The organism is Amycolatopsis circi (assembly GCF_003385235.1).
Taxonomy (GTDB): domain Bacteria; phylum Actinomycetota; class Actinomycetes; order Mycobacteriales; family Pseudonocardiaceae; genus Amycolatopsis; species Amycolatopsis circi.
In genome coordinates this window covers 1-47,866 of record NZ_PQIA01000068.1, presented here as the reverse complement: position 1 = coordinate 47,866, position 47,866 = coordinate 1, and the positions used below count along the sequence as shown (strand labels likewise).

At 68.7% G+C, this 47,866-nt stretch carries 43 protein-coding genes, 2 tRNA genes and 1 pseudogene; 17 read left to right on the top strand and 29 right to left on the bottom strand.

Going from position 1 to position 47,866, the window contains the following annotated elements; translation table 11 throughout:
• The coding region (locus D0D37_RS26285) for an MFS transporter (protein WP_116203273.1) at positions 1 to 1,245 on the bottom strand (1,245 nt) is incomplete at its 3' end.
• Between the two features lie 201 nt (positions 1,246 to 1,446).
• Here D0D37_RS26285 and D0D37_RS26280 point away from each other — a divergent pair.
• Positions 1,447 to 2,484, top strand: coding sequence for a M48 family metallopeptidase (locus D0D37_RS26280; RefSeq protein ID WP_116203272.1), 1,038 nt, complete (start codon positions 1,447 to 1,449; stop codon positions 2,482 to 2,484).
• 197 nt (positions 2,485 to 2,681) lie between these two features.
• Here D0D37_RS26280 and D0D37_RS46850 read toward each other — a convergent pair whose 3' ends face one another.
• The gene (locus D0D37_RS46850; protein ID WP_162834478.1) at positions 2,682 to 3,077 is read right to left on the bottom strand and encodes a hypothetical protein; all 396 of its coding nucleotides are present in this window, start codon (positions 3,075 to 3,077) and stop codon (positions 2,682 to 2,684) included.
• Between the two features lie 175 nt (positions 3,078 to 3,252).
• On the opposite strand from D0D37_RS46850, the gene D0D37_RS26275 reads away from it, so the two are divergent.
• Both D0D37_RS26275 and D0D37_RS26270 read left to right on the top strand, forming a co-directional pair.
• Positions 3,253 to 4,764: a S1 family peptidase gene (locus D0D37_RS26275; RefSeq protein WP_116203271.1), complete on the top strand. Its 1,512-nt coding sequence runs from the start codon at positions 3,253 to 3,255 to the stop codon at positions 4,762 to 4,764.
• A 653-nt stretch (positions 4,765 to 5,417) separates the two neighbouring features.
• Positions 5,418 to 5,762, top strand: a complete 345-nt coding sequence (locus tag D0D37_RS26270; protein WP_116203270.1) for an ankyrin repeat domain-containing protein — start codon at positions 5,418 to 5,420, stop codon at positions 5,760 to 5,762.
• A 178-nt stretch (positions 5,763 to 5,940) separates the two neighbouring features.
• Here the strand turns inward: D0D37_RS26270 and D0D37_RS26265 are convergent, their stop codons facing one another.
• From D0D37_RS26265 to D0D37_RS26245, 5 genes are all read right to left on the bottom strand, one after another.
• Entirely contained in the window at positions 5,941 to 6,582 is a 642-nt protein-coding gene (locus D0D37_RS26265) for a hypothetical protein (RefSeq protein WP_116203269.1), read from the bottom strand.
• Between the two features lie 217 nt (positions 6,583 to 6,799).
• Positions 6,800 to 7,609 carry a hypothetical protein gene (locus D0D37_RS26260; protein WP_116203268.1) on the bottom strand — a complete coding sequence of 270 codons (810 nt, stop codon included), beginning with the start codon at positions 7,607 to 7,609 and terminating at the stop codon, positions 6,800 to 6,802.
• A 100-nt stretch (positions 7,610 to 7,709) separates the two neighbouring features.
• The gene (locus D0D37_RS26255) at positions 7,710 to 8,180 is read right to left on the bottom strand and encodes a hypothetical protein (protein WP_116203267.1); all 471 of its coding nucleotides are present in this window, start codon (positions 8,178 to 8,180) and stop codon (positions 7,710 to 7,712) included.
• A gap of 843 nt (positions 8,181 to 9,023) precedes the next feature.
• On the bottom strand, positions 9,024 to 9,653 hold the full coding sequence (locus D0D37_RS26250; protein WP_116203266.1) for a site-specific integrase: 630 nt from the start codon (positions 9,651 to 9,653) through the stop codon (positions 9,024 to 9,026).
• Positions 9,654 to 9,956: 303 nt separating this feature from the next.
• Positions 9,957 to 10,033 (bottom strand) — tRNA-Pro (locus D0D37_RS26245).
• Between the two features lie 100 nt (positions 10,034 to 10,133).
• Here D0D37_RS26245 and D0D37_RS26240 point away from each other — a divergent pair.
• Positions 10,134 to 10,207, top strand: a tRNA-Gly gene (locus D0D37_RS26240).
• Here the strand turns inward: D0D37_RS26240 and D0D37_RS26235 are convergent.
• Positions 10,176 to 14,909, bottom strand: coding sequence for a HAMP domain-containing protein (locus D0D37_RS26235; protein WP_208720153.1), 4,734 nt, complete (start codon positions 14,907 to 14,909; stop codon positions 10,176 to 10,178). The two genes, D0D37_RS26240 and D0D37_RS26235, sit on opposite strands and share 32 nt — an antisense overlap.
• A 155-nt stretch (positions 14,910 to 15,064) precedes the next feature.
• Here D0D37_RS26235 and D0D37_RS26230 point away from each other — a divergent pair, with 155 nt between their 5' ends.
• Positions 15,065 to 16,576, top strand: a complete 1,512-nt coding sequence (locus tag D0D37_RS26230) for a PP2C family protein-serine/threonine phosphatase (RefSeq protein ID WP_116203265.1) — start codon at positions 15,065 to 15,067, stop codon at positions 16,574 to 16,576.
• Between the two features lie 31 nt (positions 16,577 to 16,607).
• Here D0D37_RS26230 and D0D37_RS46845 read toward each other — a convergent pair whose 3' ends face one another.
• From D0D37_RS46845 to D0D37_RS48120, 3 genes are all read right to left on the bottom strand, one after another.
• Positions 16,608 to 16,769, bottom strand: coding sequence for a hypothetical protein (locus tag D0D37_RS46845; protein WP_162834477.1), 162 nt, complete (start codon positions 16,767 to 16,769; stop codon positions 16,608 to 16,610).
• A 95-nt stretch (positions 16,770 to 16,864) separates the two neighbouring features.
• The gene (locus tag D0D37_RS26225; RefSeq protein WP_116203264.1) at positions 16,865 to 18,169 is read right to left on the bottom strand and encodes a serine/threonine-protein kinase; all 1,305 of its coding nucleotides are present in this window, start codon (positions 18,167 to 18,169) and stop codon (positions 16,865 to 16,867) included.
• A gap of 75 nt (positions 18,170 to 18,244) precedes the next feature.
• Positions 18,245 to 18,625, bottom strand: a complete 381-nt coding sequence (locus D0D37_RS48120) for a Rossmann-fold NAD(P)-binding domain-containing protein (protein ID WP_116203263.1) — start codon at positions 18,623 to 18,625, stop codon at positions 18,245 to 18,247.
• Between the two features lie 109 nt (positions 18,626 to 18,734).
• On the opposite strand from D0D37_RS48120, the gene D0D37_RS26215 reads away from it, so the two are divergent.
• Positions 18,735 to 19,187, top strand: coding sequence for a MarR family winged helix-turn-helix transcriptional regulator (locus D0D37_RS26215; RefSeq protein WP_116203262.1), 453 nt, complete (start codon positions 18,735 to 18,737; stop codon positions 19,185 to 19,187).
• 60 nt (positions 19,188 to 19,247) lie between these two features.
• Here the strand turns inward: D0D37_RS26215 and aspS are convergent, their stop codons facing one another.
• Together aspS and xylA are read right to left on the bottom strand one after the other, a co-directional pair.
• On the bottom strand, positions 19,248 to 20,492 hold the full coding sequence (gene aspS / locus D0D37_RS26210) for an aspartate--tRNA(Asn) ligase (RefSeq protein WP_116203261.1): 1,245 nt from the start codon (positions 20,490 to 20,492) through the stop codon (positions 19,248 to 19,250).
• Positions 20,493 to 20,782: 290 nt separating this feature from the next.
• Positions 20,783 to 21,931 carry a xylose isomerase gene (gene xylA, locus D0D37_RS26205; RefSeq protein WP_116203260.1) on the bottom strand — a complete coding sequence of 383 codons (1,149 nt, stop codon included), beginning with the start codon at positions 21,929 to 21,931 and terminating at the stop codon, positions 20,783 to 20,785.
• Between the two features lie 79 nt (positions 21,932 to 22,010).
• Here xylA and D0D37_RS26200 point away from each other — a divergent pair, with 79 nt between their 5' ends.
• Positions 22,011 to 23,144 carry an ROK family transcriptional regulator gene (locus tag D0D37_RS26200; protein WP_116203259.1) on the top strand — a complete coding sequence of 378 codons (1,134 nt, stop codon included), beginning with the start codon at positions 22,011 to 22,013 and terminating at the stop codon, positions 23,142 to 23,144.
• On the opposite strand, the gene D0D37_RS26195 is transcribed toward D0D37_RS26200, so the two are convergent.
• The gene (locus tag D0D37_RS26195; RefSeq protein WP_116203258.1) at positions 23,141 to 23,863 is read right to left on the bottom strand and encodes a dienelactone hydrolase family protein; all 723 of its coding nucleotides are present in this window, start codon (positions 23,861 to 23,863) and stop codon (positions 23,141 to 23,143) included. The genes D0D37_RS26200 and D0D37_RS26195 overlap by 4 nt on opposite strands.
• A 134-nt stretch (positions 23,864 to 23,997) precedes the next feature.
• Between D0D37_RS26195 and D0D37_RS26190 the strand changes: the two genes are divergently transcribed.
• Both D0D37_RS26190 and D0D37_RS46840 read left to right on the top strand, forming a co-directional pair.
• Complete coding sequence (locus D0D37_RS26190; protein WP_116203257.1) at positions 23,998 to 25,224, top strand: alkaline phosphatase; 1,227 nt, start codon at positions 23,998 to 24,000, stop codon at positions 25,222 to 25,224.
• A gap of 197 nt (positions 25,225 to 25,421) precedes the next feature.
• The gene (locus D0D37_RS46840) at positions 25,422 to 25,661 is read left to right on the top strand and encodes a hypothetical protein (protein WP_162834476.1); all 240 of its coding nucleotides are present in this window, start codon (positions 25,422 to 25,424) and stop codon (positions 25,659 to 25,661) included.
• Positions 25,662 to 25,788: 127 nt separating this feature from the next.
• Here the strand turns inward: D0D37_RS46840 and D0D37_RS26180 are convergent.
• From D0D37_RS26180 to D0D37_RS26170, 3 genes and pseudogenes are all read right to left on the bottom strand, one after another.
• Positions 25,789 to 26,097, bottom strand: a pseudogene (locus D0D37_RS26180) (SRPBCC domain-containing protein); the annotation flags it as partial.
• The gene (locus D0D37_RS26175; RefSeq protein WP_116203256.1) at positions 26,094 to 26,429 is read right to left on the bottom strand and encodes an ArsR/SmtB family transcription factor; all 336 of its coding nucleotides are present in this window, start codon (positions 26,427 to 26,429) and stop codon (positions 26,094 to 26,096) included. The gene D0D37_RS26175 and the pseudogene D0D37_RS26180, both read right to left, overlap by 4 nt.
• Positions 26,430 to 26,864: 435 nt before the next feature.
• Positions 26,865 to 27,491 carry a TetR/AcrR family transcriptional regulator gene (locus D0D37_RS26170; protein WP_116203255.1) on the bottom strand — a complete coding sequence of 209 codons (627 nt, stop codon included), beginning with the start codon at positions 27,489 to 27,491 and terminating at the stop codon, positions 26,865 to 26,867.
• A gap of 59 nt (positions 27,492 to 27,550) precedes the next feature.
• Between D0D37_RS26170 and D0D37_RS26165 the strand changes: the two genes are divergently transcribed.
• Together D0D37_RS26165 and D0D37_RS26160 are read left to right on the top strand one after the other, a co-directional pair.
• Positions 27,551 to 28,156, top strand: a complete 606-nt coding sequence (locus D0D37_RS26165; RefSeq protein WP_116203254.1) for a class I SAM-dependent methyltransferase — start codon at positions 27,551 to 27,553, stop codon at positions 28,154 to 28,156.
• A 44-nt stretch (positions 28,157 to 28,200) separates the two neighbouring features.
• The gene (locus tag D0D37_RS26160; protein ID WP_116203253.1) at positions 28,201 to 29,655 is read left to right on the top strand and encodes an amidohydrolase; all 1,455 of its coding nucleotides are present in this window, start codon (positions 28,201 to 28,203) and stop codon (positions 29,653 to 29,655) included.
• 1 nt (position 29,656) lies between these two features.
• Here the strand turns inward: D0D37_RS26160 and D0D37_RS26155 are convergent, their stop codons facing one another.
• Entirely contained in the window at positions 29,657 to 30,421 is a 765-nt protein-coding gene (locus tag D0D37_RS26155; protein ID WP_116203252.1) for an SDR family oxidoreductase, read from the bottom strand.
• A gap of 101 nt (positions 30,422 to 30,522) precedes the next feature.
• On the opposite strand from D0D37_RS26155, the gene D0D37_RS26150 reads away from it, so the two are divergent.
• Entirely contained in the window at positions 30,523 to 31,362 is an 840-nt protein-coding gene (locus D0D37_RS26150; RefSeq protein WP_116203251.1) for a helix-turn-helix transcriptional regulator, read from the top strand.
• Between the two features lie 53 nt (positions 31,363 to 31,415).
• Here D0D37_RS26150 and D0D37_RS26145 read toward each other — a convergent pair whose 3' ends face one another.
• A complete protein-coding gene (locus tag D0D37_RS26145) occupies positions 31,416 to 31,793 on the bottom strand; it encodes a winged helix-turn-helix transcriptional regulator (RefSeq protein WP_116203250.1) in 378 nt (125 codons plus the stop codon).
• 89 nt (positions 31,794 to 31,882) lie between these two features.
• On the opposite strand from D0D37_RS26145, the gene D0D37_RS26140 reads away from it, so the two are divergent.
• A complete protein-coding gene (locus D0D37_RS26140; RefSeq protein WP_116203249.1) occupies positions 31,883 to 32,725 on the top strand; it encodes an NAD(P)H-binding protein in 843 nt (280 codons plus the stop codon).
• Here the strand turns inward: D0D37_RS26140 and D0D37_RS26135 are convergent, their stop codons facing one another.
• The 5 genes from D0D37_RS26135 to D0D37_RS26115 form a co-directional block, all read right to left on the bottom strand.
• Positions 32,726 to 33,274 carry a phosphoribosyltransferase family protein gene (locus D0D37_RS26135; RefSeq protein WP_116203248.1) on the bottom strand — a complete coding sequence of 183 codons (549 nt, stop codon included), beginning with the start codon at positions 33,272 to 33,274 and terminating at the stop codon, positions 32,726 to 32,728.
• A gap of 40 nt (positions 33,275 to 33,314) precedes the next feature.
• On the bottom strand, positions 33,315 to 34,184 hold the full coding sequence (locus tag D0D37_RS26130; protein ID WP_116203247.1) for an SAM-dependent methyltransferase: 870 nt from the start codon (positions 34,182 to 34,184) through the stop codon (positions 33,315 to 33,317).
• A 39-nt stretch (positions 34,185 to 34,223) separates the two neighbouring features.
• The gene (locus D0D37_RS26125) at positions 34,224 to 35,102 is read right to left on the bottom strand and encodes a helix-turn-helix domain-containing protein (protein ID WP_244223680.1); all 879 of its coding nucleotides are present in this window, start codon (positions 35,100 to 35,102) and stop codon (positions 34,224 to 34,226) included.
• A 152-nt stretch (positions 35,103 to 35,254) separates the two neighbouring features.
• Positions 35,255 to 35,533, bottom strand: coding sequence for a DUF397 domain-containing protein (locus tag D0D37_RS26120; protein WP_162834475.1), 279 nt, complete (start codon positions 35,531 to 35,533; stop codon positions 35,255 to 35,257).
• An 853-nt stretch (positions 35,534 to 36,386) separates the two neighbouring features.
• On the bottom strand, positions 36,387 to 36,725 hold the full coding sequence (locus D0D37_RS26115; RefSeq protein WP_162834474.1) for a hypothetical protein: 339 nt from the start codon (positions 36,723 to 36,725) through the stop codon (positions 36,387 to 36,389).
• A 486-nt stretch (positions 36,726 to 37,211) separates the two neighbouring features.
• Between D0D37_RS26115 and D0D37_RS26110 the strand changes: the two genes are divergently transcribed.
• From D0D37_RS26110 to D0D37_RS26095, 4 genes are all read left to right on the top strand, one after another.
• Positions 37,212 to 37,838 carry a maleylpyruvate isomerase family mycothiol-dependent enzyme gene (locus D0D37_RS26110; protein ID WP_116203243.1) on the top strand — a complete coding sequence of 209 codons (627 nt, stop codon included), beginning with the start codon at positions 37,212 to 37,214 and terminating at the stop codon, positions 37,836 to 37,838.
• Positions 37,839 to 38,356: 518 nt separating this feature from the next.
• Entirely contained in the window at positions 38,357 to 38,587 is a 231-nt protein-coding gene (locus tag D0D37_RS26105) for an HC3 family zinc finger protein (protein WP_116203242.1), read from the top strand.
• Between the two features lie 313 nt (positions 38,588 to 38,900).
• A complete protein-coding gene (locus D0D37_RS26100; protein ID WP_116203241.1) occupies positions 38,901 to 39,374 on the top strand; it encodes a hypothetical protein in 474 nt (157 codons plus the stop codon).
• 354 nt (positions 39,375 to 39,728) lie between these two features.
• A complete protein-coding gene (locus D0D37_RS26095) occupies positions 39,729 to 40,214 on the top strand; it encodes a DUF2127 domain-containing protein (protein ID WP_116203240.1) in 486 nt (161 codons plus the stop codon).
• Between the two features lie 6 nt (positions 40,215 to 40,220).
• Here D0D37_RS26095 and D0D37_RS26090 read toward each other — a convergent pair whose 3' ends face one another.
• The 5 genes from D0D37_RS26090 to D0D37_RS26070 form a co-directional block, all read right to left on the bottom strand.
• Positions 40,221 to 40,922: a PP2C family protein-serine/threonine phosphatase gene (locus D0D37_RS26090; RefSeq protein ID WP_116203239.1), complete on the bottom strand. Its 702-nt coding sequence runs from the start codon at positions 40,920 to 40,922 to the stop codon at positions 40,221 to 40,223.
• Positions 40,923 to 41,010: 88 nt separating this feature from the next.
• Positions 41,011 to 42,828, bottom strand: coding sequence for an ArnT family glycosyltransferase (locus tag D0D37_RS26085; RefSeq protein ID WP_116203238.1), 1,818 nt, complete (start codon positions 42,826 to 42,828; stop codon positions 41,011 to 41,013).
• Positions 42,825 to 44,090 carry a bifunctional glycosyltransferase family 2/GtrA family protein gene (locus D0D37_RS26080; protein WP_116203237.1) on the bottom strand — a complete coding sequence of 422 codons (1,266 nt, stop codon included), beginning with the start codon at positions 44,088 to 44,090 and terminating at the stop codon, positions 42,825 to 42,827. The genes D0D37_RS26085 and D0D37_RS26080 overlap by 4 nt, the downstream gene beginning before the upstream one ends.
• A 103-nt stretch (positions 44,091 to 44,193) precedes the next feature.
• Complete coding sequence (locus D0D37_RS26075) at positions 44,194 to 46,005, bottom strand: glycosyltransferase family 39 protein (protein ID WP_116203236.1); 1,812 nt, start codon at positions 46,003 to 46,005, stop codon at positions 44,194 to 44,196.
• 39 nt (positions 46,006 to 46,044) lie between these two features.
• Positions 46,045 to 47,568 (bottom strand): sensor histidine kinase, encoded by a 1,524-nt coding sequence (locus D0D37_RS26070; protein WP_116203235.1) that lies wholly within the window; start codon positions 47,566 to 47,568, stop codon positions 46,045 to 46,047.
• Between the last annotated feature and the right edge of the window lie 298 nt (positions 47,569 to 47,866).

The window sequence follows — 47,866 nt, the reverse complement described above, 5'->3', positions numbered from 1 at the left end:
GCCGGGGTCGGTGACCGGAGCCGGCCGCGGCGTGACCGCGGCCGGCGGCCCCGCTCGCCGCCATGCCCCAGCCACCACGCTTCCCGCCGCGACCCCCAGCACCCCGGCCCCGGCGACCACGAGGTGCGGCGGCAGCCAATTCGCCGTCACGCCGGCCATCCCGACCCCGAGGCTCTGCGCGACGTTGAGGACCGTGGTCACCAACCCGAACGCCTGACCGCGCCGGTCGTCGGGCACGGACAGCGTGAACGTGGTGGAGGCGAGCATCTGGTGTCCGCTCGCCGCACCGCACATCGCGAACAGCACCACCACCCAGCCCGCCGCCGGGTTGAATACGCAGCCGAGCAAGGGCACACAAGTCCCGATCGCCAGTACTGGCAACAGCCGTGCCCGCGCCGCGGCGGGAAGACGGGCCAGCACGATCATCCCGACCCCAGAGCCGAGCGCATACGCGGCAAGCAGCAGCCCGACCAGCAACCCAGTCCCGCCAAGCGCAGCCGCGTACGGGACCGCCACCGCCTCCCCGGCGATGTAAAAACCAGGCAGCAACGCGAACCCCGCCAGCGCCCGCAGCCTGGGAGTGGTCCACACCAGCCGGGATGCCTCGGCCAGGTCCGTGAACCACCCGCGCCGCACCACCGACCCGGACCGCGCGCTGGCCGGCCGGTGCCGGATCCCGAATCCCGTCAAAAGCGCGGACACCGCGAACGTCGCGGCGTCCGCCCACAGCACGCCAGCCGTGCCGAGCAACGCGATCAGCGCACCGCCCCCGGCGAACCCGCCCACTTGCGCGACCTGTCCCGCCGTAGACAATGCGGCCTGCCCAGCCGGAAACAACTCTTCGGACGTGACGGTCGGCAGCAGCGCACCCCGGGCCGCACGTGCGGGCGCATTCGCCAGCTGCACCGTCACCAGCAGCCCCGCGACCACCCCCAGCGGCAGACCGGGCACCGCCATCGCGGAGACCAGCACCGCCCGGACGACATCGGCCGCGATCATCACCGCCCGGCGCGGATACCGGTCCGCCAGCCCGGACAACAACGGCCCGCTGACCAGATCCGGCGCGAACGTCAGCGCGTAGGCCAGCGCAGTCCACCCGGCCGACCGGGTCCGGTCGAAGACCAGTATCGAGACGGCGACGCGCGCGAACTGGTCCCCGGCCGTCGAAATCGCGTACCCGGCGAACAATGCCCGGAATTCCCCGCGCGCGAAGACTTCGGCAAAAGCATGCTCCGTTCGGCCCATCCGCCCCACCCCATGCGACAGCCTGCCGTGTTCACCGTGGCACGCACCGTACTCGGGTAGTGGTCTGAACAACAGGGTTGCCGTTTGCCTGATCCCTCGTGTTTTCGTGAACAGTCAACAGAAACGCCGAACCCCGGTGCCGCGCAACGAGCCGGTGATCAGCTTTGAGTAGGCTGCTGCCAACGACTTCATGGGGGAGCAATGACCGAGGAAATCGAACCCGCGCGCCGGGCTGCCGTCCGCTTTCCGGGAATCAGCCCGAGAGCCTACGAACATCCGGTGGACCGCGGCGCCCTCGCCACGCTGCGCGCGGTGCCCGGATTCGCCCAGGTGATCCGCGCGGTCTCCGGCTTCTACAACGAACGCGGCGAACGGCTGATGGCGCTGGCGTCGTCAATTCGCGTCGGACCGCGGCAGTACCCGGAACTCGACCGGCTGCGCCATGAATGCGCCGAGACGCTCGATCTCCCCGTCGTGCCGAACCTGTTCGTCTACCAGGACCCGCGGATGCAAGCGGCCGCGCTGGGCATGGACGAGCCGTTCATCCGGATCAGCACCGCGCTCGTGGACCAGATGAGCCACGAATCGCTGAGGTTCGCGATCGGCCACGAAATGGGGCACGTGCTGTCCGGGCACGCGGTCTACCGCACGATCATGATCCGCCTGATCAACCTCCAGATGTCGATGTCCTGGACGCCGGTGAGCGCGCTCGGAATCCGCGCGATCATCGCGGCGCTGAGCGAGTGGTACCGCAAGGCCGAGCTGTCGTGCGACCGCGCGGGCCTGCTCTGCGGCCAGGACCCGACCGCGGCGCTGCGCGCTCAGATCCAGCTGGCCGGCGGGGTGGACCCGTCCCGCATCGACATCCCGTCCTTCCTCCGGCAGGGCGCGGAATACGAGTCGGTCGAAGACATCCGGGACAGCTTGCTGAAACTGAAGTACGTCGAGACGGAGACGCACCCGTTCGCCGTGGTCCGGGCGACGCAGCTGCAGAAATGGGCCGCGTCGGAGGATTACCGATCGATCCTGACCGGCGACTACCCCCGCCGGGACGACGACTCGCCCGCGACGGATTGGAAGGAAGACCTGAAGTCCGCGGCCAAGTCGTACAAGGACTCCTGGACGTCCTCGGCCGACCCGCTGACGAAGGTCTTCAGCGAAGTCGGAGAGACGGTCGCGGACACGGCGAGCAAAGTATGGACGAAGTTCGGCGGGGGTTCGGAGAACGGCAGCGCCTGAACGGCCTAACCGCGAGCTTGATCCGAAGACAGCGGTAGCCACGGCGCTAACTTGATGCCGGGCGCGTAATTGCCGCGAAGAAAATATCCAACCCAGGAAAAGTCGCAGCGGACCGACGGACAATTCTTGTCATCGTGGCAAGTGACGTTTTTCCGCATCCTAGCCGCGCGTGCAGGAGCGGAGGAATGTGGCGTACGTCACCGCGTGGTGAGGTAATAACGGCGCGGTGTGCGCACGATGGTACCTGCGGCGCACCAGTAGATCGGGCGCTCGGCAACCGGGGGAGGGGCATGCGGCAAAAGGGTGAACGGGTTCGCGTACCGCGGCGGATTCGCCGGAACGGTCTGGCCGAATATGGCGGCCGCGGCGAAGTCTTGATTTTCTGTTGTCGGTAATCGGCGCGATGTCAAGCTGTCGGCGGCGTCCGCTGTCCCGGTAGTTGGCAACGTCGGCGCGTCGCAGGTCTGTACCACTGAAAACGTCGGTGCCGACCGGCGAGTCTGCTTCAGGGTGCGGTGGAAGCGAACGCATTGCCGCAGTTGGCAGGTGGTGCCGTGATCCGGAAATCCGGGCCAGGGCAATTGCTGGTCCATTCGGCGTACGGAACGGAGTGCTCGGTCCAGCGGTTCCGGGTGTCGGAGGCAGTGCTGTCGACGGTTGTTCCCGGGCCGTGTCCATTGAATTCATCGTCGAGTTAATTGAGTCTGCCGTCCCCGGGAATGCGTTGGCCGGGACGGCGGCGGTGTGCTGAACGGAAGGGTCTGCTTGATGGGATTCAAACGGAAAGCCGCGCACTGGGCCGGCTGCGTCGCCGGGGTGACCGCCGCGGGGCTGCTGACCGCCGCGTCGCCGGCGAGTGCGGTGGCCGGGGGCGCGCCGGTCACCGGTGCGGCGGCGTCCGCGCTGGTCCGGCTCGCGGTCGGGGGCGACGCCACCAGCGGTGGCCACGCCTGCACCGGAACCCTGGTTTCGTCGCAATGGATTCTGACGACCGCGTCGTGCCTGACCGGCAAGACCGGGGCGCACGCCGGCGACGGGCTGGTCGACGGCGCGCCGCCTGCCGTCGCCGTAGCCGCCGCGGTGACCGAGACCGGGAAGCCGAGCCGGCAGATCGCCGTGGACCGCGTGGCGCCGCGGACCGACCGCGACGTCGTGTTGCTGCGGCTGGTCGCGCCGGTTCTCGGGGCCAGCGTGGGGAATCTCGCTGCCACGCCGCCGCCGTCGAGCGGGCAGGCGACCGTGGCCGGGTTCGGCCGCACGGCGACCGAATGGATCCCGGACGCTCCGCAGTCGGCTTCGCTGACCATCGCGGCCGGCGCGCCGGACCACGAACTGGCCCTCGAAGCGACCGGCGCGAGCGGGGTGTGTCGCGGCGACGCCGGGGCGCCGGTGTTCACTGCCGACGGCCGGATCGCCGGCGTCATCACCGGTTCGCAGCAGCACAACTGCCTCGGCGAAACCGCGACCGGCACCGCGGTGACCGCCGCCCGGGTGGACGACCTCGGCGACTGGGCCGCGGCGCACACCGTCGCCGGCCACCACGGCCTGTACCGCGTCGACGCGAACGGATCGGTCTTGGCCTACTCCGGCACCGGCAGCGCCTGGACGACGCTGGGCACCGGGTTCGACCGGATCTACGCCGGCGAAAGCGCGCTGGTCGCGACGCGCGCCGACACCCACGACGTCTACCGCTACACCGGCACCCCCGGTCAGTGGGCGAAGATCGGCGGCCCGGGCGACGGGTTCGTGGTGAACGCCGACGGCGTCTACGGCTACAACGGCGGCGGTGTCTTGCGCTGGACCGGCACCGGCTGGGAAACCGTCGGACCTGCCGGGACCGCGTTCTACGCCGCCGGCCATCTGCTCGCCCGGACGGTGCCCGGCACCGGCGACCTCTACCTGATGACCGCGCCCGGCACCTGGGCCAAGATCGGCTCCGCCGGCGACAGCTTCGCGATCAACGACGACGGCATCTACGGGGCCAACGGCGGCGGTGTGTACCACTGGACCGGCACGAGCAGCGGCTGGGCCAGCGTCGGCAGGGCGCAGAGCGCGCTGTACGCCGGTGCGCACACTTTGCTCGGCATCGAACCAGCCACCAAGGACGTCAACCTGCTGACCAGCAACGGATGGTCCAAGATCGGCGGCTCCGGCGATTCGTTCGCGGCCAATGCCGACGGCGTGTACGGCCTCAACGGCGGAGGAATCTACCGCTGGAGCGCCCAGTCCGGCGGTTGGGCAGCGATCGGTCCGGCTACCCGGGCTCTCGGCACCGACTGACTCGGGGAGCGCGGATTTCCGCCTGTCCCGCTGACTGAGCCGCCTGGGCATCGGCCGTGAAGGGCCCTTGAGGGAATGGCGGATTCGAGGGGTTCGTTGCCACGCAGGTGATTAGCTGGCGTCGGTCAGGAGTTCAGCCAGTCGCTCGGCTGGGGTTGTCCCAGCCGAGCGCTTGGTCTGGGCGACGGTTGAATTGCGTGCTGACGGCGGCGAGGTCGCTGCTTTTGGCGAACTATTGGCACTTGGTGTTTTCGTTGCCGGGCCCGCGGGGGTCTCGGTCGGGGCCGGAGCGACGATCAGCGGGCCAGCCGATCTCGGCTCAGCGACCGTCGGCGGGTGCGTGATGCTGGTCTATCGAGTGGACGACGAGCACAGACTGTCCCTTTCCGGCAGTCATCGCAAAACGCTTTTTCCAGGCGTGATCCCTGTCGGATCTAGTGCAGGTCAGCCTGACTGGCTCGGCTTTCGTCTCCCTGGTGGATTATCGGAAATTTGGCCAAAGATGCTCAATTTGGATCTAATGAAGTACGAGATGCTTCGCCTGCTGCCGCCTGCAAACGAACGCATAACATGGCTTAAGCCTGGCGCGGACTCGTATTCCGCGTGAACTTTCAGAAATTCGGGTAAATGCAACTCATGGTGAGAAGGTTTCGATGGCTCCGATGACTCCGGCGCACTCCGCGGTAGAAATGGAGAATCTCCCGGCACTCCGCGACCTCTTGGACGGCGGTGTTGACGTAAACGAAGAGTGGAATGGTTTCACTCTGCTTCACCACGCAATTGATATCGAGGGCGATGGCCATGTGCAATCAGGTGAGCCACTTCATGTTGATGCGACGGCGTATCTTTTGGCCCGAGGAGCTGATCCGTTTCTTCGCACAAAAGATTCTGGTCGCCTGACGGCTGAAGAGCTTGCTCATGCTAATGGTCATTGGCTGGCGATAGCCTTGCTCGACTCATGGAAGCAGCAGCGCGCGGCTCAGTATCGCGGTCAGTGACGCCAGAGTCGCGGGGCGAAAGACTGGCGCCTTCCGTCGCTGTGGCTGACGAAGGACGGCTGGTACCGCGTCGAGAGACGGCTATCTGGTCTGGCTCTCGGATGAGGTCGCGGCAAATCCGGGGCGCGGGCGCGCGGCAGCGGAAACAGGGCAACGACGTCGTCGTGCTGGCGCGCGCTCAGAAATAGTCCCGGTCAAACGCGTATACCGTGGCTGTCCGGAACCGGCGCTGCGACGGATTCAGCTGGTTGTGAAGGCCGGCGCGCAGAATCCGCAGCATGTTAGTGTCGGTGTCGTTCGCGGCCTCGGCCATCCGTTGGAGATCGGTTCCGTGCACCTCCAGCGCGGCTATGGCCCCGACCGCCGCGGGCAACGGGAAGAACTGGTCGTTGCGCGGGATCTGGGCATCGTCGACCGGCAGAAGCCAGACGCCCAGGACGTCCATCGTGGTCCCGACGGTCAGATACTCGATCGGGATGAAGCAAATCCTTGTGATCAATTCTCTCGCGTGCGCTTTTACGAAACGAGCAACGTGACGATGAGGGCGGTCAACCGAGCACTCTCGCGCGAACTGCATCACTTCGCCGCGTGGGTCGGATACATGCTGGAAACGCGGATCACTGTGCAGGGCTGCGGTGGCTTCGTCGACGCCGCGGATTTGGGCCTCGCTGAAGGTCACAAGTCGCTTCTCAGAGGGGCCGGCCTGAGGCGCGTACCATGACATTGCCACGATGTCCTCGGCATGCCGCGCGGGCTGCTCCCTCATGAGTTGCTGCAGCTTCTGCAGTGACTGCTCGACTGCTGCCGGACGTTGCTTCATAGCTAGGAGTCGTGGCGTACCGCGGCCTTGTTACCGAATGTCGAGGCGAGATTTTAGGACTGCGGCGGTTCCCGAGACTGACCGCCGCCTCCGATGCGACTTCTCGCGTCGGAGGCAGCGGTCTCGTCGGCGATGGACGCGCGCCTGCGCGGAACGGCAGATCCATTGTTCAAGCGGTTGTTCGCGGGCCTGTGGTCCCTGGATATACGGCCCCGCGTCAGTCGTGGACGGTGAGGCAGGCTTGGTGATCGATGTCGGTCCAGCCGAGACACAGCTGCAGGTTGTTCGGAAAGTCGTTGTTCATGGCGAAGTGCTGCTTCAATGTGCTCAGTTTGCTGCAGGTGTAGAGGCCCAGGCGGAACATCCGGCCGTTGGCGTACAGTACTGGTGTCGCGCAACTGGAGTCCGCCCAAGGCGGAAGGCCCTCGCTCGCATCGAGAGTGTCGACGTGAAGCTTCTCCCCGTGCACGTTCTCGCAGACCGAGCGGAAACCCAATGGCCCCAACCAGCAGCTATCTCCCGAGTACGGCGTGACGCCGCTCTTCGCGAAGTTGGGTGTGTGCTGCGCAGCGGCCGGGATGCCCAAGCAACCCTCCCAGTTGTTGCTCGCTGACGAGCCGGGTTGCGACGTGTAGGCGGTCACCACGTTGTCGGTCTCGACGTTGACGATCACCACGGCGTCGATGTTCGGCGACGAGATGGTGTACGAGACGTTGTTCTGCCCGCTGGCAGGCCCTTCGTACTTGGCGCTCCTCAACACATGTTCGATGCACTGGACTGTCGCCGTGGTGATTGGCGGGCGGCGGTCGTTGATGTGCCGGACACCGAAGCCGGCTTTATCACCGACGTCATGGCGGCCGCAGCGCAGGTTGACGGTGCGGTAGGTGTCCGTGTTGCGCACCGATGTGACCAAGTAGTCCTCGGCAGTGGCAGGTTTGAAGCAGTCCTGATATCCCTTGATCGGCGCGGCCGCAGTCGCGGTTGTGTTCGCTGCGAGCAGCGCCCCCGTCGTGATGATGGCCAGCATTCCGAGGCGTCTGAAAATGTCGGCAAAGCCCGGAGATCTCATGATAGTTCCCGAATCCTTCCTGGCAACGTGGACGAAGCATTGCGGTTTCTGGAGGATGTCAGCCGAGCGCGCGGCGGAGTTCGGTGACAGCTGTGTCTGGGAATGGGTGCGGCCAGCCGGGGATGATGCCTCCCGGTTTCGTTGCCGCGCTGACGGTCTCGAAGCCGCGCAGGAAGGCGCTGGCGAGTTCGTGGCGCGGCGCGACCTGTCGTAACAGCACTTCGCCTCGTTCGGGTGTCCAGTCCGGCGCGGTGATCCAGGTGCGGATCGCCACCGCGTGCACCACCAGAGCGAGGTGGTCCGCTACTGGCGAGGCGAAGTCCAGGAAGACTCCGCCTGGTTCATCGCCCCACAGCACGGACTGCAACTCCACCACCGGTCGCGGGCGGGCGAGACTCGCGACGGCCTGTGCGAGGTCGCCGAAGGCGTCGTTGAGCCCCGTTGCGTGGAAAGTTTGCCGTTGAGGACCGGAGCCCATCGTGAGCCTGCACCAGGCCGAGCGGAATTCGAACGTGACGTCATCAGTCATGGCGCAATTCTCCCTGACCGGTCGGACACCATTTTTCCGGGCAGGTGTCCGTCTGTTCTCCCGGGCGAATGATCAGATCAACGTCGTGACCCCGGGCGGGCCTAACTGATCCCGCGTCTGCAGGTAGTTCTTGTGATGCCCCTGGCCCATTCCGGCCGCACGGCGGGCAGGCTCAGGAGCTAGCGCAACCGCCGGTGCGCGGCGTCGGTCTGCCCGCTCTCCAGCGCGCGGCGGAGCATCCGGTCTGAGGCCGGGTCGAGCGGCATCTGCGGATGCCGTGGGCTGATGGTCAATGCGCGGCTTCCGGCCGTCCCAAGGGAAACCGATGTCAAGCAAAGTCTTGCTGGTGTGAGCCGCGTGATTCCTGCGCGGACGCGGTGCCGTGCGCACGCGGTGCCGCAAGCGTCGCGGCGGCGAGCACCGTCTGGGTGGCTCTTCGCTGATAATTGTTCTGATCACAGCTATTCTCCCCGTTGCTCAAGGAACCGAGCACATACGAGCAGACGCGAAGCACCGGCTGGCGCTCCGATCCGCACCTCGCAGTGACGCTGACACCGCATATTCGCAGCGGTGAGGCGAATGAATCCCCCTGCATGCAGCTGGTTCTCCCGGTCAAGCTCTGCGATCCTGACATTTCCACAACTGCCAGGATTGACGCAAGGACGGTTGGCGCACGATAGACGAGTGAACATCGCCGCCGTTCGGCGGCTGTTTCGAATCCCTCCGTCGCGCGCGGAACGGTCAGTCGAAACCGGAAGAGGAACTGCCTGGAGAACCGATTGCGGGGAGTCGTGACGATTTCGCATGTCTCACCTGCTGATATCATTCGCGCTTGTCGGCCCGCTAGAATGGATTCGCGGCTGGCTCACGCTTGTTTCCGCGGATCTGCCCGGGGAGAGGGCTCTCCCGTCGGAGGCTCGGCCCGGAAGTCGGCGGAGCATGATCTTGATGCCGTTCGGCAAGAGTGGAGTGCTGCGGGGGCGGTCGCTGAGCCACAGTCTGGTGGTGGTGTCGGCGTAGGGCTGACGTGCTCTGACGCGGAGGCAGCGGCCGAGGGCTTTGCCGGTGGCGGCGCTGAAGGGGGTGCGCGCGCCATTTGCTGCCTTTGCCGAGGACGTTGACGACACGACGGGACAGGTCGATGTTGGCGATTTCGGAGAGGCAGCCGCCGGTGTCCCAGACCAACTGGATGATGGCTTCGTCGCGGCGGCTGTGGAAGTCGCGGCTTTGACAGTCCCGGAGCACCTGCTTGATGAATTGCACCAGGATGATGGGTATCGGCTGGTCCGGAACGTGCGGCGGGTTCATGCGGGCGGTCGGGTGGTGCTCGATCTCCTCTTCGGCCAGGAGCCAGTTGAACCGCGCGCTCAAGGCTCGGTAGTTGTTGTTCGCGTTGCCGGGGCTGGTGGCGGCGAGGCGATAGACGATCCACCGTTTGACGTGGTTTGGTTCGTAGCCTGCCGGTTCGGGCATAACGGAAGCCAGCCGCGCTTCGGGGTCGTCCGGCGTCCGGCGGCGCGGCGGGGTCGGCGAGCCAGATGTGGAAGAAGCGCACGGTGTCGCAGTAGCCGCGGATCGTGCGGGGGCTCTTGTTCTCGGCCTCGAGTGACATGGCCCACTCGTTGATCAACGCCTGCCAGGCCGACGGGGCGAGAGTCAGGGCTCGGGTGTGCAGGTGAAAATCCTCGAATAGGAGTGTCACTGAGCGCTGTGCTAGCTCCCGGGCCGCATCCGGCGGCACGAAAAAGGGGCTGAACCCGCAGGTCCAGCCCCATCTGGTCGGGATGACAGGATTTGAACCTGCGACCCTCCGCTCCCAAAGCGGATGCGCTACCAAGCTGCGCCACATCCCGGCACCCCCGAAGCCTCCGGAAACCCCGGTACCCGGGGGGTGTACGACCCACCCTAGCGGGCACGCTAAGCTGGCTTCGCTCCCGGGTCACCGAGGGCGCTGCGGGTGTAGCTCAATGGTAGAGCCCTAGTCTTCCAAACTAGCTACGCGGGTTCGATTCCCGTCACCCGCTCCAACGCTTCTACCTCCGAAGACGACGAGGACGACGCCGCATCCGCCTCCAGGCGGGCGGCGATCACGTCCAGCAGCAGATCGGTGTCAACCGGCTTCGTGATGTAGTCGTCCGCTCCCGAGGCCAGGGTTCGTTCGCGGTCTTCCTCCGTCGCCTTCGCTGTGACGGCAATCACCGGCAGGTCTTCGTGGGCCGCTTCGGCTCGGATCGCTGCGATGGTCGCGTTGCCGTCCAGTTCCGGCATCATCACGTCCATCAGCACCAGCGCGGTGTCCTCGTGGCGTTCCAGGGCCCGGATTCCGGCCACACCAGTGTCGGCGTAGATGACTTCCAGTCCTGCTTGCTCAAGGACCGCGGCGAGGGCGAAGACGTTGCGGAGGTCGTCGTCGACGATGAGGACCTTTTCGCCGTTGAAGCGTTTCGGGGCGCTGTTCGGTTCGGCCACGGTGATGGTGCTCGGCAGGACCGGCAGCTTGGGGGTGGGCCGCACGGGCGTCGTGGGGGCGATCAGGTTTGCGGCGCCGACCGGCAGGTACAGCGTGAAGGTGCTGCCTCGGCCGGGGACGCTGCTGACGCGCAGTTCGCCGCTCAGCAGTTCCGTCAGCTGCTGGCTGATCGACAGGCCCAGGCCGGTGCCGCCGTATTTGCGGCTGGTCGTTCCGTCGGCTTGGCGGAAGGCGTCGAAGATGACTTCCAGCTTCTCCTCCGGAATGCCGATTCCGGTGTCCTCGACGCCGAACGCGATGATCCCGGCTGCCGAGCGCAGCGATTCCTGCTCGACCTCGGAAGGGTCCGCCATCCGGATGTGCAGGCGTACGCCGCCCTCGTCGGTGAACTTCGCGGCGTTCGACAGGAGGTTGCGGAGCACCTGCTGGAGGCGGTGTTCGTCGGTGTGCACGCTGCCGGGCACGGGCGGGTCGATCATGACCGCGAATTCCAGGCCCTTGTCCGCCGTCAGCGGGCGGCACAGCGATTCGACGTAGTTGACCAGCTCCGGCAGTGTCACGTCGGACATCTGGAGGTCCAGCTTTCCGGCCTCGACCTTCGCCAGATCCAGGATGTCGTTGATCAGCTGCTGCAGGTCGCTGCCCGCCGCCCAGATGGTCTTCGCGAACTGGATCTGCTTCTCCGTGAGGTTGCCCTCCGGGTTCTCCGACAGCAGTTTCGCCAGGATCAGCGCGCTGTTGAGCGGAGTTCGCAGCTCGTGCGACATGTTCGCCATGAACTCGTTCTTGTACTGCGACGCGACCGTCAGCTGCCCGGCCCGCTCTTCGAGTTCCTGCCGGGCCTGTTCGATCTCGATGTTCTTGACCTCGATGTCGCGGTTCTGCTGGGCCAGCAGCGCCGCCTTCTCGGCCAGTTCGGTGTTCGACCGGCGCAGTTCGCCCTGCTGGGCCTGCAGCTGCTCGGACCGCGCGCGCAGTTCCTGGGCCAGCCGCTGCGATTCGGTCAGCAGCGCCTCGGTGCGCGAGTTCGACAGGATCGTGTTCACGTTGACGCCGATCGTGTGCCGCAGCTGCTCCAGCAGATCCAGGTGCACCGCGGAGAACTCGTTGACCGACGCCAGTTCCAGCACGCCCAGCACCTCGCCCTGGAACAGCACCGGCAGCACGATCACGTTCACCGGCGGGGCCGAGCCGAGCCCGGACGACACCAGCGCGTACTCCGGGGGAGCGCCGTTGACCAGTATCGTCCGCCGGTCCACCGCGGCCTGGCCGATCAGGGATTCGCCGAGCCGGAAGCGCAGCCCGGTGCGCGCCTGGGCGAGGCCGTAGGCGGCGATGCAGTCGAGGAGCTTGTCCGGGTCGCCGGTGTCCTCGTCGTCGTGCGCGATGAAGAACGCGCCCTGCTGCGCGCTCACCAGCGGGGCCAGCTCGGACAGGATCAGCGTCGCCACCGACGCGAGGTCGCGGTGGCCCTGCATCCGCCCGGACAGCCGCGCCAGGTTCGTCTTCAGCCAGTCCTGTTCGCGGTTCGCGGAGGTGGTCTCCTTGAGGTTCGCGATCATCTGGTTGATGTTGTCCTTGAGGTCCGCCAGCTCGCCGGACGCGTCCACGGTGATGTGCCGCGTCAGGTCGCCCGCGGTCACCGCCGTGGCTACCTGGCCGATCGCGCGGACCTGCGTGGTCAGGTTGCCCGCCAGCTGGTTCACGCTCTCGGTCAGCCGCTTCCAGGTGCCGGACACGCCCTCGACCTCGGCTTGACCGCCCAGCTTGCCCTCGGTGCCGACCTCGCGGGCGACGCGGGTGACCTCCGCGGCGAACGCGGACAGCTGGTCGACCATCGTGTTCATCGTGGTCTTGAGCTCCAGGATCTCGCCCCGGGCGTCGACGTCGATCTTGCGGGACAGGTCGCCGCGCGCGACCGCCGTCGTGACCTGCGAGATGTTCCGCACCTGGCTGGTCAGGTTGTGCGCCATGAAGTTGACGTTCTCGGTCAGGTCCTTCCAGGTCCCGGCCACGCCGGGCACCCGCGCCTGACCGCCCAGGATGCCTTCCGTGCCGACTTCGCGGGCGACACGCGTTACCTCATCGGCGAACGCGCGCAGCGTCTCGACCATGTCGTTCAGCGTCCCGGCCAGGGCCGCGACCTCGCCCGCCGCGTCGATGGAGATCTTCTTCGACAGGTCGCCGTTCGCCACCGCGCTCGCCATCGTGGCGATGCTCCGGACCTGCACGGTCAGGTTGTCGGCCATGACGTTCACGTTGTCGGTCAGGTCTTTCCAGATCCCCGCGACGCCGGGGACGCGCGCCTGACCGCCGAGGCGGCCCTCGGTGCCGACCTCGCGGGCGACCCGGGTGACCTCGTCCGCGAACGCGGACAACTGGTCGACCATCGTGTTGAGGATGTTCTTCAGCTCGAGGATTTCGCCGCGCGCGTCGACAGTGATCTTCTGCGTCAGGTCGCCGCGCGCCACGGCGGAGGTGACCTGGGAGATGTTCCGCACCTGGTCGGTGAGGTTGTTGGCCATGAAGTTGACGTTGTCGGTGAGGTCCTTCCAGGTCCCCGCCACGCCCGGCACGGTCGCCTGACCGCCGAGTTTTCCTTCCGTGCCAACCTCTCGCGACACTCGGGTGACCTCGTCGGCGAAGGACGAGAGCTGGTCGACCATCGTGTTCAGCGTCGTCTTCAGCTCGAGGATCTCGCCGCGCGCGTCGACCGCGATCTTCTTCGTCAGGTCGCCTCGCGCCACCGCCGTGGCGACCTGCGCGATGTTGCGGACCTGCGCGGTGAGGTTGTTGGCCATGAAGTTCACCGAGCCGGTCAGGTCGCGCCAGATGCCGGCGACCCCGGGAACCGTGGCCTGGCCGCCCAGCTGCCCTTCGGTACCCACTTCGCGGGCGACTCGGGTGACCTCGTCGGCGAAGGACGAGAGCTGGTCGACCATCGTGTTCATCGTGGTCTTGAGTTCGAGGATCTCGCCCCGCGCGTCCACGGTGATCTTCTGCGTCAGGTCGCCCTTCGCGACCGCGGTGGTCACGTGCGAGATGTTGCGGACCTGGTCGGTCAGGTTGTCGGCCATCTGGTTGACCGAGTCGGTCAGGCCGCGCCACGTGCCGGCCGCGCCGGGGACCTCCGCCTGACCGCCGAGGCGGCCGTCGCTGCCGACCTCGCGGGCGACTCGGGTGACCTCGTCGGCGAAGGACGAGAGCTGGTCGACCATCGTGTTCAGCGTCGTCTTGAGCTGCAGGATCTCGCCCCGCGCGTCGACGTCGATCTTCTTCGTCAGATCGCCCGCCGCGACCGCCGTGGCGACCTGCGAGATGTTCCGGACCTGGTCGGTCAGGTTGTCCGCCATCAGGTTCACCGAGTCGGTGAGGTCGCGCCAGGTGCCCGCCACGCCCGGCACGCGCGCCTGGCCGCCGAGGCGTCCTTCGGAACCGACCTCGCGCGACACTCGGGTGACTTCGTCGGCGAAGGACGAGAGCTGGTCGACCATCGTGTTGATGGTGTTCTTCAGCTCGAGGATCTCGCCCCGGGCGTCGACGTTGATCTTCTGCGTCAGGTCGCCGCGGGCGACCGCGGTGGTGACCGAGGCGATGTTCCGGACCTGCTCGGTGAGGTTGTCGGCGAGGAAGTTGACCGAATCGGTGAGGTCGCGCCACGTCCCGGCCACGCCGGGCACCTCGGCCTGGCCGCCGAGACGGCCTTCTCCGGCGATCTCGCGGGACAGCCGGATCACTTCGGCGGCGAACCGCGACAGCTGCGCGTTCAGGCCGTTCACGGTCTTCGCCAGCTCGGCGTACTGCCCGCGCAGCGGACGGCCGTCCAGCTGCAGCGCCATCGGCTGCGACAGATCGCCCTCGGCGACCGCGCCGAGCACCCGGTCCAGCTCCACGACCGGACGGCTGACGTCCTCGATCAGCCCGTTGACCGTGTCGACCGCGGTGGCCCAGCCGCCGGGGCCGATCTCGGTGCGCACGCGCTCGGTGAGCTTGCCCTCCTGGCCCACCTCGCCGCGCACCCGCATGAGTTCCGTCACGAGCCGCTGGTTGCGCTCGGCGATGTCGTTGAACGCCGACGCGAGCCGGGCGGTGATCCCGTCGCCGTGCGCGACGAAGCGCCGCCGGAAATTGCCGTCCCCGAGGTCGTGGACCGCGCCGAGCAGCCGCTCCAGCGCCGCGACCTCGCTCGCCGGGACGAATTCCGGTTCCTGGGCCCCGGAGTTCCGGGAGCTCCCGGAAGTCTGTGGGGACTCTGTCATCTTTGCCGACCTTCCCACCACGCGTGTGCCAGCCATGGTCGTCGACCCAGCGTGCCATGGTTCGCCCTACACTTCGACCCAGTCCGCCCGCGCACACTGTGCCAACCTGGAAGTACCAGGACCGTCAGGTCGACCCGGAGGCAGGAGGTTCGTGCATGGTGTCACGGCCCGCTCCGGCGTCGGCCCTGCCACCCGGCGCCGAGCTGCCCGGGCACGCCGGATTCTGGCGCCCGGTGCTCGACGACGTGCGCGAGCCGGTGTTCCTGCAGGACCCGGAAGGCGCGCTGCGCTGGGCGAACGCGGCCGCCGAACGGCTCGGCCCGGCCGAACTCGTCAGCGTGACCGAGACCACCGGCAAGGTCGGCCACCGCCCGGCCAAGGTTCGCGTGCTGCCCGGCGGATGGCGGGCCTGGACCGTGGTCGACGACGGCCGCCGCCGTCCGGAAGAGTTCCTCGCCGAGGCCGGTCCGAAACTGGCGCTCGCGCGCGGACGGCACGGCACTGCGCGGGTGATCGCCGAGCTAGCGGCGTCCGCCTTGGGCGATTGCGCCTTCGTGCTGCTGCCGACGACGCGTGGCCGCTGGGAGTGGTGGAGCTGCACCGAGCACGGCGCGGCGGGCCACGGCCGGATCCGGCGGGTGCCGGCGCAGCTCGCGCCGGTGGTGTCCGACGCGGTCGCCGACGTCGCGCGGCCGGAGGTTCGCGCGGTGCCGGCGACGGAGGTCGCGGCGTTGCCCGCGGCGGTCGCCGAGCCGTTCGAGGGGCATCTCGAGGTTTCGGTGGTCTCGTTCGGCTCCGGCATGGCGGGCGCGGTGCTGCTGGGCAGACGCGGCGAGCCCGCGTTCGGGCTGGCGCAGGGCCAGGCGGTCGAGGCGTTCGCGGACGCGGCCGGCACGGCGCTGGCCAACGCGCAGCGCTACGCCAGCCAGGAAGAAGCTACCCGCGGGCTTGAATCGACGTTGCTGCCGACGCCGCCCGCGCAGGTCGACGGCGCGAATTTCGAGCTGTGGTACGAACCCGCCGGCGGAGTCCTCGGTGTCGGCGGCGATTTCTACGACGTCCTCTCCCGCGACGACGGCAGCGCGTTCGTGGTCGTCGGCGACATCTGCGGCAAGGGAGCCGAGGCGGCCGCGCTCACCGGCCGGGTGCGGCATTCGCTGGCCGCGCTGCACCTCGTCGAACGCGACGGCCGCACGATGCTGCGGCTGCTCAACGAACTCCTGATCTCCGGCGGCAGCAACCGGTTCGCGACGCTCGTGCTCGGTTCGGTCGCGGCCGCGGAGTCCGGGCTCGACGTCACCCTCGCCTCCGGCGGCCATCCCGCCCCGCTCGTGCTGCGGCGCGGGGGAAGGGTCGAGGAGATCAGCGTGCCCGGCACGCTGGTCGGCGTGTCGCCGCAGGCCCGTTTCGCGGAGGCGACGACGCATCTGGACGAGGGCGACGTCTGCCTGCTCTACACGGACGGCGTCACCGAAGCCCGCAACCGCACCGAATCCACCGAGCTGTTCGGCGACGAGCGGCTCTACACGGTGCTGGAGGACTGCGTCGGGCAACCGGCGCGGGAAGTCGTGCGCCGGTTGCGCGAGGCGGTGCGGGAATGGCTCGGGAACTCCGGGCACGACGACATCGCGGTGCTGGCGATCGAGGCCGCGCCCCGAGCGGAGTAAGCCAACATTTCCTTGCCCGGCAACGGGAAACTCACTTTCCGGACTGGACTTCCGGCTCCGGCTCGGTCTTCGCGGCCTCGTCCGGAGCCGGTGCGGTCTCGACGTCTTGCTCCGGCCCGGCGGCGCGGGCGGTTTCCGGGTGCTCGAAGTGTTCTCGGCACTGCCGCCCGAATCGACGCGCGTGCGCGGTCATCGCCTCCACCTCCCCGGTTCGCCACCAGGATCGCGCGCCGGAGACGACTTCGCCACCGAATTGCGGCGCGTCAGCCGACCGGGTGGTCCGTCTGTCTAATGTGGAGTCTTCCCGCTCGGCGGCCCGCCCCCCGGGTCCCGGGGCTTTTTTGTGTGTCCTGGCGGGGTTTTCGGCGGGGTATGGCCCGGCTGGCTCGCCTGGCCCGGCTGGCTGAGCGGCGCGGGCACAGTGAGGGTCGTTGTGCTGGGCGGAATAGTCGTCGTCTGTGCGGGCGCGTTCGCCTTCGTCGAACGGACCGGCGGCGCGGACGGCGAATACCGCGGAGCCGAGTCCGGGGAATCGGACGGAGCGGAAGAAGGCGGAGAAACCGGAACCGGGGCCGGTTCGGGAACCGGCGCGGACCCGGTGCCCGGACGGAGCGGAGTGGCGAGCAGCAGCGTCCCCGCCGCGACCAGCACGACCGGCAGGCCCGCCGCGAGCACTGCGCGCCGCCGGGTCGCCTGGTGACGGCGGCGGAAGACCGCGAGCCGCGTTTTCATCGGAAGCCGCAACGTTTCCGTGCCGCGCAACGCACGCGCCACGGCGGTCGCGGAGGGTCTTTCTTCCGGGTCGCGCATGGTCATCGCGCGCAGAGTTCTCGCCAGCGGTTCCGGCGTGCCCGACGGCACCCGCGGCGACCGATGCAGCCGCACCACCGCGGTTTCCGCCGCCGTGCCCGGGTACTCGCGGACGCCGGTGAGGCATTCGAGAAGGACGAGCCCCAGCGCGTAGACGTCCGAAGCCGGGCCGGGATGCTCGCCCAGCACCTGCTCCGGTGACAGGTAGGCGGCCGTCCCGACGACCGCGCCGGTGTCGGTCACGCGGGTCGCGTCCACGATGCGCGCGACGCCGAAGTCGGCGATCCGCGGGCCGTCGTCGGACATGAGGATGTTGGCGGGCTTGAGATCCCGGTGAGTGACCTCGTGCGCGTGTACGTGGGCGAGTGCCTCGGCCAACTGCGCGCCCAGCTCTACGACCTGGTTGGCGGGCAGCGGCCCGGCGCGGAGCCATTCGGACAGGTTGGGCCCGTGCACGCAGTCCATGACGAGGTACGCGTGCCCTTCGTCGACCCCGGCGTCGACGAATCCCACCAGCCCCGGGTGCCGGACCGCGCGCAGCGCCGCGATTTCCTGGTCCCGGCGGTTGCGGCCCAGCTCGACCGCTCCGGCGTGGAACAGCTTCACCGCGACCTCGGCTCCGGTCTCGCGGTCCTCGGCCTGGTGTACGGAGGCCGTCGCGCCTTCGCCGATCGGCTCGCCCACCTCGTACCGGCCGCCCAGCACCAGCGGGGCGGGCCCGTACCGGCCCAGCGCGAACCGTCTCGCGGTGGTGCCCGCGTCCGAATCGCCGGCGCCGGTCATCGCTGATCACCTTTCCCCCGGGGTAGCGGGGACAACTTACTCGCCGGAAGGCGAGCGCAAAAGCGGTGGCGCGGTTCAGGAGATGATCGGCGAGGTCACGCCGTCGCCCCCGCGCAGCGCCCCGCCGGTGGTCGCCGAGGACAGCTCGGACGAGACGCAGGTGATCAGGTTCGCGATCTCCTCCGGCCGGATCAGCCTCCCGAACAGCGACGTCAGCCGATCCTGGGCCGTGAACCGGCGCTCCGCTTCGGCGAACTCGACGTCTGGGTGCAGGCTCGCGGACGCCGGGGCGAGCGTCGGTCCCGGCACCCGGGACAGCGCGTTGACCTCGTAGAATCGCGGCGATTCGGAGTCCGGGATCTCGAATACCGGCTGCGCGGCGAAGATTCCGGTCCGGCCGGTGAGGTCGAGGTTCCTCGGGGAGACCCTCCGGACGTTTCGCGAGTACAGTGGCACCCGGGTACTACCGGCGCGCGCAATACTTGCAGTCACATTGAGATGCGCGCGCGGATGATGCCCGGGGCCGCGGCCGCCCGCAACCTGGGCCGCCTGGAGGAGGTGCACCATGTCGGTGTCGGACGACGCCGTCGAGGCGCGCGCGCAAGGCTGGCGGACGCTGGCGGCGCTGCACGCGCGGATCGAAGACCGGCTGAACCGCGCGCTGGAAAGCGAGCACGAGCTGTCGGTGAGCGAGTACACGGTGCTCGACGTGCTCGGCCGCCAGGACGGCTTCCACCTGCGGATGAGCCAGCTGGCCAACGCGGTGGTGCTGAGCCAGTCCGCGACGACCCGCCTGGTCACGCGGCTGGAGGAGCGCGGCCTGCTGTCGCGGTACCTGTGCAAGGACGACCGGCGCGGGATCTACACCGAGGTCACGCCGTCCGGGCAGAAGCTGCTGGCCGCCGCCCGCCCGACGCACGACACGGCCCTTTCCGCCGCGCTCGCCGAGGCGGAGGAACTGCCGGAGCTGGCTCCCTTGGTCACCGCGCTGGGCTCGCTCACCTTCGCCGCCAAGTGACCTGTCCGTGAGGGGAACCCTGAGGGAATCAGAGTCCCTCAGGGTTCCCCTCACGGACGATCAAGGCCGCAGCCGGTGCAGGTCTCGCGGGAAGAGCGTCGCCCCGCGCACGTTGGCCACGCCCAGCACTCGCGCGACCCAGCGCTCCAACCCGATCGCGAATCCGCCGTGCGGCGGCATTCCGTACGCGAACGCGTCGAGGTAGTCGGAGTACTGCTCGGCCGCCTCGCCGAGCACGGCCAGGTAGTCCGCGTACCGGTGGAGCCGCTGCCCGCCGGTCACCAATTCCAGGCCGCGGAACAACAGGTCGAAACTGTTCGACCGGGCCGGGTTCGCCGGGTCCGGCTGGGTGTAGAACGGCCGTTTCGCCATCGGGTATCCGGTCACGAACAAGAATTCCGACCCGTGCTCTCGTTCGGCCCATTCGCAGAGCCATCGTTCGTGCGCAGGTGCGAGGTCCGGTTCGCCGCGCGGGTCCTCGCCGGTGTGCCGGGCCAGAAGTTCTTGCGCCGCGGCGAAATCGATCGACGGAATCTCTTCTGGCACCACTGGAGCGTCCGGGCCAGCCGCGGCAGCCATCTCCGCTACGACGTCGCGCAGCACTGCCATCACCTCGCGGTGGTCGGTGATGAAGCCGAGTTCCGCGTCGAGACTCGTGTACTGGGCCAGATGCCGCGCGGTGTCGTGGGGTTCGGCCCGGAATACCGGCCCCACCTCGTACACCCGCTCGAACACGCCGACCATGGCCTGCTTGAAAAACTGCGGCGACTGGGCGAGATAAGCCGGGCGTCCGAAGTAGTCCAGCTGGAACACGTTCGCGCCGGATTCTGTCGCGGTAGCAACGATCTTCGGCGTGTGAATCTCAGTGAACTCTAGGCCGTCCAGCGCCCGCCGAAACGCCGCGACGCTCGCCGCGGCCAGCTCGAACCGCCGCCGCAGCACCGGATGCCGCAACGCGACCGCTGCGTTGTCCAGCACTACCGGCAAACCAGCGGCTACCTCAGGCCGATAGAGGTCAAACGGCGGCCGCTTCTCCGCCTCGGACAACACTTCCACGGCGGGCTCTCGCAGCTCAACACCTTGCGGCGCTTGCGGATTCGCGACGACCTCGCCGGTGAGCCGAACGACGGTCTCCTCGGCCACCTCCGGTGCCTCGGCGAAAACCGCCTGCGCGGTCCCGGACCGGTCGCGGATGACGAGAAATGCCACGGATTTCAGCACGCGCCGGCGGTGCACCCAGCCGGCGATCGTTACGGTGGAGCCCACGCGGTCACGCAGGCAGGCCACCGGGGTGCGGGTACTCATTCCTTCTCCTGAGCGCACTCGGCGACCCCTTGGGGGTGCGGGCGAGAAGGGACACTCGCGGTGCCACCGCACCTTCGCCGCCGAAAATGGCGGCCTCGTTCTGGCCGGATGACGGCGGCCGGGCCGGCGGGGCATTTCTTCCCCGCACTCAGGAGTGTCTTCGCGCTGGGCCGCGACGCTGCCTTCTCACCGGCGGCAGCTCTCTGTCCCTCGCCGTGCCCTGCGCTACTCGTCTCCGTCAACGTGTTGCCCGCAACGGTAAAACACCGCCGCCACCCGCGTCGCCTGATTTATCGCACGCCCAGCAGATGCTCCAGCGCCAGCTGGTTGAGCCGGGTGAAGTGGTAGCCGCGCCGACCGGCTGCTTCGACGTCGAACTCGTCGGCGGCCAGATCGTCCAGGGTTTCGCCCTCGGACAGCGTCGGCGTGGCCAGTTCCGGAACTCGCGACGCGGCAAGGGCTTCGGCGACTTCCGGATCGGCTCGGAACGCGCGGGCTTTCTCGCGCAGAATCAGGTAGGTGCGCATGTTCGCCGCCGCGGAAACCCAGACGTCCTCGGGATCCTCGGTGCGCAGCGGCTTGTAGTCGAAGTGCCGCGGGCCGTCGTAGCCGCCGTGCTCCAGGAGGTCGACGAGGAAGAACGCGCTGGTGAGGTCGCCGTGACCGAAGATGAGGTCCTGGTCGTACTTCGGGCCGTGCTGGCCGTTGAGGTCGATGTGGAACAGCTTGCCCTGCCACAGCGCCTGCGCGATGCCGTGCACGAAGTTCAGCCCCGCCATCTGCTCGTGGCCCACCTCCGGGTTGAGCCCGAACAGCTCAGGCCGGTTCAGCTGCGAGATGAACGCGAGTGCGTGGCCGATCGTCGGCAGGAGGATGTCGCCGCGCGGTTCGTTTGGCTTCGGCTCCAACGCGAAGCGAAGGTCGTAGCCTTGCGAAACGGCGTACTCGGCGAGGACGTCGAGGCCTTCCTTGTAGCGGGCGAGCGCGGCGCGGACGTCCTTGGCCGCATCGGATTCCGCACCCTCGCGACCGCCCCACAGAACATAAGTTTGCGCGCCCAGTTCCGCGGCGAGGTCGAGATTGCGCCGGACCTTCGTGAGTGCGTACCGCCGGATGTCGCGGTCGTTGCTGGTCAGGCCGCCGTCCTTGAAGACCGGGTGGCTGAACAGGTTCGTCGTCGCCATCGGCACGCGCAGGCCGGTTTCCGCCAGCGCCTTCTTGAACTTGGCGATCGCGGCGTCGCGGTCCGGCTCGGTGGCGAGAAGGTCGTCGTCGTGGAAAGTGACGCCGTACGCGCCCAGTTCGGCCAGCCGGTGCACGCTCTCGACCGGATCGAGCGGCGGGCGGGTGGCGACGCCGAACGGGTCGGCCGCGGGCCAGCCGACGGTCCACAATCCGAACGAAAATTTGTCCTCCGGCGCGGGGGCGTAGTCGGCCATGCCCGTCCCTTCATTTAGTTCACGATGTAGACTAAATACTGCGCCGCGGCCGCCCCGGCCGTCAAGAGCGGAGGTTCGGATGGAGCCGGTTCGGCATGACGCGATGCGCGCGCGGAACCTCGAGCTGGTGCTCGGCGAGATCAGCCGCGGCGGCCCCCTGACCCGCGCCGCGCTGGCGGAGCTGACCGGGCTGACCAAATCGACCGTGTCCACTTTGGTCGGCTCGCTGGTGGACGCGGGTTTTCTGGCCGAGACCGCCGCGGTGCGGGCGGGGGAACGCGGCCGTCCCGGGGTCGAGGTGTCGCTGAGCGGGGCGCGGATCGCTTCCCTGGGGCTTGAGGCCAATGTGGGCTATCTCGCCGCGCGCGTTCTTGACCTGACCGGTGCGGTCCGCCGGTCGGTTCGGATCGAGCGCGACAACCGGGGCGTGCCAGCGGAAACCGTGCTGGAGGCGGTGCGGGAGCTGGCTTCCGCGGAGTTGGCCGAGGCGCGTCAGCTGGGGCTGACGGTCGCTGGTGCGGTGCTCGCGGTGTCGGGGCCAGTGCGGGACGGCGTGGTGCTGAGCGCGCCGAATCTCGGTTGGCGAAACGTTCCTGTTGCGTTGGAGCTGCCGGTTCCGGTTTCGGTGGACAACGAGGCGAATCTCGGTGCGCTGGGCGAGCTGTGGTTCGGTGCCGGAGCGGCGGATTTCCTTTATGTGTCCGGCGAAATCGGCATCGGTGCGGGACTGGTGGTGGACTCCGGGTTGTTCCGCGGCACGGGCGGGGAGCTGGGGCACGTGCTGGTTTCCCCGTCCGGCCCGTCCTGTCGCTGCGGCGCGGTGGGCTGTCTGGAGACCTACGCCGGTCAGGAGGCGATGCTGACCGCTGCCGGAGTATCCACAGTGGACGATCTCTGCGCTGCCTTGACCGCAGGCGACGGCGCGGCGTTGTCAGCGGTCGCGGCGGCGGGGGAGGCATTGGGGTTGGCGCTCGCGTCGGCGGTCAATCTGGTGGACGTGGACCGCGTGGTACTCGGCGGGGTGTTCGGACCGCTGTTTCCGTGGCTGGCGCCCGCCGCGGAGGACGTGCTGCGCGCGCGATTGACCGGCCTGCGCGGATCGGTGCCGGTGCTGAGCCCGTCCGCCCTCGGCGATTCCGCCGCGACGCTGGGTGCCGCGGGCCGCATCGTCCACGGCGTTTTGGCCGACCCGGGGCCGTTTCTCGCCCGTTAGCCCAGGTTGTCGGCAAGCAGAGTCACGACGTCGCGCCAGGCCCGCTCGGCGTGCACCGGGTGGTAGCCGACGCCGGGGAGGACTTTCTGCTCCTGGCCGACCGGCGGGTGGTGGAAGGCGTGCACGGCGCCGCCGTAAACCGTGAGCCGCCAGTCGACGCCCGCGGCCTGCATCTCGGCGGCGAACGCGTCCCGTTGCGCGGGCGCCATGATCGGGTCCTCCGAGCCGACGCCCGCCCACACCGGGCAGCGGATGTTCTCCGCCTCGCCCGGACGGCCGGTGATCAGCCCGTTGATCGTGCCGATCGCGCGCAGATCGACGCCCGCGCGGCCGAGTTCCAGCACGATCGCGCCGCCGGTGCGGTTGCCGATCCCGGCGATCCGGTTCGGGTCGGTCCGCGTTTCGGCGAGCAGCACGTCGAGCGCCGCGTGGCCGATGTCGCGCATCCGGTCCGGGTCGTCGAGCAGCGGCAGGCAGCGGTCCAGCATCTCCTGGGGGTCGGTGAACCAGCGTCCGCCGTGGATGTCGAAGGCCAGCGCCACGTAACCCAGTTCGGCCAGCGCGTCGGCCCGGGCGCGCTGAAAGTCGTTGAGGCCGGTGCCTTCGGGTCCGATCAGGACGGCGGGCCGACGGCCGGTGCCTGCGGGAAGCGCGAGGCGCCCGACCATGGTGAGGCCGTCGGCCTGGTACTCGACGGTGCGCGTCGTGACGGTCTCCATGAGAGCCAACCGTAGTGAGCACCGCGTCCCGGCGGGGTGTTGTTCACCGTCGGCGGACACGTCCATTCAGGTGACCCCCTCGCGGTGGTCTCGGAAAGATGTTAGGAAAGCTTCCTAACTAAAGGAGGATCCGGATGCGCAAGACGATGGTGCTCACCGCGGCTGTGCTCGCGGTGGCCGGAGCGGTGCCCGCGGTCGCGACGGCGGGGGACAGTCCCGCCGCGGAGTCCAGCGGCTGGCATCCGAAGGCGCGCAACATCGTCTACCTCCAGGGCGACGGGATGGGCGCGGCGCAGCGGGAGTTCGTCCGGCTCGCGACGACCGGCCGGGCGGGCGACCTCGTCATGAACCGGCTCCCGGTCGCCGGCATGGTGCACACCGATCCCGGCGACCCGGAAGCACTCGTCACCGACTCGGCCGCAGCGGCGACCGCGCTGGCCACCGGGCACAAGACCCGCAACGGCGTGGTCGGCCAGGACGCGCGGGGCCGTCGGCTGCTGACCGTGCTTGAACAGGCTAAACGCGCCGGGAAGTCGACCGGTCTGGTCACCACCGCGCAGGTCACCGGTGCGTCGCCGGCCGCGTTCGCGTCGCACGTACCTTCGCGGGATCTGCAGAGCGACATCGCCAAGCAATACATCACCGAGAGCCGCCCGGAAGTGCTCCTCGGCGGCGGTGAGGACTGGTGGCTGCCGAAGGGCGATCCCGGCGCGTGGCCGGACAAGCCAGGCGAGGAAAGCCGCAGCACGCACGGCAATCTCATCGAGCAGGCGAAGCGGTCCGGCTACACCTATGTCCGCAACGCCAGCGAACTCGCCGCGACCCGCGCGCCGCGACTGCTCGGACTGTTCGCGAACGAGGACATGGTCGACTACGGCCCGGACGGCAAGGGCGCGTATCAGCCGAAGGTCGCGCTACCGGTGATGGCGAAGAAGGCGCTGGACACGCTTTCCGCCAACCCGCGCGGTTTTTTCCTGTTCCTGGAGGAAGAAGGCATCGACGGAATGTCCCACGAGAACAACGCGCACGGGGTCCTCGACGCGGGCCGGGCTCTCGACGCTGCCGTATCCGAAGTGCTTCGCTTCACCCGCTCGCACCCGGACACCCTGGTGATCATCGGCGGCGACCACGAGACCGGCGGACTGGCCATTGAGGACACTGACGGTGCCCCCGAAGGCAACGAGGACGGTCCGTTCCCGGTTCCTGGCACCAAACTTTCGCTGACCGTCGACTGGACGACCGGCGACCACAGCGGCGTGCCGACTCCGGTCACCGCGACTGGGCCCGGCTCGGACCGGCTCGACGGGACATTGGACAACACCGACGTCTACCGCGCGATGGTGTCCGCCGCGCACCTGTGATCCTCGTGAGCGGCAATCGCGGTTCTAACCGGGATCGCCACTCACGAGGCCAACTCCGCCGACTCCTCATGCGGAAGCCGCAGCCGGGCGCTGCCGTGATCTGCGGCTCCCTGCCCGGCCTCGCCTCGAGCTTTTCAACTGCCGCCACGGGGTCGCCACGCAACACGGTCGTCGGTGCCCAGCCGCCGGTTCCGATCGTGTCCGATACGACGTACTTCGGCAGCGAATTCATCCGCTCAGCGTCCGGATCGGTGACGGCAGGCCAGTCCCGGGCGAACGAGGCGGCCGAACAACAGACCGTCGGCGCGATCCAGCCGCTCGGAGGCGCACTGGACGAAGGTCTGGTCGAGAGGCGGGACGAACCACCCGCCGGTGTCCTCTGTGGACTATCCAGCTACCTGCATCAGGAGCCGCTTTCCGCGATCTGGGCGAGCTGAGCGGTGACAGCGCCCCATCCGTCAGCGAATCCGAGATCAGCGTGGCGTTCCCTCGACGCCGGGTCCCGTGTCGAACGACGATGCGATAGTCCGTGCCGTCCGGGTGATCGCGAAGGACGACCTCGGCTGTCATCGCCACCGGTTGTGGATTGGCTGGCCGCCAACTGCTGTCGAGCGCGTTGGTGAAAACGAGCCGCTCGCAGTCCTCCACGACGAGGAAACACGCGTCAAGATGCGGGACGAACGCGGTGCCGTCCTCGCTCATCCGCGTGACGAACGCACCCCCGGCGCGCACGTCCAGTTCCTCGACGCGGCACCGCAGCGGCGCGGGGATCCACCACCGCGAGAGGCTGGCCGGGTCGGTCCAGGCGTCCCAGACGCGCTTGCGGGGCGCGCGGATGACGCGGTCGAGCGAGAGATCGAGGTCGGGGTTCACGGCTGGTCCTCCTGGCCGGTGACGAATTGCTCGAGCCGGTCGGTGCGCCCGGCCCAGACGTGCCGCTGCTCGGCGAGCCAGTCCTCGACGAGCGCGAACCGCTCGCGATTCAGCTCGCACGTGCGCACCCGCCCGGACTTCACGGTGCGGATCAGCCCGTGCGACTCGAGCATCCGGACGTGCTTCATGAAGGAGGGCAAGGTCATCGGCGCCTCGCCCGCGAGATCGCCGACACTCGCCGGCCCCCGCCCGAGCCGCCGCACGACGGCCCGTCGAGTCGCATCGGCGAGGGCCGTGAAGACGCCGTCGAGGACGGTCGAATACTGAGCCATGAGGCTAAGTATTGCGGGCGAGGATAGTTAGCGCAAGGGCTAAGTGTTGAGAGGGGTGGCTGCGCGGCGCGAACTGCCTGTCACTTCATCTGAGCGGTGCAGACCGGAGTTGGTCGAAGAGCGCGTCGCTGGCACGGCGTGGCTGAGCGCGGGACACCTGCTCAGGGCAAGCTGGATATCCGGCTCGCCGCCAAAATCACGGGGGGCGGACAAGTCTGGCGCGGTCGGAGAACCGGCCCGCGACTCAGCGAAAAAAGTGGCAACCGAGGGAGTTGAACCCTGCGCGGCTTGTGAAGGCGGCGCTCCTGACCGGCCCTGACCCTTCGGCGGGCGACGGCTGCCATGCTTTGCGTATACCCGCTTCAACACGCTCTCCCACATGGGAATTCCTCGCGTCCCCGATCGGATGAACCCGCGCAGTGTCCCGAGGCCGGCTCAGGAGCCGTCGATCTCGCACAGTTGACTGAGCAGGGTCTCCTCTGCCCACCGTTCCCACTTGCCCGCCGCCCAGCCGCGTTCTCGCGTGAACACCAGGTACAACTCGGGGCTCAGCACTCCGTACAGGACGTCGGCGGCGTGCCGTGCCGACACCCCCGGTCGTGCGCCGGGTTTCGAGACCAGGGACTTCGCGGCGGTGTGCTGGACGGTGTAGCGCGGGTCGCGGTCCGGCCAGAGGGCGGCGATCTCCGGATCCGTCGCGGCGGCGGCCGCGATGACCGGGACGATCGGCGCGACCCGGTCGAGGATGCGGCGGGTGCCCCGGACGTGGCGGCGCAGGTGGTCGCCGGCGGTCGGTGCGGCGAGCGCGGCGCGGAACCAGTCGCGGCCCATGGTCTCGACCGGTTCGGCGTCGCCGGCGATGGTCGTGTCGACGACTTCCTTGAACAGGGCGCGCTTGTTGCCGAAGACGAAGTAGACGGTCTGCACCGCCACCTCGGCCCGGCTCGCGACGTCCTGCAGGCTCGTCGCCCCGTAGCCCTTCTCGGCGAACAGCTCGCCCGCCGCGGCGGTGATCTTCGCGCGGGTCCGGCGGGATCGTTCGGTCTGCTTGGCATTGCTCACGAAGGAGAGTATATCTCTAGAGAGAAACACTAGAGTTGGACTCTAAAAAGGAGCGCGCCATGGTCGAGCAGGCAGCGGAACAGTCCGAGCAGGAGCTGGAAGAGTTCGTCCGGCGGGCCCTCGAGTCCTACTACCGGGACGGGCCGCCGTGGGACACCGGCATCACCCCGCCGGAACTGGTCGAGACGGTGGCGGAACTCCCGGCCGGACGGGCGCTCGAACTGGGTTGCGGCACTGGCACCAATGCCGTCTACCTGGCCGGAAACGGCTGGGAGGTGGTCGGCGTCGACCTGATCGAAAGCGCGGTCCGGCAGGCGCGGGCGAAAGCCGACGAGGCAGGTGTGGCCGCGCGGCTGCTGCACGGCGACGTCACCCGGCTCGACGAACTCGCGGTCGGCGACGGGTTCTCGCTCGTGTTCGACCTGAGCTGTTTCTGCGGCATCCCGCCGCATCGGCGCGACGCCTACGCGGCCGGCGTCACGCGCGCGGCGGCCCCGGGCGCTCGTCTGCTGATGTTCGGCTACGGCATGGAGGCTTTCAACGACGGAATCTTCGGCATGACCGCGGACGAACTGCGCTCCCGGTTCCCCGGCTGGGACCTCACCGACATCACGCCCGGCACGAACCCGTTCCCGACGTACTGGTTCACCCTGCGGCGCCGGTGAGATAGTCCTTCACCCGACCCGGCCCGGGCTGGCAGGCTGGGCGGATGGACGATCTTCTCCTCCGCCGCGTCCGGGTCGGGTTGCGGGGGCCGCTCGCTGACGTTCGAGTGCGCGCCGGTGTCGTGTCGGCTGTCGAAGAGCCTGGGAGCGGTGCGGGATTCGCCGCGCGGGTGCTTGACGGGCATGGCGGCACGCTCCTCCCGGGACTCGTCGACGCGCACGCGCATCTGGTCCAGTGGGCCGGTTTCCGCAGGCGCATCCCGCTGGACAGCGCGCAGTCCGCCGTGGGGGCGGTCGAGTTGTTGATGGAGAAGCTGCTCGAAGCTCCGGTGCAGGACCTCGTCGTCGGAGTCGGGTTTCGGGACGGGCTTTGGCCGGATAAGCCGCACAAGGAGCTGCTGCAGCGCGCGCTCCCCGGCCGCGCGGTGGCGTTGTTCAGCGCGGATTTGCATACGTTGTGGCTCAGTCCGGCGGCGTTGAAGCTGATCGGGCGAGAGCATCCGACCGGCGTCTTGCTGGAGAACGACTGCATGAGCGCCACGGCCGCGTTGCCGTCCGCGCCGGTCGAGGTCCAGGACGGCTGGGTCGCTGACGCGCTGGCCGCCGCGGCCAAGCGGGGCGTGACGTCGGTGGTCGATTACGAATACGCGGACACGGTCGCGGACTGGACTCGTCGGGCCGCCAACACAAAACCAGCCACTCGGGTTTCCTGTGTCATCGCGAGGTATTTGCTGGACGAGACTATCCAAAGAGGACACCGGACCGGCGACGTGCTGGAAGCAGGCGAGGGGTTGCTCACGGTCGGTCCGTTCAAGCTGTTCGTCGACGGCTCGCTCAATACCCGCACGGCTTACTGCCACGACTCGTACCCGGGGTCCGGCGAGAAGGGGTTGCTGGAGCTGCCGCTGGAGGAACTGGTGCCATTGATGCGCCGCGCGCATGAGCACGGCCTGACCCCGGCGGTGCACGCGATCGGCGACCACGCCAACACCATCGCGCTGGACGCCTTCGCGGAGGTCGGCTGTCCAGGCCGGATCGAGCACGCGCAGTTGTTGCGGCCCGAGGACGTGCCGAGGTTTGCCGCGCTCGGGCTGGTCGCGAGTGTGCAACCCGCGCACCAGCCCGACGACCGCGACGTCGCCGACCGGCATTGGCACGGCCGCACTGACCGCGCGTACGCCTACCGTGCCTTGCTGGAATCCGGTGCCCGCCTGGAACTCGGCTCGGACGCGCCGGTCGCGCCGCTGGATCCGTGGGACGGCATCGCCGCCGCGGTCGGCCGGACTGACGACGAGCGGCCGCCGTGGCATCCGGAGCAGGCTATTCCGCTGGCGGACGCGTTGGCGGCGTCGTCGGGTGGCCGCCGTGGCGTCGAAGTCGGTGATGTGGCTGATCTGGTGTTGACGGCGGCTGATCCGAGTGGGCTGTCTGCCAAGGAGCTTCGGGAGATGCCGGTGTCCGCGACGTTTGTGTCGGGGAGGCCCACGTACTTGGCGTAGCTCACTTCCCGTGCGGGTCCGCGGCGTTGAGCATCGCCACCACCTGGTGGTAGTCGCCGCGAGCCTCGCCGTAGCGGAGGAACTTGACGTTCTCGACCTGGATCTCGGTGGCGTCCGGCTGCGTTTCGAGCAACTCCAGGACCTCGGCGACGAAGGCGTCCAGCGGCATCGCGAACTCGCTTTCCTCCTGGCCGGGCAGCAGCGCGGTGCGCACGGCGGGCGGCTCCAGTTCGACGACCCTCACCGAGGTGTCGGCCAGCTGCAGCCGCAGCGATTCGCTGAGCAGGTGGATGGCGGCCTTCGACGCGTTGTAGCTCGGCGTGGCCTTCAGCGGCGCGAAGGCGAGGCCGGAGGAGACGGTGAGGATGGTGGCGTCCGGTCGGGTCTGCAGGTGCTCGACGAACGCGGCGATGAGCCGGATCGGGCCGAGGATGTTCGTGGTCACGGTCGCTTCCGCGCTGTCCAAAAAGGACTCCGGACGATGCCAGTCCTCGACGCGCATGATGCCCGCCATCGGGACGAGCACGTTGAGGTCCGGGTGCTTCGCGAGCACCTCCTTGGCCGCGGCCTCGATGCTCGCCGGGTCGGTGGTGTCGATCTGCACGGTGTCGAGGCCGGGGTGGTCGGCGGCGATTTGCGCGAGCAGTTCGGTGCGCCGCCCGCCGACGATGACGGTGTTGCCCTTCGCCTGCAGCTCACGGGCGAGAGCCAGGCCGATGCCGCTGGTCGAGCCGGGGATGAAGACGGTGTTTCCGGTGATGTTCATGCCACTGAGTTTCGGCGGGCAGGGGCGACGGCGGCAGAGACCGCATATCGGGGGATCGGCGATCCCTGGCTGGCGAGCCCGGCCGAGTCGATACTGGACACATGGATCGAGCTGAGCTGGCTGTCTTCCTCCGCAGCCGCCGCGAAGGGCTGCGGCCCGAGGACGTCGGCCTGCCCGCGGGCGCGCGGCGGCGGACGACCGGGCTGCGGCGCGAGGAAGTCGCGACGCTGGCGGCGATGTCCACCGACTATTACACGCGCCTGGAGCAGCAACGCGGACCGCAGCCGAGCGAGCAGATGCTGGCTGCGCTGGCCAGGGCCTTGCGGCTGACCGACGACGAGCGCGACTACCTGTTCCACCTCGCCGGCCGCAACGCACCGTCACCGATCGTAGCGGCGACGCACGTCGCGCCCGCGTTGCTGCGGGTGCTTGACCGGCTGTCGGACACGCCCGCGCTCATCCTGTCGAACCTCGGCGAGGTGCTGGTGCAAAACCGGTTCGCGGACGCGTTGTACGGCGACCGGTCGCAATACACCGGACTTGCGCGCAGCGAGATCTACCGGTGGTTCACGAACCCGGACGAACGACTGGTCTATCCCGCGCATGACCGGGACCGCCAGAGCCGTGCGCTGGTGGCGAACCTGCGGGTGGTGCACGGGTCGATGGGGCCGCGCTCGCGCGCGGGCGAGCTGGTGCGCGCGTTGACCCGCGAGAGTCGCGAGTTCGCGCGGTTGTGGGACGAACACCAAGTGGCCAAACGGTTTGAGGACCACAAGGTGCTCGTGCATCCGCAGCTGGGAGAGATCGAGGTGGACTGCCAGGTGCTGTTCACCGAGGACCAGTCGCAGGCGTTGCTGGTGCTGACCGCTCCGCCGCGGAGCGAGGCCTACGAGAAGATCCAGCTGCTGGGGGTGCTGGGGAACGAGCAGTTCGCGGGTTAGGGCCTCGTGAGTGTTTATGCCGGTTAGAACCGGGATTGCCACTCACGAGGGCATCAGCGCGGAAGCGGGCCGGTGTAGGAGTCGCGGGCCTTCTCGACAGCTGGCAGATGCTCGTCAGTCCACTCGGCGAGCGCGGCGAACACCGGCGACAGGCTTCGGCCGAGTTCGGTGATCTCGTACTCGACGCGCGGCGGCACCTCGGCGTAGTAGTGCCGCTCCACCAAACCGTCGCGCTCGAGCTGCCGGAGCCGTTGCGTGAGTACCTTCCCGGTCGCGCCGAGCCGCCGTTCCAGTTCGACGAAGCGCACTGGGCCGGACTGGCTGAGCGTCCACAGGATCGGGGTCGTCCACCGGCTGAACAGCAGGTCGACGGCCGGGCTGATCCGGCACGCGGCGAGCGGATCGGCCCCGGTGCGCTCGGTGGTGGTCATACGGCTCCAATACTTTCCCTGGGGAACCTACTGTACGGCGGCTTTTAGCCTCGCTGTGTCGCTTTCGACCCCTAGCTGAGGAGCAAGTCTTGATCGTCGTCACTGGTGCCACAGGCAACGTCGGCCGCCTGCTGGTCGAGTCCCTGACCGAATCCGGCCACGCCGTGACCGCCGTTTCCCGCGGGGTGACCTCTCCGCCGCCTTCGCGACCCGGCGTCACCCCGATGGTCGCGGATCTGGCGGACGCGGACAGCCTGGCCCCGGCGTTGAAAGGCGCGGACGCACTGTTTCTGCTGGTCTCCGGCGCGGGCGCGCACGTCGACGGGGAAGCCATCATGCAGGCGGCCGTCAACGCTGGAATCGAGCGGGTTGTCCTGCAGTCGTCCCAGGCCGCCGGTACTCGACCCAGCGCGGTTTCGCACGCGCCGCTCGCCGCGTTGGAAGAAGCTGTCCGGTCGTCCGGTCTGGAGTGGACGGTCCTTCGTCCCGGCGGGTTCACGACCAACACCTTCGCGTGGATCCCGTCGATCCGGGCGCAGCGCAAGGTTTTCTCGCCGTTCGGCGACGTCGCGCTCCCTGCCGTGGACCCGCTCGACATCGCGGAAGTCGCCGCTTCCGCGCTGACGGGTCGCGACCACGCGGGACGGACTTATGTCCTCACCGGACCGGAGGCGACGAGCCCCCGGCGGCGCGCGGACCTCCTCGGCGCTGCGCTCGGGGAGCCGCTGGAGTTCGTCGAACTTGGCCGTGCGCAGGCACGGGAGCAGATGGTGCAGCAGATGCCGGAGCCGGTCGCCGACGGCACGCTCGCCATCCTCGGCGAGCCCCTGCCGGAGGAGCTTCGAGTCAGTCCTGACGTCGAGAAGGTGCTGGGCCGCCCGGCAACCTCGTTCGCTTCGTGGGCCAGCCGCAGCGTCGACGCGTTCCGGTGATCAGAAGTCGCGCGAGTGCAGGAGGGATCGCACGCGCAGTTGCCGGCGGGGTTCGTGGCGGCGGAGCCCGTCGACGATCACGGCGACGCCGATCCACGTCGCCCCGGCGTCGGCTACCAGGGCTTGCGCGGCGAAGGCCTGGCCGCCGGTGTCGATCCAGTCGTCCACCAGCAGCGCGCGGTCGCCCGCCTGCAGCAGGCGGCGGCTGAAGCCGAGCCGGAGGTGCCGGTCCTGGTAGTCCGGCGGCGAGGTGCGCTGGAGCCAACGGTCCGAATCGCAGGCCGGGTACCGGTTTTTGCGCACCTCGACGAAGCCCGCGCCGAGTGCCACCGCGACCAGCGGACCGAGCAGCGACCCGCGGGATTCGGGGCCCAGCACGACATTCGGCTGTTCGTCGGCGAACAGCTCGGCGAGCGCCGGCCCCAGTTCCCGCAGCAGTTCGGGCGCACGCCACCATCCCGTCGGGTCGGGGTAGCGGCCGTAGTCCGTCCGGTCCCCGAGCACGACGGTGGCTTCGCGGATCCGGTCCGCCACAGTGCTCGTACGCATGCGTCGATGGTCGCAGCGGCGCCTGCCCGAAGCGAGCGATTTACGGCTTCCGCGCCGCTCCGGCGAGAATCACCGAATGCGCCGGGGTCGGGAACTCGACCTGCGGCGCGCCCTCGCCGGACTCCTCCGGATGCCACGACGGCGTCCAGGTGAGTCCGGGTTCGAGCATCTCGAACGACCCGAACAGCGCCTGGATCTCCTCGCGCGACCGCCAGATCACCGGGCTGCTCGACCGGTCGTAGAGCTGCTTCAGCTCGACCAGGCCGGCGTCCACGTCGGAGGGAACGCCCTGGTCGGTGATGTGCGAGATGGCGAGAAACGAACCAGGGGCAAGGAGATCGCGGTACTGCGCGACGAGCGACGGGCCGAGGTCTTCGGTGCCGCCGCTGTCCTCGGCGGGCGGCTGCTGGACGTGCAGCACCGCGATCAGCAGCAACGCGAGCGGCTTCTCGACGTCGATCACGCCGGTCGCGGAGATCTGTTCCCACAGCCGTTGCGGATCGCGCATGTCGGCGTGGATCACCGCGTGCCGGCCGAGGTCGCCCGACTCGCGCAGCAGGGTCTCCGAATGCGCCACGGCGACCGGTTCGTAGTCGACGTAGCAGACGCGGGTCTCGCCCGGCGCGAGTTCGTCGGCGACCTGGTGCGCGTGGCCCATCGTCGGCACGCCGGAGCCGATGTCGACGAACTGGCGCACGCCCTTTTTCACCAGATGCCGCACGAGCCGGTGCAGGAACAACCGGTTGGCCTTCGCGATCGGGCGGATCAGCGGGAACTCGCGGATCACCTCGTCGGCGAAGTCCCGGTCGATCGTCCAGTTCGTGGTGCCGCCGAGATAGTAGTCGTACACCCGCGCGACGCTCGGGTGGTCGAGATCGACCCCGGGAGGCGGGAAGGGTTCGTCGGCCACCGGTGGCTGTTCCTTTCGTTCGGGACTTCGGGACTTCGGTCAGCGGGAGGGCGGCGCGCAGCGGCTCGCCCATTCCTTGAGGTACTGCAAGGACTCCTCGCGCGACAGCGTGGCGGCGAGCTGCGCCTCCCACGACTCCTCGTAGGAGGCGAACTCGTCCTGGCCCTGCCCCACGGTGATCAGCTTGACCTTGGTTTCCTGGTAAGCGAAATCGGCGAGGTCGGGCTGGCCGAAGCGGAGGATCGTGAAATCCTCGTCCGGGTAGGCGGCCGCGTCGCGCGGGAGGATCCGGACCTCGGCGAAGGGATGCGTTTCGACGATCCGGATCATGTGCTCGAGCTGATCGGTCGCGATGCTGGCCTTGGTGCCGTAGACGAGTTTCTCGATGCAGCTGTACTCGAGCATGAAGATCGTCCGCGGACTCGGGCAGGCGTCGAAAAGCCGTTGCCGCGCCTTGCGTTCGCCGACCCGGTCGGTGACCCGCTCCTGGCGGCTGGCCTGGAACTGCGCGAGCATGTAATACTCCGATTGGAGCAGCCCCGGAATGCGGTTCCCGGTCCAGCTGAGGATTTCCGCCGCGGCTTGTTCGCGCTCCAGGACCTCGCGGAACCACTGCGGCGTGATCATCCTCCGCTCGGCACGGCGCGCGGAAGGATCGTTGGCCTGGTTGAGTTCCCGCAGCCGAGCGGCGTCGGCGGGCGGGATGTCCAGCACCTCGATGATCCGCTCGAGGTCGTCGGGCCGGGTGCCCGCCTTGCCGGATTCGATTTTCTGGATCTTGGGCTGTTTGCAGCCGATCCCGTCGGCGAGGTCGACCTGGGTCAGCCCGCGCGCGGTGCGCCACCTGAGGATCCGGGAGCCCAGCCGGGAACGCTGGGTGCGCAGGGAGGGCGGCGGTTGCCGGATCGGGGAGGTCACCAGGGGCTCCGTCATTTCGTCCAGGGGCCGATGTGAGAACCTCCGATGATAATGCGCCGACCCGGCGGGCAAAACTCCGGGTCGGCGCCTTTTCGCAAGGTTCTCTCCGCCGGACGGCGGTTCCGGCCGGATGCTTTCGCGGTCGTGCCTGGTCAGCCGTCGAATTCCCCGCGCCGCACGGCGGCCACGAAGTCGGCCCACTCGCCCCGGTCGAAGACCAGGACGGGGGAGCTGTCGATCTTGCTGTCCCGCACGCCGACGAGCCCGTCCCCGGCCAGGTTGACCTCGACGCAGTTGCCGGAATTCGGCCCGCAGGCAGCGGGTTTCCGCCAGGCGTGGTCAGGGAAGCGAGCGCCCGGACCGGCTGCCGGAAGACGGTGCGCCTGGGCCGGGTGCTGACGCGCGTGCTCGTGCGGGTCGAAGGTGTCCACTGCAACCCCTCGTTTTCTTGTGTGCGATCGGTGAATGGAATATTCCGTGCTGAACGGAATGTGTTCGGAATATTCCTGAGGGTAGTGGGCCGGTGGATCAATCGCGCTGTGCGTCGGGGATTTCACCTGAATGGACACTTCTCGTGCATTGGGGGGTGCTTTCGCACGTGCAATGAGGAATTGATTGTGCGGATATCGTTGTTGCTGGGGATGAGGGTTGCTTTTTTCGTGGTCTTTCAGGGTGCGGCGTGGGGCAGGGTGTCTGTGGTTGACAATCGCCTGTTGAGCGGTTGATCAGCTCGGCTGTCGGGTGCTGTTTCGGTTGCGTCGCTTGCGATGCGGGCTTCTGGTGCGGTGGGTGCAGGGCGGACCCCGGTGCCGAGGGCTTCGGCGCTGCGTTGCGGATCTGGGTGTCGGGACGACGCTCTCCGAGCCGAGCCAGTGAGCAGAAGCCGGGCCAGCGGGTCGAGTCGCGCCGACTGGGGGTGGCGGAGCCCGGTGGACGGCCGAGCAGGGGGTTGAGCCGAGCGATCCAGGCGACCGCCAAGCGGCCGCGGACTGGGCAGGTCGAGGCGGCGGGTTGCGCTGTGCGGATAGGCGGAGCGAATCGAGCGAATACACCGAATCCAGCCGAGGCCGCGTCATGTCGATTCGGCAGCGAACTCCGCATTGCCTTTGCCTCCGACCACCGTCGCCCGTCACTGGCCGAGCGCTGAGCAGCCCTCACCCAACTTCGGAAACAGTCCCGCGACAGCAACCCTCGTCTCCCGGTGCCCGGCCCTGCCCGGCCGGGCACCGGGAGCGCAGAACGCGGGCGGCCTTGTGCCGCCGCCGGCGTCCGCTTCGAGGGTGGTCAGGCGTCCCGGCTGGCGGTGTGCCGTCTGCGCAGCACCGCGCCGGTGACAGGTACGAGGGCTGCACCGCCCGCGGTGGCGAGCCCGGCCAGGACTCCGGCGGTCGCGAAGACGATCGCGGTCGCGCCGACGAGCAGGACCAGCAGCAGCGCGATCAGCTGCCACGGCCGAGTCCCGCCGTCCGGCTGCCGCGCGGCCAGTTCGGCCGACGTCCGCGCGGTCTTCCACGACGGGTAAGCCGGGCGCGTGCTCGGCCGCGGCGACGGCACCGCCGGCGCGGGTTGCGGCATGCCCGGTTCGTGAAACGTCACGGTCACCCGGCCGGGGCGTTGACTCACGGCGACGGCATACGGTCTGTCGTCGCCGGTGTCCGATTTTTCTGTCCGACGGTGTGCCTGTCCTGCATTTTCCGCGCCAGGACCGGTCATTGTGGATCCTTTCTCGTCCGCCGGAAAAGTGCCGGAACACAGTTCCCAGCCCGCCCCCGAGGGGAACTGGTTCCGGCGGCCGCGGCGGGCGTCCGGGGAATGGAATATTCCACCCTCTTAACCCCTCCTGCCTGCGGCAACGCCATCTTTGCATGCCCGCCGCCGATCGCGCTAACCCGGGGCGGAAAATTCTTCGCAGAGGCCGTCCGATGCGGTGTTTCCGGAACGGGTATTCACGATCTGCCGGGCTATTCCGGGCGTTATCAATGCGCGCATATCTAACCCGATCAGGTGAAGATGCGCAGAGAGGCACTTTGGGGTTCCTTGTTCTGATCGACCCGGCGAACGCGAGAGGACCGCTGCTACAGTGAGTATCTGCCGGGGACAGGGGAGGGCATGGACGTACGGACGCTGGCTCGCGAGGAGCGCGCCGACTTCGCGGACTTCCTCGAGACGCTGGCCCCGGAGCACTGGGATGAGCCGACGCTGTGTGTCGGCTGGAACGTGCGCTCGGTCATCGCTCATGTCGTGAGCTACGACGAACTCGGCGGACGCCAGCTGGCGCAGCGGTTCGTCCGCGCGGGGCTGTCGCTGCGCCGGTGCAACGAGACCGGTATCGCCGAGTACCGGGTGCGCGCGCCGGAGGACCTGATCGGCGTCATGCGCCGGAACCCGCAGCCGGGCCGGATTCTCGGCAAGTTCGGCGGGATGATCGGCTTCCTCGACGGCCTGATCCACCAACAGGACATCCGCCGCCCGCTAGGACTGCCGCGAACGATCCCGGCCGCGCGATTGCGCAGGGCGCTGGATCTGTCGCTGCGCTCGCCGCCGCTCGGGGCGTCGCGCCGGTTGCGGGGCCTGCGCGCGATCGCGACCGACCTGGACTGGACGTCCGGGAACGGCCTCGAAGTCCGCGGCCCGGCGGAGGCGTTGCTGCTCACTCTGGCTGGCCGTCGCGCCGCTGCGAACGATCTGGCTGGCCCGGGTCTCGACGTGCTGGTGAGCCGCACGACCGTGGCGTGATCCGGCCGGGCATTGAGCTGCTGGGGAGTTTTGACTCGCGGTGCGTAACCAGTCGGACTGCTGTGACGTGCTTCCGGCCAGCTGCCAGCCGCGCGGCCTTGGCCTGACCCGCCCAGCGTGCTGATTATTTGGACCACTGTCGTGTGATAACCCTCGCGCGGGGGTTGCGTATGCGCTTGGCGACAGCAGTCATAGCCGCGACCGCACTCCCGAAAGCGAGGTGATGCCCGCGGACGCCCGCCGCCTTCCCCCCTCGCGGCACCCGTGACTGCTGCCGCGCCTCGCATCGCTGAGGCAGCACGGGTGCCGTAACAACCGCGGCGGCGTCCGCCCTCCGGGGTGTCACCAGCTGGTGACATCTAACTCGGCGGTAACCCGCGTCTCGTCCCCGACGCGTGCGGAGAGTGCTTGTGGCTCAAGGGAAACCCCCGCTCCGATGATCACCCGGGCCGGGGGCTTGCGTTACGCGTGGGCGACATCTCAAATGGGACTCCAAGCACCACAAGGGGAGGAGTCCGGTGTTCAGATGGCAGCAGGCGGAAGGAAAACGGCACGCGATGGACGCGCCGTTCGCGCCGAGACCTGGGGAAACGTTCACCGCGCTGTGCGGAGCCGAAGTCACGGTCGCCCGCCATGACGTGCCGCAACTCGGCGGCCATTGGTTCGATCCGACGTGCTCCGACTGCGCGGAGGAATGGCTCCGCCAGGAGGGACAGGCCCGCTCGAGCGAAGAACGGTGCCTGGCGTGAGCAGTGCGGTGGCCGTCTTGCAGGCGCGGATCGCGGCGGGGCCGGATTCGGCGAGCGATGGAGTTGCTGCAGATCGCTGGACGCTGACATTGAGGCTGGTGCTGGGACTGACATCGGAATTGGCATCGATACCACCGGCGGCAACGCCGAAGTCGGCCCCGGCGACGCGTGCGGAACTGGCGTCGAGAGGGACGCTGGCACCGGCGCGAGGGTTGGCGGCTGCGGTGGCGGCACTCAGCTCGGTACCCACGTGGGTGTTCGATGCGGTGGGAGGCTGGTGTCCGGGCGACACGGCACTCGCGGGGAACGGCGCATGACCGGGCGCTGGAGCAGGCTTCCGGAGCAGCGCGGTTCAGCGGTCGGGCTCACCGGCCCCGAACTGGTCACCTGGATTCGCGACCTGCAAGCCACCCTGGCACTCGACCTCGCGTTCCTGACCCGAGCGCTCGACGAACGATCCCCGCGACCGGACGCGGTGCGGGACCTCGGCGAGCGGCTCCTCGACCTCGGCCGGGCGTTGATCCGGCGGGCCGATCACCTCAACGAGACAGTCCTGGCGAGCCTGCCCGCGCACGGCTGGCTTCCGCAGGCAGGCGCGGCGGAGAACGCGGTCCGGCTGGCGCATCAAGTCGGACGCCGCCCGCTTCGCTGCGGGCCGGTGTACCTCGGACTGTGCGGGGCGGCGTGTTTTCCGGTGTTCGGGCAGGACCCGCACAATCACACGAAACGGTACGAGCGGTGCGCGGAATGCCAGAGCAAGGGTGGTGCCGCGATGCTCCGCGAGTGAAGGGAAAGCCCGGCGGCGAGAGCGAAACCGGGCTGTCGAGCTTGTCGCGGGGCGGAGCGGGTTCGGCTGGGGGCAGGTCGTGTAGGTTGCCGGTGAAGGTCTGAGCGAGCCGAGCCTCACGGTCTGCACAGCAGATCACTCGGCCGATACCCGAGCTGCCGGGCACGCAAACCGGAGCACGGGGCAGCGCCAGAGGACGCCTGAACCAGGGCACGGGGCCGGAATCCGAGCCGCGCGGCGCGCGAGCCGGATCGCCGGTCCGCAACCGGGCCGCAGGGCACGCAAACCGGATCACCTGTCGGAAACCCGGCTATCAACCCAGCACCCCGCGGGATTTTCCGGTTTCCTGTACCGATGAGCGAGGAGACCTCCACCCGTTCCACCGAGCGGCTGTTCCGGATCGCGATCACGCTGAAGGGCCTCGACGGGGCCCTTCAGCTGATCGGGGCGCTGATCCTGGCGTTCATCCCCGCGACGGCCGTCACCGGGTTTGTGAACGCGGTCATCACCCGCGACCTGCTCGGGGACCCCTCCGGCACGCTCGCGCGGCATCTGGAAACCGCCGCCGAGCACTTTGCCGGCGGCGGGACCAAGACGTTCGCTGTCGCGTACCTGCTGGCGCACGGGTTGCTCAAACTCGGCCTCGTGTGGGCGCTCGCGCGCAAATGGGTGCGCGCCTACCCGGTCGCGATGGTCGTGCTCGCCGCGTTCGTCGTGTACGAGATCTATCGTGCCTTCGAAACGCACTCCATCGCGCTGCCGTTCTTCGCCGCGATCGACGCGGTGATCATCGTGCTCGTCTTTCGCGAGTACCGGAACCTCAAACGCGATCACGCCTGACCTCGCTCAGGCGGCAGCGGGAAACCTTTCCGTCACCAACGTCGCCACATCCGCCGGTTCCACGAACAGAGCCGTCGCGTTGTCGCGGCCGCCTAAGGCGATGGCGGTCGCGACCAGAGCGGACGCCCCACGGGCGGGGTCGGCCAAGATTTCGTCGATCGTGGCGGGCGTCAGGACCTTGTGCACGCCGTCGCTGGTCAGCAGGAGGCCTCCGCTCGACGTTTCCGTCGTGCCGATCTCCTCCGGCTTCGTCGTGCGCACGCTCGTGGTCACCAGGTGTTCCATCCGCGGCGAGTACGGCTGGTGCCGCGACCGGAAGTACTCCGCCAGCGTGTGATCCTGCGTCAGCTTGTGGATCATCGACCCGTCCCAGGCGTACGCCCGCACGTCGCCGACCCACGCGATTCGGTACCCGCCCGCGAAGGGCATCGCCACGACCAACACCGCGTCTCCGGTGCCGCCCAGCCGGTGAACTGCTTGCTGTGCGGCCAAAATCGCCTTGACCGGGCCCGACTCAACCGGGGTGCGCGCGGCGGCCGCGGCGGCGACCTGTGCGGCTCGCCCGGCACCGGGGTCGTCCCCGACGCCGTCGGCGAGCGCGAAGGTGATTCCGGGCGCCCCAGCGGCCGCGTAGGCGCTCACCGCGTCGGCATTGCGCTCGCGCGGTCCCTGCTCGCTCGCGGTGTGCCAGCGTGGATATCCGGCCATCGTGACCTCCCGGGCGTTCCCTGCGGATGACTCTCCGTGCTTTCCAGAATGCGCCTCGTTCCTGGGAGGAGGCTGAGGATCCGCGCTCTCACCGGGTGAGCTGGTAGACAGTTTCGCCACCGACCGTGGTCGGGGCGAAGTTCGCGGCCACCCACTCGGAGATGTCGTTCGAACCGCCGCCCCGGCCGCCGTCCACGTAGTACGCCACTTCGCCCGCCGCGACGTACTGCTTGAACTGCTCCAGCGTCGGGGCCGGATCACTGCCGTCCCAGCCGCCGATGCCGATCACCGACTTCCCGCTCGCCAGCTCCAGGCTCGCCGCCGACTGCGATCCGGTCGTCGCCGCGGCCCACTTCGTCGTCGTGCCGCCCAGCAGCTGACCGACGGAGCCGCTGGTCTCTTCTATGCCGCCGCCGAAACCGCCCATGCCGCTGGTACGCGGTCCCGAAGTCGGGATAGAACCGCTGTGCGGCAAGGAAACCGTCTCCACCGCGTATCCCGCGGTGCCGACTCCGAGCGTCAGGACGATCGCCGCCGCCAAGCCGATCAAGACGGTCCGCGCCCGAGGCGCCCCGACCACCACAATGGTGCTCACCAGCAACCCCAGCACCACGATTATCCAGCGCAGCAAAGGGAACCAATCCGGCGTGCGGTCGAGCAGGATGAAGTCCCACACCGCGGTCGCCGCGATCATCCCGCCCAGCACCATCCTCGGCGCGGTGTGTGCTCGACCGCGCCACAGCGCGTGTCCGGAAATAGCGACCAGCGCGGCGATCGCGGGCGCGAGCTGCACCGCGTAATACGGATGCACGGTGCCGCTCATGAAGCTGAACACCAGCCCGGTCACGAGCAGCCACCCGCCCCAGACCACCAGCGACGCCCGGGTCCGGTCGGTCCGCGCCGCCTGCCGGGTGAACCACAACCCGGCCACCAGGCCGAGCAACGCGGCGGGCAGCAACCACGAGACCTCGGTGCCGAAGCTCGCGCCGAACATCCGCCCGAGGCCGGAACTGCCGCCGAACGCGGTGTTCCCGCCGCCGCCGAGACTGCTGCCCATCCCGCCGCCGTTGCCCTGCCCGCCGAAGATCCGCCCGAGCCCGTTGTACGCGAGCGCCAGCTCCAGCAGGCTGTTCCCGGTCGACCCGCCGATGTAGGGCCGCGAAGCTGAAGGCCACATCTCCACCAGCGCCACGAACCAGCCAGCCGACACGACCACCGCGACCCCGGCGTAAACCAAGTGCAGCAACCGTTTCCCGAGCCCGGTCGGCGCGGCGATCAGGTACGCCAGCGCGAACGCGGGCAGCACGAGGAACGCCTGCATCATCTTCGTCAAGAAGCCGAATCCGATTGCCACGCCGGCGAAAACGAGCCACCCAGGGCTGGCCTTCTCAAGCGCCCGCACCGTGCAGTACGCACCGGCGATCAGCAATAGCGTGAGCAAGGCGTCCGGATTGTTGAAGCGGAACATCAACGCGGCGACCGGCGTCAGCGCGAGCATCGCACCGGCCAGCAAACCCGGCAATGGCCCGGAAACCCGGCGCACAGTCAGGTAAAGCAACCCGACCGAGCCGACCCCCATGAGCGCCTGCGGGGCCAGCACGGTGAAGCTGGAGAAGCCGAACACTCGCGCGAATGCCGTCCCTACCCACAACGCGGCAGGCGGTTTGTCGACAGTGATCACGTTCCCGGCGTCCAGCGAACCGAACAGCCACGCCTTCATGCTCTGCGTGCCCGATTGCACGGCCGCGGCGTAGAACGAGTTGCCGAATCCGGAAGCGGTCAGATCCCAGAAGTACAGGACAGCGGTGAGCACCAGGAGACCGAACACCGACGGACGGATCCAGCGAGGCGTCGCGCGATCCGGCGCGTCCGAGGCGGCAGGCCGGGCGGACAGGACAGTGGTCAAGACGACTCCTCGGCAGCGGCACGGCGCGGATTGAAGACCCAGCCCCGCAGCAGCAGGAAACGGAGCACCGTGGCGGCGAGGTTCGCCAGCACGAGCACGGTCGTCTCCAGCACGAGCCCGGGATGGGTGGTGTGGTTGAGCAGGGCGAGCGAACCGCTGGTCAGCGCCAGCCCGAGGCCGAACACGATCAGCCCTTCGAACTGATGCCGTCCGGCGCCGGTCCGGCCGCGGACGCCGAACGTCACCCGCCGGTTCACCGCGGTGTTCGCGATAGCGGTGACGAGCAGCGCGGTGAAGTTGGCTGCCTGCGCGCCGACCATTGTCCGCAGCAGCAGGAAAAGCAGCAGATACGCGACAGTGCTGGCGACGCCGACCGCGGCGAACCGCACGAGTTGTTTGACCAGGCTCGGGGACACTCCGGGGGCCTCCACGCCGATCGGTTCGCGGCCGAGTTGTTCGCGCAGCCGGTGGACGGGAATCTCGCCGGTGAAGGTCGCGCGGGTGACCCTGGCGATGCCTTTGAGGTCTGCGGCGGCGGTCGCGATGAGGTCGACCGACGAGTCAGGGTCGTCGACCCAGTCGACCGGCACCTCGTGGATCCGCAGCCCGGCGCGCTGGGCGAGCACGAGGAGTTCGGTATCGAAAAACCAGCCGGTGTCGCGCACATGGGGGAGCAGCGCGCGGGCGACGTCGGCTCGGATCGCCTTGAACCCGCACTGCGCGTCGGAGAATCTCGCGGCGAGAGTGCCGCGGAGGATCAGGTTGTAGCAGCGGGAGATGAACTCGCGCTTCGGTCCGCGCACCACCCGGGCGCCACGGGCGAGCCTGCTGCCGATCGCGACGTCCGAATGTCCGGACAACAGCGGCGCGACGAGCGGGTCCAGCGCGGCCAGGTCGGTGGACAGGTCCACGTCCATGTAGGCCAGCACGGCGGCGTCCGACGCGGACCAGACCGCCTGCAGCGCGCGCCCGCGGCCCTTCTCGTCCAGGTGGTGCACCTCGACCTCGGGGAACTCGCGGGCCAGCCGTTCGGCGACGGCAAGGGTTTTGTCGGTGCTCGCGTTGTCCGCGACGGTGATCCGGTACGGGTAGCCGGCGCGTTCGGCGAGATGCGCCCGCAGTCTGCGGATGCACGGTTCGAGGTCGGATTCCTCGTTGTAGACCGGGATGACGACGTCGAGCACGGGATGCGGGCCGCCGAGGCCGACCGGAGTCGTCCCGGGCCGCGGGGCGCCGCTGCGGGAGGGGGCGGTGGCGTTCATGGGATCACCGTCGTCTGCCGGGCTTTGGCCACGTTGTGGTGTTCCTGTGCCTGCGCTGTGCGACCTTCGCCCGCTCGGGTGATCTTGGCCGCACGGCACGGAATCAGGCAGTCAGGTCATACACGCTGACACCGTCCACTGTGGTCATTCGGTAGTTCTCGGCCACCCACTGGACGATCCGGGCGGCCGCGTCGCTTCCGCTGCCGGAGCCGCGCATGGTCAGGCCGTCGCCGAGGAAGTAGCGGACCTGTCCTTCCCGGACGTACTGCTCGAACTGCGCGAGCGTCGGATACGGGTCGGTGCCGTTGAATCCGCCCACCGCGAGCACCGGTTCGCCGCTGCCTAGCTGGTATCCGGCGGCGTTGTTGGATCCGACGGTCGCCGCGGCCCACCGGTGATCGCCGGACTTCTGCAGCAAGGCCGTCAGGTTCGCGCCGGGCATCGTGGTGCCGAGCAATCCGCCGCCGCCGAACATCTGCCGCGTATTCGGCCCGGCGGACGGAATCGCGCCGGTGTGCGGAGTGGATGCGGTGGCGAGGCTGTACGCGCCGGTTCCGGTCAGCAGCACGACGAGACCCAGTACCGCGGCGACCCGTCCGAAGTGCTGGACGAAAAACAGTGCGATAGCGGCCAAAAGCCCGAGGACGAGCACAGTTGGGGCAAGCCACGGCTGCCAAGAACCGTCCAGCAGCAGATAAGCCGTCACCGTCGTCAGCGCGACACCGCCGCTCAAAAGCCCGACGGCGGCCGGATTGCCGCGGATCCGCCACAACTGGACGGCCGCGATCCCGACGAGCGCGGCGATCGCCGGGGCGAGGGCGACGGTGTAGTACGGGTGGATGATCCCGCCCATGAAGCTGAACACCGCGGCGGTCACGAGCAGCCAGCCGCCCCAGAGCAGCAACGAAGCCCGGCTGCGGTCGGTGCGCGGTGCGTAGCGGGTGAACCACAGGCCAGCGGCGAGTCCTAGCACCGCCGCGGGCAGCAACCAGGCGATGCCGCCCGCCATCTCGCTGCCGAACAACCGAAACAGTCCGGTGCTGCCCCAACCGCCGCCCGGACTTCCGCCGACACTGCCGGTCTCATCGCCGGTGATGCGGCCGAAACCGTTGTACCCCAAGGTGAGTTCGAGCAAGCTGTTGTTCTGCGAACCACCGATGTACGGCCGGTCGGCGGCTGGCCACAACGCCACGACGGCGAGATACCAGCCTGCTGCCACCACAACGGCGGCGAGACCGGCGAGCAGGTGCAGGAAACGTTTGCCGAGGGCGATCGGCGCGGCGACAAGGTAGGCGAGTGCGAAGGCAGGCAGGACGAGAAACGCTTGCAGCATCTTGGCGAGAAAGCCGAATCCGACTGCCACGCCGGCGAAAACGAGCCACCAAGGGCTGGCCTTTTCGATCGCGCGCACCGTGCAATAGGCAGCAGCGATCAGCAGCAGGACAAGCAACGCGTCGGGGTTGTTGAAGCGGAAGATCAATGCCGCAGCCGGAGTGAGCGTAAGCACCGCGCCAGCGAGCAATCCTGCTGCCGCGCCTGAAGTGCGCCGCACAGTCGCGTACAGCAACCACGTGGATCCGACACCCATCAACGCTTGCGGCACCAAGACGCTCCACGCGTTCACCCCGAACAGCCGCGCGGACAGGCTGATCACCCAGAGCGCGGCGGGCGTCTTGTCCACGGTGATGCCGTTGGCCGCGTCAGTAGACCCGAAGAACAGCGCCTTCCAGCTCTGCGATCCGGCTTGCGCGGCGGCGGAGTAGAACGCGTTCGCCCAGCCGGACGCGCCGAGATCCCACAGATACAGCGCGGCCGTGGCGAGGAGCAGCAGCACGAGGGCCGGACGCACCCACCTCGGCTCGGCGCGCTGTACCGGCGCGGCGGGAACGGCTGAAGGGGTCGCGACTGCGGTCATGCGGCCAGCCTCGCGGCGTGACCTGGGGCCGGGGTGTGCTTACCCTGTGTGCCCGCTGTGGGACCTGGGGTCAGGCGCGAGCGGCGTGCGCTGCGCCGGGACCGCGATCGGCAACCGCACGGCGAAGGAGGTTTGACCGGGGCGGCTGCGCATCGCGATGGCGCCGTGGTGGGCGGTCAGCACCGCAGCGGCGATCGCCAGGCCCAGTCCGGTCGAACCAGCCGCCCGCGATCGCGACGAATCGCCGCGGGCGAAGCGTTCGAACACCGCTGGCTGCAGTTCGGGCGGGATGCCCGGGCCGTCGTCGGTCACGGTCACCACGGCGCTGCCGTCTGCGGACCGGGTGAGGGCGGTGACGACGGTGCTGCCGGGCGGAGTGTGGACGCGCGCGTTCGCGAGCAGGTTCGCCAAAACCTGGTGCAGGCGTTGGACATCGCCCAGTACGAGGATTGGTTCGTCCGGCAATGCGAGCTGCCAGACGTGGTGGGGACCGGCTACGTGCGCGTCGCCGACGGCGTCCGCGACCAAGCGGGTCAGATCGACTTCGGCGACGTCGAGCGGGCGGCCCGCGTCCAGGCGGGCGAGCAGGAGGAGGTCTTCGACGAGGGCCGTCATCCGGTCGGCTTCGGACTCGATTCGGGTCATTGAATGCGCGACGTCCGGTGGGGCATAGCTGTCCGAGCGGCCAGCGAGTTCGGCGTAGCCGCGGATGGCGGCGAGCGGGGTGCGCAGTTCGTGGCTGGCGTCCGCGACGAATCGGCGGACGCGTAGTTCGCTGGCGTGCCGGGCTTCCAGCGCGGAGGAGATGTGGCCGAGCATGTGGTTCAGCGCCGCGCCGACCTGGCCGACTTCGGTGCGGGGATCGGTGTCCTGGGCGGGGACTCGGACGGACAGGTCGACGTCGCCTCGGTCCAGGGGGAGTTCGGAGACCCGTGATGCGGTTTCCGCGACGCGTTCCAGCGGGCGGAGGGTTCGGCGGACTGCGAAGGCACCTAGGAAGGCTGCGCCGGTTACTCCGGCGGCGGCTACGCCGAAGAGGATCAGGCCGACTGTCAGCAGCGTCTGTTGCATTGGTGCCAGGGGGACGCCGGTGATGACTATGCCGTCGGGGATGGGGATGGCGGTTAGGCGGTAGTCGCCGAGGTTGCCGAGGGTGCGGGTGTAGGGGCGGCCGCTTGCCGGGGGGTCTTGCAGTGCCGCCAGTTCGTCGGAGGTGAGGGTTATGCGCTGGCCGTGCGGGGAGAGCCAGCCGCCGGTGCCGTCTGTGCCGTCGGAGTCGAAGTGGGCGGTGACGGTGCCTGCGCCTTGGCCTGGGGCGTCTAGGGGGTTGCGTTCGTTGGCGCCGGGAGGGCCTGGGTGGGTGGCGAAGTCCAGGGCGCGGGCGGTGGCTGCGGAGAGTTGGGTGTCGGTTTGGGTCAGGAGGAAGGCGCGTAGGGCGAATTCGCTGATTACGCCGATGGTCAGGCAGACGAGGGAGAGGAGGATTACTACTGAGACGGTGAGTTTTGTGCGCAGGGATTGCCGGCGCGGGTGGGCGGCGGCGAATCTTGCGCGGAGAGTCATGCTTCGAGCGTGCGGTTTTTGGGTGTGGGGGTGATGTGTGGTTGCTGTGAGGGTGCTGTGCGGGGGCGGCTCGTCGCCTGGCGGCGACATTGCTGCCTGGGTTGCGTGGGGCACCCCGAAGGTTGATTGTGCTGACGGTTCGGGGGTGCTTGTCAAGGCGGGAAAGATGCCTTGACAAGCACCCCCGAACCGCAGGGAGGCTTCGTATCGGGGTGCGGGGGAGGGGCTGGGTGCCTCGATCGGTGGGAGCAGCGGCTGTCTGTTATACGCCTCTCCGAGGCCACGAGAACGAGGCTGA

Coding starts and splice junctions, on each gene's coding strand:
- D0D37_RS26280 (WP_116203272.1), top strand. CDS start 1,447: ATGACCGAGGAAATCGAACCCGCGCGCCGGGCTGCCGTCCGCTTTCCG.
- D0D37_RS46850 (WP_162834478.1), bottom strand. CDS start 3,077: ATGGACCAGCAATTGCCCTGGCCCGGATTTCCGGATCACGGCACCACC.
- D0D37_RS26275 (WP_116203271.1), top strand. CDS start 3,253: ATGGGATTCAAACGGAAAGCCGCGCACTGGGCCGGCTGCGTCGCCGGG.
- D0D37_RS26270 (WP_116203270.1), top strand. CDS start 5,418: ATGGCTCCGATGACTCCGGCGCACTCCGCGGTAGAAATGGAGAATCTC.
- D0D37_RS26265 (WP_116203269.1), bottom strand. CDS start 6,582: ATGAAGCAACGTCCGGCAGCAGTCGAGCAGTCACTGCAGAAGCTGCAG.
- D0D37_RS26260 (WP_116203268.1), bottom strand. CDS start 7,609: ATGCTGGCCATCATCACGACGGGGGCGCTGCTCGCAGCGAACACAACC.
- D0D37_RS26255 (WP_116203267.1), bottom strand. CDS start 8,180: ATGACTGATGACGTCACGTTCGAATTCCGCTCGGCCTGGTGCAGGCTC.
- D0D37_RS26250 (WP_116203266.1), bottom strand. CDS start 9,653: ATGCCCGAACCGGCAGGCTACGAACCAAACCACGTCAAACGGTGGATC.
- D0D37_RS26235 (WP_208720153.1), bottom strand. CDS start 14,909: ATGACAGAGTCCCCACAGACTTCCGGGAGCTCCCGGAACTCCGGGGCC.
- D0D37_RS26230 (WP_116203265.1), top strand. CDS start 15,065: ATGGTGTCACGGCCCGCTCCGGCGTCGGCCCTGCCACCCGGCGCCGAG.
- D0D37_RS46845 (WP_162834477.1), bottom strand. CDS start 16,769: ATGACCGCGCACGCGCGTCGATTCGGGCGGCAGTGCCGAGAACACTTC.
- D0D37_RS26225 (WP_116203264.1), bottom strand. CDS start 18,169: ATGACCGGCGCCGGCGATTCGGACGCGGGCACCACCGCGAGACGGTTC.
- D0D37_RS26215 (WP_116203262.1), top strand. CDS start 18,735: ATGTCGGTGTCGGACGACGCCGTCGAGGCGCGCGCGCAAGGCTGGCGG.
- aspS (WP_116203261.1), bottom strand. CDS start 20,492: ATGAGTACCCGCACCCCGGTGGCCTGCCTGCGTGACCGCGTGGGCTCC.
- xylA (WP_116203260.1), bottom strand. CDS start 21,931: ATGGCCGACTACGCCCCCGCGCCGGAGGACAAATTTTCGTTCGGATTG.
- D0D37_RS26200 (WP_116203259.1), top strand. CDS start 22,011: ATGGAGCCGGTTCGGCATGACGCGATGCGCGCGCGGAACCTCGAGCTG.
- D0D37_RS26195 (WP_116203258.1), bottom strand. CDS start 23,863: ATGGAGACCGTCACGACGCGCACCGTCGAGTACCAGGCCGACGGCCTC.
- D0D37_RS26190 (WP_116203257.1), top strand. CDS start 23,998: ATGCGCAAGACGATGGTGCTCACCGCGGCTGTGCTCGCGGTGGCCGGA.
- D0D37_RS26175 (WP_116203256.1), bottom strand. CDS start 26,429: ATGGCTCAGTATTCGACCGTCCTCGACGGCGTCTTCACGGCCCTCGCC.
- D0D37_RS26165 (WP_116203254.1), top strand. CDS start 27,551: ATGGTCGAGCAGGCAGCGGAACAGTCCGAGCAGGAGCTGGAAGAGTTC.
- D0D37_RS26160 (WP_116203253.1), top strand. CDS start 28,201: ATGGACGATCTTCTCCTCCGCCGCGTCCGGGTCGGGTTGCGGGGGCCG.
- D0D37_RS26155 (WP_116203252.1), bottom strand. CDS start 30,421: ATGAACATCACCGGAAACACCGTCTTCATCCCCGGCTCGACCAGCGGC.
- D0D37_RS26150 (WP_116203251.1), top strand. CDS start 30,523: ATGGATCGAGCTGAGCTGGCTGTCTTCCTCCGCAGCCGCCGCGAAGGG.
- D0D37_RS26145 (WP_116203250.1), bottom strand. CDS start 31,793: ATGACCACCACCGAGCGCACCGGGGCCGATCCGCTCGCCGCGTGCCGG.
- D0D37_RS26135 (WP_116203248.1), bottom strand. CDS start 33,274: ATGCGTACGAGCACTGTGGCGGACCGGATCCGCGAAGCCACCGTCGTG.
- D0D37_RS26110 (WP_116203243.1), top strand. CDS start 37,212: ATGGACGTACGGACGCTGGCTCGCGAGGAGCGCGCCGACTTCGCGGAC.
- D0D37_RS26100 (WP_116203241.1), top strand. CDS start 38,901: ATGACCGGGCGCTGGAGCAGGCTTCCGGAGCAGCGCGGTTCAGCGGTC.
- D0D37_RS26095 (WP_116203240.1), top strand. CDS start 39,729: ATGAGCGAGGAGACCTCCACCCGTTCCACCGAGCGGCTGTTCCGGATC.
- D0D37_RS26090 (WP_116203239.1), bottom strand. CDS start 40,922: ATGGCCGGATATCCACGCTGGCACACCGCGAGCGAGCAGGGACCGCGC.
- D0D37_RS26080 (WP_116203237.1), bottom strand. CDS start 44,090: ATGAACGCCACCGCCCCCTCCCGCAGCGGCGCCCCGCGGCCCGGGACG.
- D0D37_RS26075 (WP_116203236.1), bottom strand. CDS start 46,005: ATGACCGCAGTCGCGACCCCTTCAGCCGTTCCCGCCGCGCCGGTACAG.
- D0D37_RS26070 (WP_116203235.1), bottom strand. CDS start 47,568: ATGACTCTCCGCGCAAGATTCGCCGCCGCCCACCCGCGCCGGCAATCC.